The 55,342-nt window shown below is 65.8% G+C and carries 55 protein-coding genes and 1 riboswitch (1 of these 56 only partly in view); of the genes, 34 read left to right on the top strand and 21 right to left on the bottom strand.

Going from position 1 to position 55,342, the window contains the following annotated elements; genetic code table 11:
* The 8 genes from HXX15_RS20815 to HXX15_RS20780 all read left to right on the top strand — a co-directional run.
* Window positions 1-51, top strand: partial view of a sigma-70 family RNA polymerase sigma factor gene (locus HXX15_RS20815; RefSeq protein ID WP_296518510.1) — the 3' portion only. The gene continues 561 nt to the left of window position 1, outside the view; 51 of the gene's 612 nt are visible here — the last part of the coding sequence; its start codon lies off the left edge, out of view; its stop codon occupies window positions 49-51.
* A 358-nt stretch (window positions 52-409) separates the two neighbouring features.
* Window positions 410-1,105 carry a cytochrome c biogenesis CcdA family protein gene (locus HXX15_RS20810; RefSeq protein WP_296518508.1) on the top strand — a complete coding sequence of 232 codons (696 nt, stop codon included), beginning with the start codon at window positions 410-412 and terminating at the stop codon, window positions 1,103-1,105.
* A 34-nt stretch (window positions 1,106-1,139) separates the two neighbouring features.
* Window positions 1,140-1,706 (top strand): thioredoxin family protein, encoded by a 567-nt coding sequence (locus tag HXX15_RS20805; RefSeq protein ID WP_296518670.1) that lies wholly within the window; start codon window positions 1,140-1,142, stop codon window positions 1,704-1,706.
* 80 nt (window positions 1,707-1,786) lie between these two features.
* Entirely contained in the window at window positions 1,787-3,196 is a 1,410-nt protein-coding gene (locus HXX15_RS20800) for a cytochrome ubiquinol oxidase subunit I (protein WP_296518506.1), read from the top strand.
* 4 nt (window positions 3,197-3,200) lie between these two features.
* Window positions 3,201-4,211 carry a cytochrome d ubiquinol oxidase subunit II gene (gene cydB / locus HXX15_RS20795; RefSeq protein ID WP_296518504.1) on the top strand — a complete coding sequence of 337 codons (1,011 nt, stop codon included), beginning with the start codon at window positions 3,201-3,203 and terminating at the stop codon, window positions 4,209-4,211.
* On the top strand, window positions 4,208-4,339 hold the full coding sequence (locus HXX15_RS20790) for a DUF2474 domain-containing protein (RefSeq protein ID WP_296518502.1): 132 nt from the start codon (window positions 4,208-4,210) through the stop codon (window positions 4,337-4,339). Before cydB ends, HXX15_RS20790 begins: the two co-directional genes overlap by 4 nt.
* 39 nt (window positions 4,340-4,378) lie before the next feature.
* Window positions 4,379-4,975, top strand: coding sequence for a L,D-transpeptidase (locus HXX15_RS20785; protein WP_296518500.1), 597 nt, complete (start codon window positions 4,379-4,381; stop codon window positions 4,973-4,975).
* Between the two features lie 66 nt (window positions 4,976-5,041).
* On the top strand, window positions 5,042-6,079 hold the full coding sequence (locus tag HXX15_RS20780) for an amino acid ABC transporter substrate-binding protein (RefSeq protein WP_296518498.1): 1,038 nt from the start codon (window positions 5,042-5,044) through the stop codon (window positions 6,077-6,079).
* Window positions 6,080-6,233: 154 nt separating this feature from the next.
* Here HXX15_RS20780 and HXX15_RS20775 read toward each other — a convergent pair whose 3' ends face one another.
* Both HXX15_RS20775 and HXX15_RS20770 read right to left on the bottom strand, forming a co-directional pair.
* Window positions 6,234-7,373 (bottom strand): acyl-CoA dehydrogenase family protein, encoded by a 1,140-nt coding sequence (locus HXX15_RS20775; RefSeq protein ID WP_296518496.1) that lies wholly within the window; start codon window positions 7,371-7,373, stop codon window positions 6,234-6,236.
* Window positions 7,374-7,535: 162 nt separating this feature from the next.
* The gene (locus tag HXX15_RS20770) at window positions 7,536-8,720 is read right to left on the bottom strand and encodes an acyl-CoA dehydrogenase family protein (protein WP_296518494.1); all 1,185 of its coding nucleotides are present in this window, start codon (window positions 8,718-8,720) and stop codon (window positions 7,536-7,538) included.
* Window positions 8,721-8,869: 149 nt separating this feature from the next.
* On the opposite strand from HXX15_RS20770, the gene HXX15_RS20765 reads away from it, so the two are divergent.
* Window positions 8,870-9,415 carry a carboxymuconolactone decarboxylase family protein gene (locus HXX15_RS20765; protein ID WP_296518492.1) on the top strand — a complete coding sequence of 182 codons (546 nt, stop codon included), beginning with the start codon at window positions 8,870-8,872 and terminating at the stop codon, window positions 9,413-9,415.
* Window positions 9,416-9,523: 108 nt separating this feature from the next.
* A complete protein-coding gene (locus HXX15_RS20760; RefSeq protein WP_296518491.1) occupies window positions 9,524-10,027 on the top strand; it encodes a VOC family protein in 504 nt (167 codons plus the stop codon).
* A 115-nt stretch (window positions 10,028-10,142) separates the two neighbouring features.
* Here the strand turns inward: HXX15_RS20760 and HXX15_RS20755 are convergent, their stop codons facing one another.
* The 4 genes from HXX15_RS20755 to HXX15_RS20740 form a co-directional block, all read right to left on the bottom strand.
* Window positions 10,143-11,369 carry an MFS transporter gene (locus HXX15_RS20755; protein WP_296518489.1) on the bottom strand — a complete coding sequence of 409 codons (1,227 nt, stop codon included), beginning with the start codon at window positions 11,367-11,369 and terminating at the stop codon, window positions 10,143-10,145.
* 35 nt (window positions 11,370-11,404) lie between these two features.
* The gene (locus HXX15_RS20750; protein ID WP_296518486.1) at window positions 11,405-12,628 is read right to left on the bottom strand and encodes an MFS transporter; all 1,224 of its coding nucleotides are present in this window, start codon (window positions 12,626-12,628) and stop codon (window positions 11,405-11,407) included.
* Between the two features lie 112 nt (window positions 12,629-12,740).
* Window positions 12,741-13,424: a DUF938 domain-containing protein gene (locus tag HXX15_RS20745; protein WP_296518484.1), complete on the bottom strand. Its 684-nt coding sequence runs from the start codon at window positions 13,422-13,424 to the stop codon at window positions 12,741-12,743.
* A gap of 11 nt (window positions 13,425-13,435) precedes the next feature.
* Complete coding sequence (locus tag HXX15_RS20740) at window positions 13,436-14,233, bottom strand: ABC transporter substrate-binding protein (protein WP_296518668.1); 798 nt, start codon at window positions 14,231-14,233, stop codon at window positions 13,436-13,438.
* A 236-nt stretch (window positions 14,234-14,469) separates the two neighbouring features.
* A riboswitch (cobalamin riboswitch) is annotated at window positions 14,470-14,682 on the top strand.
* Between the two features lie 111 nt (window positions 14,683-14,793).
* Between HXX15_RS20740 and HXX15_RS20735 the strand changes: the two genes are divergently transcribed.
* The 3 genes from HXX15_RS20735 to HXX15_RS20725 all read left to right on the top strand — a co-directional run bounded on the left by HXX15_RS20735 (window position 14,794) and on the right by HXX15_RS20725 (window position 17,589).
* Window positions 14,794-16,905 carry a TonB-dependent receptor gene (locus HXX15_RS20735; RefSeq protein ID WP_296518483.1) on the top strand — a complete coding sequence of 704 codons (2,112 nt, stop codon included), beginning with the start codon at window positions 14,794-14,796 and terminating at the stop codon, window positions 16,903-16,905.
* 169 nt (window positions 16,906-17,074) lie between these two features.
* On the top strand, window positions 17,075-17,305 hold the full coding sequence (locus HXX15_RS20730) for a transcriptional regulator (protein ID WP_296518481.1): 231 nt from the start codon (window positions 17,075-17,077) through the stop codon (window positions 17,303-17,305).
* On the top strand, window positions 17,302-17,589 hold the full coding sequence (locus tag HXX15_RS20725) for a hypothetical protein (RefSeq protein WP_296518479.1): 288 nt from the start codon (window positions 17,302-17,304) through the stop codon (window positions 17,587-17,589). The genes HXX15_RS20730 and HXX15_RS20725 overlap by 4 nt, the downstream gene beginning before the upstream one ends.
* Before the next feature lie 125 nt (window positions 17,590-17,714).
* Here HXX15_RS20725 and HXX15_RS20720 read toward each other — a convergent pair whose 3' ends face one another.
* On the bottom strand, window positions 17,715-17,957 hold the full coding sequence (locus HXX15_RS20720; protein WP_296518477.1) for a hypothetical protein: 243 nt from the start codon (window positions 17,955-17,957) through the stop codon (window positions 17,715-17,717).
* Between the two features lie 212 nt (window positions 17,958-18,169).
* On the opposite strand from HXX15_RS20720, the gene HXX15_RS20715 reads away from it, so the two are divergent.
* The gene (locus HXX15_RS20715; protein ID WP_296518476.1) at window positions 18,170-18,337 is read left to right on the top strand and encodes a hypothetical protein; all 168 of its coding nucleotides are present in this window, start codon (window positions 18,170-18,172) and stop codon (window positions 18,335-18,337) included.
* Window positions 18,338-18,343: 6 nt separating this feature from the next.
* Here the strand turns inward: HXX15_RS20715 and HXX15_RS20710 are convergent, their stop codons facing one another.
* Window positions 18,344-19,600: an ATP-grasp domain-containing protein gene (locus tag HXX15_RS20710; protein ID WP_296518474.1), complete on the bottom strand. Its 1,257-nt coding sequence runs from the start codon at window positions 19,598-19,600 to the stop codon at window positions 18,344-18,346.
* Window positions 19,601-19,704: 104 nt separating this feature from the next.
* Entirely contained in the window at window positions 19,705-20,916 is a 1,212-nt protein-coding gene (locus HXX15_RS20705) for an MFS transporter (protein WP_296518665.1), read from the bottom strand.
* 280 nt (window positions 20,917-21,196) lie between these two features.
* Here HXX15_RS20705 and HXX15_RS20700 point away from each other — a divergent pair, with 280 nt between their 5' ends.
* The 5 genes from HXX15_RS20700 (at window position 21,197) to HXX15_RS20680 (ending at window position 26,640) form a co-directional block, all read left to right on the top strand.
* Window positions 21,197-21,955 carry a methyltransferase domain-containing protein gene (locus HXX15_RS20700; protein WP_296518473.1) on the top strand — a complete coding sequence of 253 codons (759 nt, stop codon included), beginning with the start codon at window positions 21,197-21,199 and terminating at the stop codon, window positions 21,953-21,955.
* Between the two features lie 34 nt (window positions 21,956-21,989).
* Window positions 21,990-22,643 (top strand): ABC transporter ATP-binding protein, encoded by a 654-nt coding sequence (locus HXX15_RS20695; RefSeq protein WP_296518471.1) that lies wholly within the window; start codon window positions 21,990-21,992, stop codon window positions 22,641-22,643.
* Window positions 22,640-25,105, top strand: a complete 2,466-nt coding sequence (locus HXX15_RS20690; protein WP_296518469.1) for an FtsX-like permease family protein — start codon at window positions 22,640-22,642, stop codon at window positions 25,103-25,105. Before HXX15_RS20695 ends, HXX15_RS20690 begins: the two co-directional genes overlap by 4 nt.
* Complete coding sequence (locus HXX15_RS20685) at window positions 25,095-26,180, top strand: lipocalin-like domain-containing protein (protein WP_296518468.1); 1,086 nt, start codon at window positions 25,095-25,097, stop codon at window positions 26,178-26,180. Before HXX15_RS20690 ends, HXX15_RS20685 begins: the two co-directional genes overlap by 11 nt.
* Window positions 26,181-26,247: 67 nt before the next feature.
* A complete protein-coding gene (locus HXX15_RS20680) occupies window positions 26,248-26,640 on the top strand; it encodes an MAPEG family protein (protein WP_296518466.1) in 393 nt (130 codons plus the stop codon).
* 49 nt (window positions 26,641-26,689) lie between these two features.
* Here HXX15_RS20680 and HXX15_RS20675 read toward each other — a convergent pair whose 3' ends face one another.
* From HXX15_RS20675 to htpG, 3 genes are all read right to left on the bottom strand, one after another.
* Window positions 26,690-27,883: an ABC transporter substrate-binding protein gene (locus HXX15_RS20675; RefSeq protein WP_296518464.1), complete on the bottom strand. Its 1,194-nt coding sequence runs from the start codon at window positions 27,881-27,883 to the stop codon at window positions 26,690-26,692.
* A 136-nt stretch (window positions 27,884-28,019) separates the two neighbouring features.
* Window positions 28,020-29,648 (bottom strand): outer membrane beta-barrel protein, encoded by a 1,629-nt coding sequence (locus tag HXX15_RS20670; protein WP_296518462.1) that lies wholly within the window; start codon window positions 29,646-29,648, stop codon window positions 28,020-28,022.
* 176 nt (window positions 29,649-29,824) lie between these two features.
* Entirely contained in the window at window positions 29,825-31,714 is a 1,890-nt protein-coding gene (gene htpG, locus HXX15_RS20665) for a molecular chaperone HtpG (protein ID WP_296518460.1), read from the bottom strand.
* A 367-nt stretch (window positions 31,715-32,081) separates the two neighbouring features.
* Here htpG and HXX15_RS20660 point away from each other — a divergent pair, with 367 nt between their 5' ends.
* Window positions 32,082-33,167, top strand: coding sequence for a methyl-accepting chemotaxis protein (locus HXX15_RS20660; protein WP_296518458.1), 1,086 nt, complete (start codon window positions 32,082-32,084; stop codon window positions 33,165-33,167).
* Window positions 33,168-33,188: 21 nt separating this feature from the next.
* Here HXX15_RS20660 and HXX15_RS20655 read toward each other — a convergent pair whose 3' ends face one another.
* The 3 genes from HXX15_RS20655 to HXX15_RS20645 are packed head-to-tail and all read right to left on the bottom strand — an operon-like array spanning window position 33,189 to window position 35,589.
* Complete coding sequence (locus tag HXX15_RS20655) at window positions 33,189-34,571, bottom strand: HAMP domain-containing sensor histidine kinase (protein ID WP_296518456.1); 1,383 nt, start codon at window positions 34,569-34,571, stop codon at window positions 33,189-33,191.
* Window positions 34,568-35,233 carry a response regulator transcription factor gene (locus HXX15_RS20650; protein ID WP_296518455.1) on the bottom strand — a complete coding sequence of 222 codons (666 nt, stop codon included), beginning with the start codon at window positions 35,231-35,233 and terminating at the stop codon, window positions 34,568-34,570. The genes HXX15_RS20655 and HXX15_RS20650 overlap by 4 nt, the downstream gene beginning before the upstream one ends.
* Complete coding sequence (locus tag HXX15_RS20645; protein ID WP_296518452.1) at window positions 35,233-35,589, bottom strand: PepSY domain-containing protein; 357 nt, start codon at window positions 35,587-35,589, stop codon at window positions 35,233-35,235. Before HXX15_RS20645 ends, HXX15_RS20650 begins: the two co-directional genes overlap by 1 nt.
* A 181-nt stretch (window positions 35,590-35,770) precedes the next feature.
* On the opposite strand from HXX15_RS20645, the gene HXX15_RS20640 reads away from it, so the two are divergent.
* The 6 genes from HXX15_RS20640 (at window position 35,771) to HXX15_RS20615 (ending at window position 38,646) form a co-directional block, all read left to right on the top strand.
* Window positions 35,771-36,352, top strand: coding sequence for a cytochrome b (locus HXX15_RS20640; RefSeq protein ID WP_296518450.1), 582 nt, complete (start codon window positions 35,771-35,773; stop codon window positions 36,350-36,352).
* A gap of 81 nt (window positions 36,353-36,433) precedes the next feature.
* Window positions 36,434-36,841, top strand: coding sequence for a DUF1924 domain-containing protein (locus HXX15_RS20635; protein ID WP_296518448.1), 408 nt, complete (start codon window positions 36,434-36,436; stop codon window positions 36,839-36,841).
* 7 nt (window positions 36,842-36,848) lie between these two features.
* The gene (locus HXX15_RS20630) at window positions 36,849-37,328 is read left to right on the top strand and encodes a hypothetical protein (RefSeq protein WP_296518446.1); all 480 of its coding nucleotides are present in this window, start codon (window positions 36,849-36,851) and stop codon (window positions 37,326-37,328) included.
* Between the two features lie 65 nt (window positions 37,329-37,393).
* Window positions 37,394-38,089 carry a VIT family protein gene (locus HXX15_RS20625; RefSeq protein ID WP_296518444.1) on the top strand — a complete coding sequence of 232 codons (696 nt, stop codon included), beginning with the start codon at window positions 37,394-37,396 and terminating at the stop codon, window positions 38,087-38,089.
* A gap of 114 nt (window positions 38,090-38,203) precedes the next feature.
* The gene (locus HXX15_RS20620; protein WP_296518443.1) at window positions 38,204-38,479 is read left to right on the top strand and encodes a PepSY domain-containing protein; all 276 of its coding nucleotides are present in this window, start codon (window positions 38,204-38,206) and stop codon (window positions 38,477-38,479) included.
* Window positions 38,480-38,490: 11 nt separating this feature from the next.
* A complete protein-coding gene (locus HXX15_RS20615) occupies window positions 38,491-38,646 on the top strand; it encodes a hypothetical protein (protein ID WP_296518442.1) in 156 nt (51 codons plus the stop codon).
* On the opposite strand, the gene HXX15_RS20610 is transcribed toward HXX15_RS20615, so the two are convergent.
* From HXX15_RS20610 to HXX15_RS20600, 3 genes are all read right to left on the bottom strand, one after another.
* Window positions 38,633-38,938: a hypothetical protein gene (locus HXX15_RS20610; protein ID WP_296518440.1), complete on the bottom strand. Its 306-nt coding sequence runs from the start codon at window positions 38,936-38,938 to the stop codon at window positions 38,633-38,635. The genes HXX15_RS20615 and HXX15_RS20610 overlap by 14 nt on opposite strands.
* 83 nt (window positions 38,939-39,021) lie before the next feature.
* The gene (gene mtnA / locus HXX15_RS20605; protein ID WP_296518438.1) at window positions 39,022-40,143 is read right to left on the bottom strand and encodes an S-methyl-5-thioribose-1-phosphate isomerase; all 1,122 of its coding nucleotides are present in this window, start codon (window positions 40,141-40,143) and stop codon (window positions 39,022-39,024) included.
* Between the two features lie 7 nt (window positions 40,144-40,150).
* A complete protein-coding gene (locus HXX15_RS20600) occupies window positions 40,151-41,026 on the bottom strand; it encodes an S-methyl-5'-thioadenosine phosphorylase (RefSeq protein ID WP_296518436.1) in 876 nt (291 codons plus the stop codon).
* A gap of 220 nt (window positions 41,027-41,246) precedes the next feature.
* On the opposite strand from HXX15_RS20600, the gene HXX15_RS20595 reads away from it, so the two are divergent.
* The 6 genes from HXX15_RS20595 to HXX15_RS20570 all read left to right on the top strand — a co-directional run bounded on the left by HXX15_RS20595 (window position 41,247) and on the right by HXX15_RS20570 (window position 48,515).
* Window positions 41,247-42,389 carry an iron-containing alcohol dehydrogenase gene (locus HXX15_RS20595; RefSeq protein ID WP_296518434.1) on the top strand — a complete coding sequence of 381 codons (1,143 nt, stop codon included), beginning with the start codon at window positions 41,247-41,249 and terminating at the stop codon, window positions 42,387-42,389.
* 15 nt (window positions 42,390-42,404) lie between these two features.
* Entirely contained in the window at window positions 42,405-43,955 is a 1,551-nt protein-coding gene (locus HXX15_RS20590) for an AMP-binding protein (RefSeq protein ID WP_296518432.1), read from the top strand.
* Between the two features lie 335 nt (window positions 43,956-44,290).
* The gene (recQ, locus tag HXX15_RS20585; protein WP_296518430.1) at window positions 44,291-46,150 is read left to right on the top strand and encodes a DNA helicase RecQ; all 1,860 of its coding nucleotides are present in this window, start codon (window positions 44,291-44,293) and stop codon (window positions 46,148-46,150) included.
* Window positions 46,151-46,207: 57 nt separating this feature from the next.
* Entirely contained in the window at window positions 46,208-46,945 is a 738-nt protein-coding gene (locus HXX15_RS20580) for a DUF2786 domain-containing protein (RefSeq protein ID WP_296518428.1), read from the top strand.
* A gap of 107 nt (window positions 46,946-47,052) precedes the next feature.
* Window positions 47,053-47,280: a zinc ribbon domain-containing protein gene (locus HXX15_RS20575; protein WP_296518426.1), complete on the top strand. Its 228-nt coding sequence runs from the start codon at window positions 47,053-47,055 to the stop codon at window positions 47,278-47,280.
* A gap of 212 nt (window positions 47,281-47,492) precedes the next feature.
* Complete coding sequence (locus tag HXX15_RS20570) at window positions 47,493-48,515, top strand: lipid A deacylase LpxR family protein (RefSeq protein WP_296518424.1); 1,023 nt, start codon at window positions 47,493-47,495, stop codon at window positions 48,513-48,515.
* Here HXX15_RS20570 and HXX15_RS20565 read toward each other — a convergent pair.
* Entirely contained in the window at window positions 48,482-49,459 is a 978-nt protein-coding gene (locus tag HXX15_RS20565) for a LysR substrate-binding domain-containing protein (protein WP_296518422.1), read from the bottom strand. The genes HXX15_RS20570 and HXX15_RS20565 overlap by 34 nt on opposite strands.
* 244 nt (window positions 49,460-49,703) lie before the next feature.
* On the opposite strand from HXX15_RS20565, the gene katG reads away from it, so the two are divergent.
* Window positions 49,704-51,887 (top strand): catalase/peroxidase HPI, encoded by a 2,184-nt coding sequence (gene katG, locus HXX15_RS20560; protein ID WP_296518420.1) that lies wholly within the window; start codon window positions 49,704-49,706, stop codon window positions 51,885-51,887.
* A 375-nt stretch (window positions 51,888-52,262) separates the two neighbouring features.
* Window positions 52,263-52,868 (top strand): glutathione S-transferase family protein, encoded by a 606-nt coding sequence (locus tag HXX15_RS20555; RefSeq protein ID WP_296518418.1) that lies wholly within the window; start codon window positions 52,263-52,265, stop codon window positions 52,866-52,868.
* Between the two features lie 201 nt (window positions 52,869-53,069).
* Here HXX15_RS20555 and fabI read toward each other — a convergent pair whose 3' ends face one another.
* Together fabI and fabB are read right to left on the bottom strand one after the other, a co-directional pair.
* Window positions 53,070-53,921, bottom strand: coding sequence for an enoyl-ACP reductase FabI (gene fabI, locus HXX15_RS20550; RefSeq protein WP_296518416.1), 852 nt, complete (start codon window positions 53,919-53,921; stop codon window positions 53,070-53,072).
* 195 nt (window positions 53,922-54,116) lie between these two features.
* Window positions 54,117-55,340, bottom strand: a complete 1,224-nt coding sequence (gene fabB / locus HXX15_RS20545; RefSeq protein ID WP_296518414.1) for a beta-ketoacyl-ACP synthase I — start codon at window positions 55,338-55,340, stop codon at window positions 54,117-54,119.
* Window positions 55,341-55,342: the final 2 nt, after the last annotated feature.

Here is a 55,342-nt window from a genome sequence, read left to right as displayed (position 1 = left end):
CAGCTTGCCGAATTGCTGAAGAGCCACGGCGTCGAGAACCTGGCGGCGTGAGCCCGACCGTCGCGGCGAATCTTGCCGCAAACCTTGCCGGCGACGACACAAATGAAACGATCGGCAACACAATGCGGAAAGACTTCGCTGCTAGACAATCCAGCAGAGGTCCGCGTGATTTTGTTCGACGGCGAAACCGCGCTGCGCTGATTTAACGCTTCGTTACCAAGCCAAACCTCCAGCGACCCGGACGGGATGCCCCCCTTCCGGGTCGTCTTGCGTCCGGGCCCGATGCGGCAACGCTCTCACGCAGACGTGACGGTGTCCGCGTAACGCAACGACCGTCGCAGCCGAACAACCTCATGGCACGCGACATTCGTCCCGGTCGTCACCGGGATCGCGCGCCGGGGGTTGTTCGATGTTCAATCTCGTTCTTGCCTTGCTCGCCGGCGTCGCCACCATCGCTGCGCCGTGCACGCTGCCGATGCTGCCGATCCTGCTCGGCGCCTCGCTCGGCCACTCCGGTACGGCGCGGCCGGCGCTGATCGCGCTCGGCTTCGTGCTGTCGTTCTCGACCGTGGCGCTGGCGCTGAGCTGGCTCACCCGGATCGTCGATTTCGATCCCAATTGGCTGCGCAGTGCCGCCGCGGTGCTGTTGCTCGGCTTCGGGCTGCTGATGATCTGGCCGTCGCCGTTCGAACATTGGTGGAGCCGGATCGGCGGATTTTCCGGCCTCGGCGGCGGGCTCGCCGCGCGCCAGGACAATATCGGCGGCCTCGTGCTCGGCACCACGCTGGGACTGGTGTGGACGCCCTGCGCCGGCCCGGTGCTCGGATCGATCCTGACCGTGGTCGCCACCTCGAAAGACACCGCCTGGGCCGGCACGCTGCTCGTCACCTATGCGATCGGCGCGGCGCTGCCGATGCTGGCGATCGCATATGGCGGCCAGACCGTGGTCGCCCGGGTCCGCGGCGTGGCGCGGATTTCGCCAAGGCTGCAGCAGGGCTTCGGCGTCGTCGTGATCGGCTTCGCGCTCGCCTCCTATTTTCAGTACGACGCCGAGATCGTGGCGTGGCTGACAGGATTTTACCCGACCGGCCAGATCGGCCTGTGACAACCTCACCCCGGAGACTGCCATGAACACTGCCATCTCGATACGATCGCTCGCGACGCTTGCTTCGGTAATATCTCTCGCTGTGTTCGGCGCGATGACGCCTGGCATCGCTGCCGAGCTCGCGGCAAAACAACCAGCGCCGTTTCAAGTCGCCGCGGCGCAGGGTACCGCGCCGAATTTCGTCGGCATTGACACCTGGTTCAACTCGGCGCCGCTTTCGATCGCGAGCCTGCGCGGCAAGGTGGTGCTGGTGAATTTCTGGACCTATGGCTGCGTCAATTGCGTTCGCTCGCTGCCGCACGTCGTTGAGCTCTACGCCAAATACAAAGACAAGGGGCTGGTCGTGGTCGGCATCCACACCCCGGAATTCCCGTTCGAGAAATCGGCGTCGAACGTCAAGGCCGCGCTGAAGCGTCACGGTATTACCTATCCGGTGGCGCAGGATAACGATTCGAAGACCTGGAACGCCTATCAGAATCAGTACTGGCCGGCGCAATACCTCGTCGACCAGAACGGAACCGTGATCTACCAGCACGACGGCGAAGGCCAGTATGACGAGATGGATCGTCTGGTCGGCCGCCTGCTCAACGCCAGCAGCTAGGCAGCATCCCATCCGCGCCGATACAATCGTCGTGGATGGTGTGTTACACCGCGTCGTCGTCGCGATGTCGGGTGGCCTGAATGTTCGAAGGTTTGGACGCCGTTGTACTGGCGCGGGCGCAGTTCGCGTTCACGATGTCGTTTCACATCGTGTTCCCGGCGTTCTCGATCGGGCTCGCCTCCTATCTCGCGGTGTTGGAAGCGCTCTGGCTCGCCACCGGGCGCGAGGTGTTCATCAACCTGTTCAATTACTGGCTGAAGATCTTCGCGATCGCCTTCGGCATGGGCGTGGTCTCCGGGATCGTGATGTCGTACCAGTTCGGCACCAACTGGGCGGCGTTCTCCGACAAGACCGGACCGGTGCTCGGCCCGCTGATGGCCTATGAGGTGCTGACGGCATTCTTCCTCGAGGCGGGGTTTCTCGGTGTGATGCTGTTCGGGCTGGAGCGGGTCGGCCACAAACTGCATTTCCTTGCGACGCTGATGGTCGCGATCGGCACGCTGATTTCGGCGTTCTGGATACTGTCGGCCAATTCCTGGATGCAGACCCCGGCGGGCTACGCCGTCAATGGCGAAGGCCAGTTCGTCGCGGTCGATTGGTTCGCGCTGATCTTCAACCCGTCATTCCCGTACCGGCTGCTGCATATGGTGCTGGCGGCGTATCTCACCACCGCGCTGGTTGTCGGCGCGGTCGGCGCGTTTCATCTGCTGCGCGATTCGCACCGTCCCGGCCCCCGGGTGATGTTTTCGATGGCGATGTGGATGGCGACGCTGGTGGCGCCGATCCAGATCTTCGCCGGCGACCAGCACGGGCTGAATACGCTGGAATATCAGCCGGCGAAAGTGATGGCGATGGAAGGCCACTACCAGAGCCATCCCGACGGTGCGCCGCTGATCCTGTTCGGGCTGCCGGACCAGGATGCCGCCAGCGTGCGCTACGCGCTGCAAATCCCGAAACTGTCGTCGCTGATCCTGAAACATTCGCTGGATGCGCCGCTGGCCGGGCTCGACAGCATCGCGCGACAGGACTGGCCGCCGGTGCCGATCACCTTCTGGTCGTTCCGGGTGATGGTCGGAATCGGGTTCCTGATGCTGGGGCTCGGGCTGTTCAGCCTGTGGAGCCGCTTCCGCGGCACGCTGTTTCGCTCCCGCCCGCTGCACCTGTTCGCGCTGATGATGGGACCGGCCGGCTTCATCGCGGTGCTGGCGGGCTGGATCACCACCGAGACCGGGCGGCAGCCGTTCACGGTGTTCGGCCTGCTGCGCACCGTGGAATCCGCCTCACCGCTGGCGGCGCCCGCAGTCGCTTCCTCGCTGATCGCCTTCGTCATCGTGTATTTCGCGGTGTTCACCGCCGGCGTGGTCTATATCCTGCGGCTGATGGCGCAACCGCCGCATCATGGCGAACAGGGGCCGCGCGGCGACACCCCTTCCCGCACCGCAGGCATCACGCCGGCGCCCGCGGCGATCGCCTCGCGCAGGTTCGGGTAGTCCGATGTCCGCCGCGCTCGACATTCCCACGCTCTGGGCCTTCATCATCGCCTTCGCTGTGTTCGTCTATGTGGTGATGGACGGCTTCGACCTCGGCCTCGGCATGCTGTTTCCGCTGTTTCCGAACAAGGCCGACCGCGACGTCATCATGAACAGCGTCGCCCCGGTGTGGGACGGCAACGAGACCTGGCTGGTGCTGGGCGGCGGCGGGCTGATGGCGGCGTTTCCGCTGGCCTATGCGGTGCTGATGCCGGCGCTTTACACGCCGATGATCGCGATGCTGCTCGGCCTGGTATTCCGCGGCGTCGCCTTCGAATTCCGCTGGCGTACCCAGCGCGAACGCAACCGCTGGGACGTCGCCTTCGCCGGCGGCTCGCTGCTAGCGACGTTGGCGCAGGGCGTGGCGCTCGGCGCCATCCTGCAGGGCGTACATGTCGAGGGTCGCCACTACGCCGGCGGCTGGTGGGACTGGCTGACGCCGTTCAGCATTCTCACCGGCCTGGCGCTGGTCACCGGCTATTGCCTGCTCGGCGCCACCTGGCTGGTGATGAAGACCACTGGAAGCTTGCGCGAGGCGGCCTATCGGCAAAGCTGGTGGCTGGTGATCGCGATGCTGATCGCGCTCGGCGCGGTCAGCGTCGCCACCCCGCTGCTCGATATCGAATACGCCAACCGCTGGTTCGCCTGGCCGAACATCCTCGCCACCGCGCCGGTGCCGGTCGCGGTCGCCGGCGTCACATTCCTGCTGCTGCGCAGTCTCGCCAGGCGGCAGGATTATCGGCCGTTCTTCCTGTCGCTGGCGCTGTTCGCGCTGGCCTATGCGGGGCTCGGCATTTCGATGTGGCCCTATATCGTGCCGCGCAGCATCACGATCTGGCAGGCGGCGGCGCCGGCCAACAGCCAGGCATTCATGCTGGTCGGAGTCGCCGTGCTGGTGCCGATCATCCTCGCCTATACCGCCTGGGCCTATTGGGTGTTTCGCGGCAAGGTGGACGCCGAAAGCGGCTATCATTGACGCCGCCGCCGGAGCCTCCGCGCCCGCTGGCGCAGCGGTTGCTGTGGTTCGTGGCGCTATGGGCCGGCGGCGTCGGCACGGTAGCAATCATTTCCTACGGCCTGCGGCTGTGGATCGCGCCGACCTGACGTGATAGACAGTCGGTGCAGCATTTTCGGGAGATTTGGATGATTCGATTTCGTCGCCTGATCTGGCTTCAATTGATTGCCGCCGCCGGCCTGATGCTTTCGATGCCGCAAGGTTTCGCGCAACAGCCCGACCCCGGCGACGAGCCCGGCCTGATCGCCGACGATGGCTATGAGTTGCCGCCGGAATACAAGCGTCAGATGGTGTATTATCGCAGCACCGAGGCGCCAGGCACTATCATCATTCAAACCTCGGAACGGTTTCTTTATATCGTGCAGGGCAATGGCCGGGCGCTGCGCTATGCGATCGGTGTCGGCCGCGAAGGTTTTCAGTGGCAGGGCCTCTTGAAGATCTCGCGCAAGGCGGAATGGCCGGACTGGACGCCGCCGCCGGAGATGATCCAGCGCCAGCCCTATCTGCCGCGCTTCATGGCCGGCGGCCCCGGCAATCCGCTCGGCGCCCGCGCGCTCTATCTCGGCGCCACCGTGTACCGGATTCACGGCACCAACCGTCCCGACACTATCGGCACCGCCGTCTCCTCCGGCTGCTTCCGGCTGGTCAACGCCGACGTCACCGACCTGTATGACCGCGTTCCGGTCGGCACCAAGGTCGTGGTGAGGCAAAGGCCGGAGCTGTAGGCGGCGCCGGACCTTCATTCCATCCGAACGAACTTCTCCCCGATTCTTGCTGAGAAAGAATGATCGATGCGTACATTCCGAGGCGGGCTGCTGATCGGCCTGGCGATCGCAGTCGCGATCGCCGCTGCCGCGATCACTTATGAGCGCTACGACACCAAGACGCTGAAACGCACGATCCGGCGCGACGCCGTGCTATGCGGCGTCAACACCGGGCTGCCCGGCTTCTCGACCCCGGACGACAAGGGCAATTGGAGCGGCTTCGACGTCGATTTCTGCCGCGCGGTGGCGGCGGCGATCTTCGACGATCCGAACAAGGTGAAGTTCGTCCCGCTCGACGCCAGCGAACGCTTCAAGGAATTGCAGAGCCGCAAGGTCGACATCCTGTCGCGCAACTCGACCTGGAGCATGTCGCGCGAGACCGGTTTCGACCTGTATTTCCCCGCGGTGGCCTATTACGACGGCGAAGGCTTCATGCTGCCGGCGGCGCGCAACATCGATTCTGCGCTGGCGCTCGACGGCAGCAAGGTCTGCGTCCAGGACGCGACCACCACACAGCTCAACCTCGCCGACTACTTCCGCGCCAACAACATCAAATACACCGAGGTCAAGTTCGATAAACTGGACGACGTGCTGAAGGCGTATCAATCCGGCCAGTGCGACACCTTCACCGCCGACGTCTCGCAGCTCTACGCGCTGCGGCTGCGGATGGCCAAGCCGGCCGACCATGTGATCCTGCCCGACGTGATCTCCAAGGAGCCGCTGGCGCCGGTGGTGCGGCAGCGCGACGACGACTGGATGATGATCGTGAAGTGGACGCTTTACGCGATGATCAACGCCGAGGAGCTCGGTATCACCTCGAAGAACATCGACGAGGCGATGAAATCGAAGAAGCCCGACGTGATGCGGCTGGTCGGCACCGAGGGCGCCTATGGCGAGGAACTCGGTCTCACCAAGGACTGGGCGGCCCGGATCATCCGCCGCGTCGGCAATTACGGCGAAGTCTATGATCGCAATGTCGGCACCGGCTCCAAGCTCGGCATCCCGCGCGGGTTGAACCAGCTGTGGAGCGCCGGCGGCATCCAATACGCGCCGCCGATCAGGTAGCGGCCCACACAATGAACCGTCATCGCCCGGCTTGACCTGGCGACCCAGTTTTGCAGAGCGCTTACGATCAATCGCCAGCGCTCCGGAATACTGGACCACCCGCTTTCGCGGGTGGTGACGAATCTTTATGTCGCGCCGCCGATATCTTCTCGCCTCAGTAATTCTTCAACTGCGCCAGCTGGTCGGCGTGGAAGTTGCTGTCGCCGAACAGTTCCTGGCAGACCCGGGCGCGCTTCATGAAGAAGCCGATGTCGAATTGGTCGGTCATGCCCATGCCGCCATGCATCTGCACGCCTTCCTGCACCGCCAGCGTCGCCGTGGTGCCGGCGCGGGCCTTGGCCACCGCGACCGCCGTGGCGGCATTGTCGAAATCGGCATCCAGCGTCTGCAACGCCTTCAGCACCGCGGCGCGGGTGATCTCAATCTCGGTGTAGAGATGCGCGGCGCGGTGCTGCAGCGCCTGGAATTCGCCTATCAACTTGCCGAACTGCTTGCGTTCCTTGAGATAGGTCACGGTGCGGGAGAACACTTCCTCGCTGACGCCGACCATTTCGGACGCGACCGCGCCGCGCCCGACATTGAGAATGCCCTCAAGCAGCGCGACGCCCTGATCGAGCTCGCCGAGCACGCCGTCGGCATTGACCTCGACATTGTCGAACACGATCCGCGCGGCGTTGTGCGAATCCACCATCGTGGTGCGCTCCAGCGCGATGCCCTTGGTCTTCGGATCGACCAGGAACAGCGTCAGCCCGGCGCGCTCGCCAGGCGAACCGGCGCTACGCGCCGCGATGATCAACAGATCGGCTACGTGGCCGTCGACCACGAAAGCCTTGGCGCCGTTCAGCCTAAAACCGTTGCCGGAGCGCACCGCCTGCATCTTGGTTTGCAGCGGCCGATGCTTGGCCCCCTCGTCGATCGCCAGCGCCGCCAGCAGCGAGCCGTCGGCGATCTTCGGCAGATGTTCGGATTTTTGCGCGGCGCTGCCGCCGCGCGACAGCGCCGAGGCCGCCAGCACCGCGGTGGCGAGAAACGGCGACGGCATCAAATTGCGGCCGATCTCCTCCATCACCACGCCGGCCTCGACGCAGCCGAGCCCGGAGCCGCCGAATTCGTCCGGCACCAAGAGGCCGGAGAAGCCCATCTCGGCAAAGCTCTTCCACAGCGCGCGCGAGAATCCGGTGGCGTCATTGTCGTCGCGCAGCTTGCGCAGATGCGCCACCGGCGCATTGTCGCCGATAAAGCCGCGGGCGCTATCGCGCAGCATGGTTTGTTCTTCATTGAGGACGAGGGCCATGATCTTCATTCCGTCAGGCTAGAGCTGTGTTGTTCGGCGTTAGTCCGGGCTGCTGCACCTCATGGTGAGGAGCGCGCTCTTCGCGCGCGTCTCACCATGAGGGATGAACATTCTTCATCCTTCGAGACGCGGCCCTGCGGGCCGCTCCTCAGGATGAGGGGTTTAGGCCCCCGGCAAGTCGAGAATCCGTTTGGCGACGATGCCGAGCATCACCTCGCTGGTGCCGCCTTCGATCGAATTGGCCTTGGTGCGCAGCCAGGCGCGCGGGCGGGCACCCTGTTTCGAGCGTTCACTGTCCCATTCCAGCGCGTCGATGCCGCCGGCCGACATCAGGATCTCGTAGCGACGCTTGTTCAGTTCGGTGCCGTAATATTTCATCGCCGAGGAAAACGCCGGATGGCCCTGGCCGGCCTTGGCCAAATCCACCGCGCGTTCGGCGGCGCAGGCCAGCGCCGCTTCGTCGATTTCGAAGCTCGCAATCTGACCGCGCAAAATCGGATCTTCCAGCCGGCCCTGCTCGTCGCTGCCGATGGAGTCCGCCGCGACTTGGCCGAGCGGCCGTGAGGCGCCGCGTTCGCCCATCCCCGAGATCATCGCGCGCTCGTGCTGCAACAGATATTTCGCGACATCCCAGCCGCGATTGACGGTGCCGACCACATGCGACTTCGGCACACGGACGTTATCGAAGAAAGTCTCGCAGAACGGCGACTTGCCGGAGATCAGCAGGATCGGTTTGGTCGACACCCCGGGCGAGGTCATGTCGAACAGGATGAAGCTGATGCCGTCGTGCTTCTTCGCCGTCGAGTCGGTGCGCACCAGGCAGAAGATCCAGTCGGCGTAGTTGGCATACGAGGTCCAGATCTTCGAGCCGGTGATCAGGAAGTCGTCGCCGTCGCTGACCGCACGGGTCTGCAGCGAGGCGAGGTCGGAGCCGGCGTTCGGTTCGGAATAACCCTGGCACCAACGGATTTCGCCGCGCGCGATCTTCGGCAGATATTCCTGCTTCTGCGCCTCGGTGCCGTATTTCAGCAGCGCCGGCCCGAGCATCCAGATCCCGAAGCTCGACAGCGGCGAGCGCGCGCCGATCGCGGCCATTTCCTCGCGCAGGATCTTGGCCCGCGCGCCGTCTAGCCCGCCGCCGCCATATTGGGTCGGCCAGTCCGGCACGGTCCAGCCCTTGTCGCGCATCCGCTCGAACCAGATCCGCTGCGGCTCGGAGGTGAAGACGGCATTGCGGCCGCCCCAATAGCTGTCCTCGTCGTTCTGCATCGGCCGCCGCATCTCGGGCGGGCAATTGGCTTGCAGCCAGGCGCGGGTCTCGCTGCGGAAGTGGTCGAGATCGGACATCGGTCGTTTCCCCGGTTGCATTTGTTGGCCGGACCTTAGCTGTGGCTTGGCGAAATTCAATAACTCTCTGGGCGTCGCACGATGTGATAGGGATCGGGCCACGGCCTGCGCGCGGGTCGCGAACGCCCAAGAAAATCAGAGGAAACAGCATGCGCCTGAAACTGCTTTCGCCTGGCGAAATGACCGCGGACCAGCGGAGCACCTATGACGAGTCGATCGCCAGCAAGCGCGGCAGCCCACCGCCGCCGATGATGGCCTGGCTCAACTCGCCGGAGATGGCGCGGCACGCCACCAGGCTCGGCGCGATCCTGCGCTACGACACCTCGTTTCCGGCGAAACTGTCCGAGATCGCCATCCTGGTGACGGCGCGGCACTGGACCGCGCATTACGAATGGTACGCGCACAAGCGGCTGGCGCTGGCCGGCGGCATGGAGCCGGCCATCATCGAAGCGATCCGGCAGCGCCGCTCGCCGACATTCGACGACCCCAAGGCGCGGATCATCTACGATCTTGCCAAGTCGTTGCACGAGGGCCACGGCGTCGCCCAGGGCTTGTACGACGAGGCGGTCAGCGTGATCGGCGAGCGCGGCATCGTCGAGATCATTGGGCTGTGCGGCTATTACACCATGGTGTCGATGACGCTGAACACCTTCGAATTCGACTTGCCGGACGGCGAAGTGTCGGAGCTGGCGTAACGCGCAATGCCGTCATGCGCGGGCTTGACCCGCGCATCCATCATCCTAGATCAAGACGATGGATCGCCGGATCAGGCCCGGCGATGACTCAATGCTTGGGGAGTTGCGATGTCCGACCAGCCGCCGCCGAACCCGATCGCCGCCGGCACAAGGATCGGCCATGTCCATCTCAAGGTCGCCGATCTCGACCGCGCGCTGGGCTTCTATTGCGGTGTGCTCGGCTTTCAACTGATGCAGCGACTCGGCGACCAGGCGGCGTTCATTTCCGCCGGCGGCTATCATCACCACATCGGGCTCAACACCTGGGAGAGCAAGGGCGGCCATCCGCCGCCGCCGGGCACGACCGGGCTGTTTCACACCGCGATCCTGTATCCGAGCCGCGCCGCGCTGGCGGATGCGCTGTATCGGCTGCTACAGGCCGGCATCCAGCTCGACGGCGCCAGCGACCACGGCGTCAGCGAGGCGCTATATCTGCACGATCCCGATCACAACGGCGTCGAACTGTATCGTGATCGCCCCGAAGCCGAGTGGCCGCGCAAGCCGGACGGCACGCTTTCGATGTTCACCCACCGGCTCGATCTCGACGATCTGCTGCGGCAGCGTGAGGGGTGAGGGCGACCGTCACCTCGATGGATGCGCCGAACCCCACCAAAGTCATGTCACTCCGGGGCGCGCGTCGCGAGGAATGCGGCCTCATGGTTCGAGACGCAACGCTGCGCGCTGCTCCTCACCATGAGGGTCGAATGTTTCGCTTCCGCCCTCGCGCCAGGATCAGCAGCGCGGCGATCAGTTGCAGCACGATGCAACCCGAGAACGGCAGCGCGTAGCTGCCCGAGGCGTCGCGGACCAGGCCGATGATGCCGGGGCCGAACGCGTAGGTGACCTGGTTGATCGCGGTGATCAGGCTGACCAGCACGCCGAACGATCCGGGCGGAAATTCGCGCTGCACGATCAGCGACGGCAGCGTGATCAGGTTGCCGACCGAGAAGCCGAACAGCGCGCAGGCGAACAATAACAACGCCTCGTTGCGCGCATTGATCACGATCGCCAGCGCCACCGCCTGGCTGGCGAACGAGATCGCGGCCGCCAGCCGCTGGTTCAGCCGGTCAATCACGGTCGAGAGCAGAACCCGGCCGGCCATCGCCATCGCGGTCAACAGCGATACCGCGACCGCGGCGCGCTCGCGCCCGATCAGCGGATCCAGATAGGCGATCAGATGCACGATGACGCCGACCTGGGCGAACAGCACCAGCGCGAATGCGATCGCCACCGTCAGGAACGCGGCGTCGCCAAAGGCGCGGCGGCGGATCGAAGCCGACGACGGTGCGGCTGCGACTGTACCGCTCGGCGTCGGGGCGGCGCCGGCGCGAACCGGCGGCAGCCCGACAAGCAGCGCGACCACCGGCACCAGCAGCACGATCGCGGCGGCCGCCGCCGCCAGCGTGGCGCCGGCGAATCCGAAGGCGCCGATCGCCGCGACCAGCAGCGGTACGCCGACGATGCCGCCGAAGCTGGCGCCGTTCAGCGCCAGGCTGATCGCCATGCCGCGGCGGTGATCGAACCACAGCCCGAGCGTGTTGGTGATGGCGCCGAGGCTGGTGCCGGCCCAGCCCAGCGCCAGCAGTGCGTTGACCGCGTAGAGCTGCCACGGCGAGGTGAGCTGGCCCAGCAGCGCGGTGGCGATCGCCATCGCGACGATGCCGGCCAGCAGGCAGACGCGAGGCCCGAACACGCGGATCGCGTCGCTGACGAAGGCGACCAGCAGCGCGCCGCACAGGTAGAAGAACGTGGTGGCGGTCGAGATCAGCGACGACGGCCAGCCGTGCACGCGCTGCAATTCGGCCAGATAGACGCTCTGGCCGTAGAAGCCGAGCGCCCAGCCGAAGGTCGCAACCACGAAGCAGACCGCGACGATCCGCCAGCCCGGGTAGCGGATCGAGGTCTCGTCGATCACCGGCGATCCCTTTCTGCGCGGCGAACGCTAGGCCATCACGAGCCCGACCGCAGCGTCGCCCGCCGTTTCGACAATCCGACGGAAGCGAGCACCGCGAGCCCGAGCAGCACTGGCGGAAACACCACCATGTTGACGGTGGTCCAGCCGTAATTCGCCAGCAATTGACCTGACGAGAACGACCCCACCGCCATCATGCCGAAGATCAAGAAGTCGTTGAAGGCCTGCACCTTGTTGCGCTCCTGCGGCCGGTGGGTCTCCAGCACCAGCGCCGAGGCGCCGACGAAGGAGAGATTCCAGCCGAGCCCGAGCACGATCAGCGTGCCCCAGAAATGCGTCGCGGTGATTCCGGTGATGCCGATGATGGCGCCGCCGGCTTCCAGCACGAGACCGAGCGCGACCACAATCGGCGCGCCGAATCGCGCGATCAGCGAGCCGGTGAAGAAACTCGGCGCGTACATCGCCACGATGTGCCATTGCAGGCCGAAATTGGAATCGCCGACACTCAGCCCGCACATCTGCATCGCCAGCGGCGCCGACGTCATCACCAGATTCATCATCGGATAGGAGACGATGCCGCAGACCGCCGCGGCGATGAAGCGCGGCTGCCGCACGATCTCGAGCAGCGGCCGCCCCGCGGAGAGATCGGCCGGCGCCGGCTTCGGTAGGTCGACGCCGGACAAGACCGCCATCGCCACCAGCGCCACCGCGGCCTGCACCAGGAAGCTGAAGGCGAACAGAAAAGGCGGCCAGATATCCATGGTCCATTGCACCAGCTGCGGACCGAGCACGCCGGCGAACACCCCGCCGGCCATCACCCACGACACCGCCTTCGGGCGGTACGCCGCGCTGGCGCCGTCGGCGGCGGCGAAGCGATAGGATTGCGACACCGCACCGTACAGCCCGCCGAGGAAGGTGGCGCAGCAAAACAGCACGAACGAGCCTTGCAGGATGGCATAGGCGCCGAGCAGGCCGGTAAGCATGCCGCAGCCGGTGCCGATGGTGAACGCGACGCGGCGGCCGTAGCGCCGCGAGATCGCGCCGGTCGGCAACGTCCCGGCGGCGAGCCCGAGCACATACATCGACAGCGGCACGGTCGCGAGCGCCAGATTCGGCGCCAGCGTCGCGCCGACGATCGACCCGGTGGCGAAGATCACCGCCGAATTCGCCCCGGTGAGCGCCTGCGCGGCGGCCAGCCGCAGCACATTTGATCGCGCCCGGACGTCGTCGGGAATTTCGTCAATCACCGCCACGTCAACCATCGGCAATTCCGCCCTGATGCCGGCCGGTTCCCGACCCGCTGGATTCGCGGCACTATAGGCAAGCTCACCCGGCAATCAATCGATGGAATCGGGCCGGCGCCATGCGCCGGGGTCAGTCCCGCGGCGATCGCGCAAAACCGAGCAGCAGGTTGTTGGCAGGCATCTCGATGGTCTCGACCAGGGTCAGGCCGACGCGCTCGGCCAGACCCTGCAGGTCCTCAAGATCGCGCACGCCCCATTCGGCATTGGCTTCGCGCAGGCTGGTGTCGAACACCGCGTTGCTGAGCGCGGTGTGGCGGCCGTCGCGCTTGAACGGCCCGTACAGGAACAATCGCCCGTCCGGCCGCAGATAGCGCGCGGCGCCGGCGAACAAGCCTTCGGCGACCCGCCACGGCGCGATGTGAACCACGTTGGCGCAGAACACCGCCAGCAGCGGCCCCGGACCGCTGCCGTCGCTCATCGCCGCGCACCATGCCGGATCCGACAGGTCGATCCGCAGCGGCGCGCGGACATTCGGCAGCTGCGCATGCGCCCGCCACGCCGCGATGCTGGTGAGATGCTGGTCGTTGAGATCGCTCGGCCACCACACCAGATCGGGATTGTCGCGGGCGAATTCGATCACGTGCTGGCCAGTGCCGCTGCCGGCCTCCAGCACATCGCCGGACTTGCCGCGCAGGAACGGCGCCAGCGCCTTGCGGATCGGTTCGTGGTTGCGATGGAACGCCGCCGCGTCGAGCCGGCCGTCGGGCTCGACGCGGCGACCATCCTTGCCGAACTCCACCACATATTCAGCCATCGTCGCGGTTCCTATCGTTCGATGCGTTCGAGTTCGGCGATCAGCAGGTCAAACGCTTCCGCCAGCGAGCCGCCGCCGCACACCGTCAGACGCTCCGGCAACACGATGCGCTTCGACGGCGGATAGAATCGTTGCAGCGCCGGGTGCAGCAGAAAGGCACGGCCGCCATCTTCGGCGAAGTCGCCGGCTTCAGAGACCAGCAGCAGATCGGGCTTGAGACTGACGATCGCCTCCAACGGCACAAAGCCGCCGAGCGTCACGCCGAATTCACTGGCGGCATTGGCGAGGCCGGCTTCGGCGAACAACAGCCCGATCAGGCTGCCGCTGCCGGACACCCAGCCGCGCCGCCACAGCGGCAACACCCGATAGGGTTTGTGCGCCATCGCCGCATGCGCCCGCGCGATCGCGGCATCGAGCCGGGCGATCTCGGCGCTGGCGCGATCAGGGTGCTGCGTGATCTCGCCCATCTGCCGGATCTGATCCCGGACTTCGGCGAGTGAAGTTGGCACGACATCGAATTCGGCGACGTGAACACCGTTCTGTTGCAGCAATTCGCGGGTGGCGCGGCGATCGTAGCGGCCGGCCACCACGACGTCCGGCTGCAGCACCAGCACGTCCTCGGCGCCGCCGGACAGCGCCCTGTAGCGGCTGACCTGCTCGGCGATCGACGATTGCGAGGCGTCGCTCGCATAGCGGCTGAGGCCGAGAATTTGCTCCGGATCGGCGAGCCTGATCAGCAGCTGATCGGTGCAGACATTGATCGAGGCGATCCGCGGCAGGCCGGACGCCCGCAGTGGGGACACCACCATGCCGGCCAGCAGCAGCGCCGCGATCAGCAGCGCGCGCAACGCCGTGCTCCCGGCGATCATCATGCCGTGCTCACTATCGGCCAATTGCCCGTCCCCATCGGAGCACTGTCCTGCTCCCACCGATGCTCTTATAGCCCGCGCTGTTACGCGCAAGCCACATCCTGGGAAATTCTCAACCCACGGCGCGGCGGCAAAGTCAGCCGTCACAACGATGAATTGACACGCCGGACGTCAGGCTCCTAGATCATCGCGACGGTTCCCCTCGGGGATGAAAAGGGAATGCGGTGCGGGAGTGCTCCAGTTGGGGCGGTTCCAATGCCGCGGCTGTTCCCGCAACTGTAAGCGGTGAGTCTTTCGTCTTATGCCACTGGGAAACTCGGTCCTGGGAAGGCGACGAAAGAAACAACGACCCGCGAGCCAGGAGACCTGCCGTCATTCGTGGTCACACGCGAAGATGTCGGTCGGGGATTGCAGACATTAGCTTCATCGGAGCGCGCGAGCGCAGAGGTGAAACTTCGTTCGCTGTGACGTGCCACTGACGTCAAGCCGAGGTTGAACCCATGCCGATCCGTCCCCGTGCCGCACAGCGGCAATCCGCGATGGCGCGCGCCCTGCTCGCCTCCACTGTTCTGATCTCGATCCTGCCACCCTGCGCTGCGCAGGCGCAGCAGGCCGGCACGCTGCCAACCATCAATGTCACCGCCAGCCGGCTGTTCGACGGCATCGTCGGCGCCTCGACCTCGGTGATCACCGCCGAGGACATCGCGCATTCGCCGGCGCAGTCGTTGCCAGACATCCTCGCACAGGTCCCCGGCGTGCAGCTGCAGTCGCTGTTCGGCGGCGTCGACGGCGCCAGAACCTCGGTCGATTTGCGCGGCTTCGGCGCCTTCGCCACCCCCAATACGCTGTTTCTGATCAACGGCCGAAGGCTCAACGATCTTGATCTGCAGGGCGTCGACCTCGCCGCCATTCCGCGCGACTCGATCGAGCGCATCGAAATCACCAAGGGCAACAGCGGCGCCGTCCTGTACGGCGACAACGCCGTCGGCGGCGTCGTCAACATCGTCACCAAGACCGGCGCTGGCGGGCCGCCGGCGACGTTCCGCGGCGAAGCCGGCATCGGCTCGTTCAACCAGCGCACCGCGGCGGTGTCGGCGGCGTTCAATTCCGGCCCGTGGTCGAGCTCTGTCTACGCCAACGGCATCCGCTCCGACGGCTACCGGGTCAACAACGCGCTCGACCAGAACAATGCGGTCGGCGAACTGCGCTACAGCACGCCGGATTTCTCCGCCTTCGTGAACCTGTCCGGCGACCGTCAGGAACTCGGATTGCCGGGCGTCCGGCGGGTGTTTCCGAACGGCCTCAACGAACTGGTCAGCGACCGCCGCGGCGCCGACACGCCGTTCGATTTCGCCAACAAGCAGGGCGCGGGCGTCACCGCCGGCTTCACCAAGTCGCTGTGGGACGGCGCCGAACTGATCGTCGACGGCGGCGTGCGCAACAAGGATCAGCAATCCGCCTTCTTCGGCAACCCGACCGATCCGTTCCCGTCGCGGACCTATGTCGACTCGACGCTACAGACCTGGTCGCTGACGCCGCGGCTCAACATCAAGAACGTGATGTTCGGGCTGCCGTCCCGGGTGATCACCGGTGTCGATTATTACGATTCGACCTATGCCTCGAGCCGCAGCCAGCTCGCCAATGATCCGCCCAATCACGTCTACAACCTGACCCAGCGGACACTGGCGGGTTACTGGCAGCAGACCGTGGCGCTGGCGCCCAGCACCGACTTCTCCTATGGCGGCCGGCTGCAGCAGATGAAACTCGGCGCGCGCGATCGCTATGACCCGCTGGCGCCGTTCGGCTCGCTCGGCGCCGAGGCGACGCCGCTCGACACCGAGCAGACCAACCACGCGCTGCATGTCGGGCTCGAACATCGCTTCAACGACAGCTTCACGGTGTTCACCCGCGCCGCGCAGGCGTTCCGCACCCCGAATGTCGACGAACGCGTCGTCACCGGCCCGGCCTACGCGCCGGCGCCGTTCTTCACAGCGATTCCGCAGACCTTCGCACTGAAGACCCAGACATCGACTGACGTCGAAGGCGGCTTTCGCTTCAAGGCCGGGGCGTTCGAGCTGCAGTCCAGCATCTACAACATGAACCTCACCAACGAGATCCATTTCGACCCGGTGAACTTCTTCAACTACAATCTGGATCCGACCCGCCGCTACGGCAGCGAAACCAGCGCCTCGTTCCGTGCCAGCGACAATGTGCTGCTGCGCGCCGGCGGCGCCTATACGCGCGCGGTGTTCCGCGACGGGCCGTTCGAGGGCAACGACGTCCCGCTGGTGTCGCGCTATACGGCGAACGCCGGCGTGAGCTGGAACGTCTGGGAGAAATACGTGGTGTTCGACGCCACCGCGCGGTTCTGGAGCCGCCGCCGGATGGACAACGACCAGCGCAACGTCCAGCCCGAGATTCCGGCCAACGCCACCGTCGACCTGAAGCTGAGCGGCGAGTATCAGCATTTCTTCTGGTCGCTCAGCGTGAACAATGCCTTCAACGCGCTGTATTACGATTACGCGATCGCCAGCGCCGCCACGCTCGGCCGCTTCAATGCCTATCCGCTGCCGGGCAGAACCTACATGGTGAAGGCCGGAATGACGTTCTGAACGACATTCCGTCGCGATCGCGGGGCGCTGTTTACCCCTTCGACGCCCGAATCGGCGTCCGCCGCGCCTTTCGCCCCGAAAGCGGGCAAAAAGCTGCGGCGGGCGCCGATTTGTGCTATGGGAGACATAACGACCTCGTCGTCATCCGCCCATCATCATTCGAGGATCCATGGACACCGAACCGAAATCGGCTGCCGAACTGAAAGAGATTCGGCTGAATCGCAAGGCTGCCCAGGAAGCCGAGGGCATCAAGGCGATGGCCGACATCGCCGCGGCGGATGTCGCGATTCGCAAGCGCACGGAGAATCTGCGCGCGATCCGGCTGGCGAAAGAGGCCGCCGAGCTCGATCAGCCGGTTGCACCCCCTCCCAAGACCAAGAAGAAGAAAACGACGACATGACAAAAGAAGACCGCGACCGCGCCGAGGCGCGTTTCAGCAAGGCGGCCCGGGCCTCACAGGAAGCCAAGGCCGGCAAGAACGACCGCGACGCATCGACCAAGGCCGTGCTCGACAACATGGCCAAGCTGAAGGCGCTGCGGCTCGCCCGCGAAGCTGCGGAACCGCCGCGCACCGCCCCGGTCAAGAAGGCGCGGGCCAAGCCCGGCACGAAACCCGAGAAGAAAGCGACCCCGGTGCTGTCGGATTGGCTGGCCGGTCAACAAAGCGGCGGCCGCAGGACCTGACGCCAGCCGTCGGCGTGGCAAGGCGTGCTGCAAAACCGCAGCATCGCGTTGTGGGCATGATGACACGAAAGGTCAGCTGAACGGATCGCGCCTGCAGATAGGCGCCAGGGCAGGCCGGTGCGAGGTCAGACCGGCGCCGGCCACTCGATCATCGAGCGGGTCTTGGTCACCGCGTCGTACACCTGCACCTGCAGCATCGGATACTTGTTCTTCAGTGCCATGCCGGCCTCTTCGGCGGCCTCGACCGTGTCGTGGTGCGACTTGAAATGACCATCGACGACCAGCGAGTAGCCCTCGGTCGGCGCCTTGTCGGCACGAACGATTTTCTTCGGCTGCGGTTCGTCGAGTTCAAGCTTCGGCTTTTTCATTGTCTCTCCGTGGCGCCACGAGAACCAACTCGTGAGCGTGGTTTCCCTTTACACCGATCAAATCGAAAATGCAGGGAAGATTGCGGGGCAAGGGGTTAATATGCACGCCAATGAAGGTTAGATTGAGGTTAGATTGAGGTCAAATCGACGTCGGATTCACGCGGCGCGCAGGCGTCTTGCGCATTGATCCGGCCAGAATAGGACGAAGCCTCATGACTGGAATCAAGAAGAAGAGCAAGACGAAGAAAGCCGCCCGGGTCAAGGACGATGCCAGCAAGACCAAGACAACGCCGCCGAAACCACTCGACGACGACCTCTACGAAACCGGCGACATCGCTGCGCCTGAGCGCGACCGCGACGACGAACAGCGCGATCTGTAAATCGCATCAGCCAAAGTCGTCCTGCTCGATCGTCCGGATGCTGCGCGGTGACAGCAGATGATCGCCCCAGCCCTTGCGCGCCAGCCTTGGTGCCACCCTTGGCGCCGCCAGTAGCATCGCTGCGGTGACTATGAGCGGTACCGCACTGATCCAGTCCAGCCGCGCCGGAGTCAATTCCTCGACGCTTCCGGCGTAAGGACCGCGGCGCGATGTCAGGCTGAAACACTCCTGCAGCAATGCGCGCCTGCTACCGCCGCGTAGCGCGCAGCCGAGCAGCGCCTGCATCGCGAGATGGCTGCGCACCCCGGCGCGGCCGTCCGCCGCCACCAATTCGGTTTCACGGAGCGATACCCGCAACAGTAGATCCATCAGATCGATGCCGGCGAGAGTCGCGCTCATCGGCTCGACCAGCCGCGGATTGCAATCGATATAGAGCGGCGGCGCGCCGTCGTCGGGTTGGATGTAGTCGAACGACAGCCCGCCGTGCCAGCACAGCCGCGCGCCGATCGCCGCAATGTGCGCGCGCACGTCCGCCCGCTGCACGCTCTGCTTGATGGCGTCGCCGCCGCCGGCGCCAGCTGCGATCTGCCGATAGCCATGCAGGCCGAGTAGTTGGCCGTGAGCGAGCACCGCCTGCGCATGTTCAACCGCGCCTTCGACGAACTCCTGCACCAACACCTCCTCGGCGAAGGCATCTGCGTCGGTCAGTTCCCGCACCGCTTCATTCAATCCGGTGGCATCGCGCAGCAACCAAACGCCACGGCTGGCGGTGCCAATCGCGCTCTTGACCACGCAGGGAAATTCGACCGCGTCGCGCAATGCCTGCGCCGAGTCGACGATCCGGGTGCGCGGTTGCGGCAGTCCCAGTTCGTCGAGCAACCGGCTGAACCTGACCTTGTCGAGCGCGATCCGGTAGTTCGCGAATTCCGGCAGCGCTATGCCGGCGCGGCGCGCCATCCGGCCTTGCACCTTGGCAAACAGCAAGCCCTGCTCGTGGATCGGCAGCACGACGTCGAAGCGGTGTTCGCGCAGCAATCGTTCGATGAAGGCCAGATAGCCGGCCGGATCGGCGCCGATCCCGGGACAGCGATGGAACTTGGTGACGAAGCGCGAGAACCGTCCGAGACAAAATGGCGACGGATCGCAGATCTCGACGTGATGCCCGGCCAGCCCGAGGACGGTGATCGCCTCGCGCGCCGATGTACTTCCGCCTTCCGACAGCAACACCCGCAACGGCCTTCGGATCGGCGGTGGATCGCGCATCGTCGACTATTCCGCGGTCGGCAATCGCCGCAACCTCTGCGGCGTCGCGGACCAGACTATCGCGCGACGGCGCGATCGCCCTGGATCGATCCCGACAAACGGCTTCAGGCGAATTTCGGCTCCGGCGCCTGACTGAGCAACCGTGCCCGCTCGCTGTTCGGCCACAGCAGCACCAGGCCGAGCAATCCCGAGACCATCATGATCGTGGCGTTGATGGTGAAGCCGGTCAGGTAGCCGTCGAGCGGAAGCGCGGCGTGCTGGATCACGCTGCCCATCACCAGCGGCGCGGCAATGCCGGCCAGCGTGTAGAGCGCGCCGTAGATCGAGATCACCGCGCCGCGCTGCGACACCGGGGTGAATTCGGCCAGCATCGGCGGGCACACCACATAGATCGATCCGCACAGCCCGGAGCCGACCACCAGCAGCGCGATCCGCAACCCGGCGCCGTCGACATAGGGCATCGCCAGCAGGAACAGCCCGCCGAAGATCAGCGGCGTGGCGCCGAGCACGCCGCGGGCGTGCCGGGTCGAGACGCCGCGCCCCATCAGCACCTGCGAGATCCAGCCGGTCAGCAGCACCACGGTCGCGCCGAACACCCAGGGCAGGATCGAAATCCAGCCGGCTTCCTTCTGGGTGAAGCCAAGCCCCTTGATGATGAACGGCGTGAACCAGGTCAGGCCGAGCGACAGCGCCCAATAGGCGCCGAAGGTCGCGGTGACGCAGCCGACGAAGGTGCGCGAAGTCAGCAGCTGGAGATACGGAACGCGGGGATCGGCCGCGGCCATCGCCACGGTCTGTACCAGCGGGCCTTCCTTGCCCATCGCCAGCCAGGCCGCCGCCCACAGCAGCCCGACGACGCCGAGCGCGCCGAACGCGTAGTGCCAGGAATGATTGACGATGATCCAGTTCAGCGCCGGCACCGCGAGGATCACACCGAACGCCGAGCCCTGCGACAGGATCGCGGTCGGCAAGGTCCGCTTGTGGTCGGGAAACCATTTGTAGATCGCATGTGCCGCCACCGAAAACGCCGGGCCCTCGCCGGCGCCGAGGATGATGCGGCAGATCAGCAGCGTGGTGAAGCTGACGGTGCCGACCATCGGAAACTGCGCCACCGCCCAGACCACCGCCAGCGCCAGCAGCACCCAGCGGGTCTCGATCCGGTTGACGATGAAGCCGACGATCACTGCGGTGATCGAGAACAGGAAGAAGAACGACGAACCCAGCAGGCCGAATTGCTCGGGCTCCAATTTGAGTTCGGTCATGATCGGCACGCCGGCGAGACCGACCACGATCTTGTCGGCGAAATTCACCAGCATGAACAGAAACAGGAGAAATGTAATTCTCCACGCGCCCTTTGGCGTCGGCTGTGCGACCACGTTCGCTCTCCCCGGCTCGTTTCTTCCCATTGGCTCTTTTGCCGAGCCTGTTGAGAATGCTAACCGTTCTGACGAACCAAATGCAATCCGGGATTTTCACAAGCCAGTTCAATGCCCATTCGGCCTCAACAGGGTGCAGTGCACCCAAGCGGTCGGGGTCATTGAGACGTGAGCTTGCGGCACCATATTGCCAATGGGCCCGCAATGAGAGGATCGAACAATGACCAGATCGAGTAATTCCGGTTTCGCCATCTTGACCGGAATGGTCGCGGTGCTGGCGATACTCGCCGGATCGGCGATGGCGCAAGGTGCAGTGGACTATCAAGCCATCGTTGCCGAGCCAGATCGCAGCGACGCGGACCGGCAAATCGATCTGCGCCGTCAGCCGGTCAACATGCTGACGTTCACCGGCGTCAAGCCCGGCATGAAGGTGCTCGATATGGGCGCCGGCGCTGGGTACAGCACCGAACTGCTGGCGCGCGCCGTCGGCCCGAGCGGCGCCGTTTATGCGCAGGATTCCGCCGCGGTAATCGAGCGCATCGTCAAGGACAGGTTTGACATCCGTGCGCAGAAGCCCGCGATGAAGAGCGTGGTGCGCCTCGTCCGCGACTACGACGATCCGCTTCCGCCCGGCACCGAGGCGCTTGACCTGATCACCTTCTTCTTCGCCTATCACGACACGACCTACATGCCGATCGATCGCGCCGCGATGAACCGCAAGATGTTCGCCGCGCTCAAGCCGGGAGGCTTTCTCGTCATTGCCGATCATTCCGCACGGCCCGGCGACGGCATCACGGTCGGCAAGGCGCTGCACCGGATCGAGGAAACGTCACTGCGTCAGGAGATCGAAGCGGCCGGGTTCAAGCTGGCTGGCGAAGCCGGTTTCCTGCGTCATCCCGACGACCCGAGGGACGCCGTGGTGTTTCGGTCGCCGGTCCCGATCGACGAATTCGTGCTGAAGTATCAGAAGCCGCTATGATGCAGCGTCAGCGCGCGGCATTGGCCCGTCCTTCATGCTGAGCGTCAGCAGTCTGAGCAAATCCTATCGCTCCGGGCAGGAGCGCGTCGGCGTACTACGCGGCGTCGACCTCCGTATCGCAGCCGGCGAGAGCGTGGCGCTGACCGGCGAATCCGGCAGCGGCAAGAGTACGCTGCTGCACCTGATCGCGGGACTCGATCAGCCCGACTCCGGTACGGTGCAGTTCGGCGACGCCGTGGTCTCGGCGCTGCCGGACGCCGACCGCGCCGCGTTCCGCCGCGATCGGCTCGGGCTGGTGTTCCAGCAGTTCAATCTGATTCCGAGTCTGTCGGTGGCCGACAATCTGGCGTTCCAGTCCAGAATCGCAGGTCGGCACGACGCGCCATGGCATGCCGAGCTGATCGAACGGCTCGGGCTCGGCCAGTTGCTGAAGCGCTATCCGGAGCAGCTCTCAGGCGGCCAGCAGCAACGCGTCGCGATCGGCCGGGCGCTGGCGGTGAAGCCGCTGCTGCTGCTCGCCGACGAGCCGACCGGCAATCTCGACGAGGCCACCGCCGACGACGTGCTGGCGCTGGCACGCGATCTGGTCAGCCGCACCGGCTGCGGCTTCCTGATGGTGACGCACAGCGCCCGACTCGCCGCGATGCTGGACCGCCGGGTCCATCTGCATGCCGGACAGATCCATTGAGCCGGGCGCTGTGGACCCTCGCGGTGCTGCTGAGCCATTGGCGCCGGCACCCGATGCAGCTCGCCACCTTGCTGGTCGGCCTGATCTCCGCGACCGCGCTGTGGAGCGGCGTGCAGGCGCTGAACCAGCAGGCCCGCGCCAGCTACGACCGCGCCGCCGCGACCCTGGGCGGCGCCCGCACCGCGATGCTGGTCGGCCGCGACGGCGAGAGTTTTTCGCAGCACTTCTTCGTCGATCTGCGCCGCGCCGGCTGGCCGGTGTCGCCGGTGGTCGAGGGCCGGATTCGGATCGACGGGCGATCAGTGCGCCTGCTCGGCATTGAGCCGCTGTCGCTGCCGGTCGAGGCCAGTTCGGCGCCGGCGATCGGCACCAAGGGGCTGCAAGGCTTCCTGCTGCCGCCCGGGCAAACTTTGCTGGCGCCGGAGACGCTTGCCGAACTGAAGCTGAGTGAGGGTGCCACACCTACCACCGCGAACGGCATCAACCTGCCGCCGCTGACGTTGCAAAGCCAGTTGGCGCCCGGCGTGTTGGTGGTTGATATCGGCGCGGCGCAGCGGCTGCTTGAGATGCCGGATCGAATCTCACGGCTCTTGGTCGGCCGCGCCGGCAAGGGGACGCGCGCGCCGCTGCAGACGGTCACCGGCGATCAGTTGCGGCTGGTCGAGCCCGATGCCGAGACCGATCTCGAACGCCTCACCGACAGCTTTCATCTCAACCTCACCGCGTTCGGACTGCTGTCGTTCCTAGTCGGGTTGTTCATCGTCAATTCGGCGATCGGGCTGGCGTTCGAACAGCGCCGGCCGATGCTGCGCACGCTGCGCGCCTGCGGCGCCTCGGCAAGGATGCTGAATACCGTGATGGTGCTCGAACTCACCGCGCTGGCGCTGCTGGCGGGACTGATCGGCCTGGTGTGCGGCTATGTGATCGCCGCGACGCTGTTGCCGGACGTCGCCGCCAGCCTGCGCGGCCTGTATGGCGCGCAGATTCCCGGCGAGTTGAGTTTGCGGCCGCAATGGTGGTTCGCCGGCATCGCCATCAGCGTGATCGGCGCGCTGGCGGCGGCGTCGACCAGCCTGCTGAAGGCGATCCGGCTGCCGATCCTGATCGCCGCGCAACCCTATGCCTGGCAACAGGCGCAGCACCGCTGGCTGCTGGCGCAGGGCGCTGCGGCGCTGGCGGTGTTCGCCGCCGGTCTCGGCTTCCTGCTGTTCGGCGATTCGCTGCTGTCCGGATTCGCGGTGCTGGCCGCGATCCTGCTCGGCGCCGCACTGGGCTTGCCGGCGATCCTCGGCCTGGTGCTGTTTCTCGGCGAACGAACGACACGGCAGCCGCTGGCGCGCTGGTTCTGGGCCGACAGCCGGCTGCAACTGTCCGGCCTCTCATTGGCCTTGATGGCGCTGCTGCTGGCGCTGGGCGTCAATGTCGGGGTCGGCACCATGGTGGAGAGTTTCAGCCGGACCTTCAACGGTTGGCTCGACGGAAGGCTGGCGGCGGAGATCTATCTCAATGCGGCGAGCGACACGCAGGCCGCCGAGATCAAGGCCTGGCTACGGCCGCGCCCCGAAGTGCAGGCGATCCTGCCGCGCGGCCGCGCCGAGGTGCAGATCGGCGGCCTGCCGGTCGAGGTGATCGGCTTTGCCGATCACCTCACCTATCGGGACAACTGGCCGTTGCTGCAATCGGCCGCCGAGGTCTGGGACCGCGTCGCGCGCGGCGATGGCGCGCTGGTCAGCGAGCAACTGGCGCGGCGGCTCAACCTCAGGCTCGGCGATCGCATCGAGGTGCCGACCGGTGCGGGACGCTGGCCGCTCGACGTGGTGGCGATCTATGCCGATTACGGCAATCCGAAGGGCCAGATCAGCGTGGGCTTCGACGCCCTGGTGGCGCATTTCCCGGGCAGCGCCCAGACCGCGTTCGGGCTGCGCGTCGCGCCCGCGCAGGTGCCGGCGCTGGTCACCGCGCTACGCGACCGTTTCAAACTCGACAATCGCAGCCTCGCCGACCGGAGCGCGCTGAAAGCCGAATCGAAACGGATCTTCAACCGCACCTTCGCGGTGACGGCGGCACTGAACGCCTTCACCCTCGGCATCGCCGGGGTGGCGTTGCTGACCAGCCTGCTGACGCTGAGCAATTCGCGGCTGCCGCAACTGGCACCCTTGTGGGCGATCGGAATCACGCGGCGACGGCTGGCGCTGATCGAACTGATGAAGACGCTGTCGGTGGCGCTGATCACCGCGCTGCTGGCGCTGCCGCTCGGGCTGCTGGTGGCGTGGTGCCTGATCGCGGTGGTCAATGTGAAGGCGTTCGGCTGGCGGTTGCCGTTCGAGATATTTCCGCTGCAACTGCTGCAGCTGCTCGGCGTCGCGATGCTGGCCTCATTGCTGGCGGCATTGCCGCCGATCCTGAAGCTGATGCGGATGCAGCCGGCGAAGCTGGTGAAGGTATTTGCCGATGAGCGCTAGCTTCAAGCTCACGCGCCGTGGCTTCGCCGGCGGGCTAATGCTGCTCGGCCTCGGCCGCGCCGTGAGGGCGCAGGGCTTTGCCGGGCTCGGCGGCGAAGCCGGCGGCTTCGCGCCAGTGCTGCCGGGCCGGCCGCTGACGTTTCCCACTGACCACGGGCCGCATCCGGAATTCCGGATCGAATGGTGGTACCTTACCGCCAATCTCACCGATGCCAACGGCGCCGCCTATGGGGCGCAATGGACGCTGTTCCGTCAGGCGATGGCGCCGGGGCCGCAACGCGACGGCTGGGCCAACCAGCAGATCTGGATGGGCCACGCCGCGGTCACCAGCGCGGCCACCCACCGCTATGCCGAAGCCTTCGCGCGCGGCGGCGTCGGCCAGGCCGGCGTCACCGCGACGCCGTTTCGCGCCTGGATCGACGCCTGGGAAATGCGCGGCGGCGAGGCGATGGCGGACACCACCTTGTCGCCGCTCGATGTCGCGGCCTCCGCCGCGGATTTCAGCTACACGCTTCGACTGACTGCCGAGCGCCCGCTGGTGCTGCAGGGCGACAGCGGGTACAGCCGCAAATCCGAACGTGGCCAAGCCTCGTATTACTACAGTCAGCCATTTTTCGCCGCGCGTGGTAGCATCAGCATCGACGGCAAGCCGATCGAGGTCACGGGGCGGGCCTGGATGGACCGCGAATGGAGCAGCCAGCCGTTATCGTCCGACCAGACCGGCTGGGACTGGTTCTCGCTGCATCTGCAATCCGGCGAGAAACTGATGCTGTTCCGGCTGCGCCAAGCCGACGGGCGCAATTACTTCGCCGGCAACTGGATCGGGCTCGACGGCAAATCGGTTCAACTTTCCGCGACCGCAATCGAGATCAGGCCGACGGCATCGACCGCGATCGGCGAACGCCAACTGCCGACCTCATGGCGCATCGCGATTCCGGAGCGGGGCCTTTCGATCGACACCATCCCGCTGAACCCCAGCAGCTGGATGGGCACCAGCTTTCCCTATTGGGAGGGCCCGATTGCTTTCAGCGGCAGCCAGAGCGGCATAGGATATCTTGAGATGACCGGGTATTGAGCTAGTGTAGCGACACACCCGGCTTCGCCGGCAAAAGAACCGTGCAACGGTCCCAAAGGGAGAAACAATGTTTCATTTCACCGCGATCGTCACGCTGCTGGCCGTGATGTTCTATTTCTACACCTCGATGCAGGTCGCACGCGCCCGGGTCGCCTATGGCGTCAAGGCGCCGGCCATCTCCGGCAACCCGGATTTCGAACGAATCTTTCGCGTCCAGGCCAATACACTGGAGTGGATGCCGATCTTCCTGCCGTCGCTATGGCTGTTCGCGATCTATCTCAGCGACGTGTTCGCTGCCGGAATCGGCCTGGTCTGGATCCTCGGACGCGTTCTCTACATGACCGGCTATGCGGAAGCCGCCAACAAGCGCGGCACCGGCTTCGCCATCCAGATGGTCGCCGTCGCGCTGCTGTGGGGCGGCGCGATCTATGGCGTGGTGTCGAAGATGCTGCACGTCTGAATCAAGCGGCGCCCCGTAAAGGGGCGCCGGCCGAACGTTCAATCGATCATCACTTGGTCAGCGGGCAGCCGCTTTCGGCGGCGGTGGGGAATGCCTTGTTGCCGGGGACGGTGGCGAGCAACTTGTAGTAATCCCACGGCTTGGTTGATTCCGACGGCTTCTTGACCTCGAATAGATAGAGGTCATGCACGAAGCGGCCATTGGCCAGTACCTTGCCCGTGGCGAAAGCGTCGTCGACCGGCAGCTCCTTCAGCTTCTGCGCCACCGCGTCGGTGTCCTTGCTCCCCGCGGCCTTCACCGCCTTGAGATAGGACAGCGTCGCCGAATAGGTGCCGGCATGGATCATGTTCGGCATCCGTTGTGTGCGCTTGAAGAAACGCTCGGCGAACTGCCGAGATTTGTCGTCGCGATCCCAGTAATAGGCTTCGGTCAGCACCAGGCCCTGCGCCGCCTTCAGCCCGAGTCCGTGGACTTCCGCCAGCGTCAGCAGCAGCCCGGCGAGCTTCTGGCCACCGGCGACAATGCCGAATTCCGCAGCCTGCTTGATCGAATTGGCGGTGTCGAGTCCGGCATTGGCAAGCCCGATGATCTTCGCCTTCGAGCTCTGCGCCTGCAGCAGGAACGAGGAGAAGTCCGAGGAGTTCAACGGATGCCGCACCGCGCCGAGCACCTTGCCGCCCTTGGCAATCACGATCTCGCTGGTGTCCTTTTCCAGCGCATAGCCGAACGCATAGTCGGCGGTGAGGAAGAACCAGGTGTCGCCGCCCGCCTCCACCAGCGCGCCGCCGGTGCCGACCGCGAGCGCGTGAGTGTCGTAGGCCCAATGGAAGCCGTAGGGCTGGCAGGCGTCGCCGGTGATCCGCGAGGTCGCGGCGCCGACCACGATGTCGATCTTCTTCTTTTCCTTCGACAGCTCCTGCACCGCCAGTGCCACCGACGAGGTGGTCAGCTCGGTGATCATATCGACGCCGTCGACGTCGTACCATTTGCGCGCGATGCTGGCGCCGAGATCAGGCTTGTTCTGATGGTCGGCTGAAACGATTTCGATCTTCTGGCCGAGCACCTCGCCGCCGAAATCCTCCACCGCCATCTTGGCGGCTTCAAACGACCACTTGCCGCCGTAATCGGCATAAACTCCGGACTGGTCGTTCAAGATGCCGATCTTGACGCCCTGCGCTGATGCCGGCGCGGCGACCAACAGGCAGCCGACAGCAACCGCGCTCGAAATGAGTCTCAATTTCATAAATGCCTCCCAGCGTTCCAGCGTTTTGGTTCGGGGCAGGCTATTTGAGAAGTCGCAAGCTGCCCAGATGTTTCTGCTTGGGGCAACGTTGCGGCAAGGTCGACTCACGATCAAACAGCTCGCGCCCGCAGCCGACTTATTTCAGGCCGTTGAATTTGTACGACGCCTCGAGGAACCCGCCGTAGCGCTCGGTGCGGGCCGGCAGGGTCTGGCACGGACAACTGCTGCCGAAGATGTTGGTGTTGGCGGCGGCGGTGGCCCACATCGCCCAGTAGCGGCCGCCGGCGCCGACGCTGAAGGCGGGCGTCACGGCATAGGCCAGGATCGCCTCAAGCTGGACGCCCTGTCCGGTGCCGCTTTCCGTCGACTTCGTATTAGCGACGTCGGTCCGCAGCAGGTGATTGTCGACGCCGCTGAAGCTGACATAGGGCAGGTAGGCGGCATCCGCGGTCAGTTTCAGCCCCGGCGCCAGAGTGACGACGCCGTTGATGCCGAGCCGGACCGAATGCCACTTGTCATCTTCGGTGATCCCCAGCGTCGCATTCGGAATCGACGGCACGCACACCAGCGCGGCGGCGCCGGCCTGCTGGATGCAACCATAGGCCGACTTGTTCTCCTGATAGTAGTTGTAACCGACGAAGCCGCCGACCTTGAAGCCGTCGCCGCGCCACAACGCATAGCCGACATCGACCGTGGCGTAGCCAATGCTGCTCTTAATCGGATTGGACAGCGTATTGGAGTAGGGAATGCCGTCATCGGCGATCCAGTCCTCGTCGTTCATCTTGCCGCTGAACAAGCTTCCGCCGCCGGCGAAACCTTTCAGGAAAAGATTGGAGGTGCCGTCGACGCGACCGAACACTTCACCGGACGCAGCGGTGCTTTGATAGGTCAGCCGGGAGATCAAGACATTCTGGCTGCCCTGGTTCGCGGTGTTGCCGAGGTCCTTCTGGAACCGGCCGGAGCTGTACCAGACCCGGCCGCCGATTTCGATTTCGCCGCGCAGGGTGCTGTCGCCGGCCTGCTGGCTGCCGCGCAGGTGATAATCGTCGAGCCCGTCCCAGCGCGCATAGGCATCGCCGCCGAACTTCATGTTGAGGCCAACCCTGACCAGATGCGCGTTCTGGCTGACGTGGGTGCTGCCTGGCGCGGTGGGAACATAGCCGACCACCGGATCGACGAAGCGGAAGCTCGCCGGCGTCGCCATCGTGCTGCTGCCGAGCCCGGCATAGCCGTATTCCATCTTCACCGACCAGGCCGGCGCCAGCGCTTGCTCGATGCCGGCGCCGACGGTCCAGCCGACTTTGTCGTTGTTCAGGACGGCCGAGGAGATCAACGGGTTGTTGGCGGCGATGTCGAGCCGCTCGGCAAGGAACGCCGCGCCACCCTTGGCGTAGAACAGAGTATGACCGACGGGACCGGCGGCAAAGCCGACTCGCCCGGTCAGGCTGGCGAGCGCATCCTGACGCACCCGGCAATTCGCCGAAATGAACGCTCCCGACGAGGCGAGGCAGGTATTGGTGCCGTTGCCGTTGGTTGCGGCGACGTCGGCCTCGACGCTGACCACCCAACGGGTGTTCGGCATCTGCCAATTATAGCCGAGCTGCAGACCGGCCAGTCCGGCCGGGGTGCGAACCTCGCCGCCGTAGATCGCCGCGCCCGCGGCATCGGAAAAGCTGGTGGCGCCGAGGCCGCCGCCGATATGGGCGCCGAAATACAGCCCGCTCCAGCTCCACGGCGCGGGCGGTAGCGACCGAAGGTCGGGCATGTCCGCGGCAACGGCGGTGCCGGCGCTGAGAAGCAATCCGACGGCGGCAGACAATCTGCTTGGCATGGGACTCGCACACAGAACTATTGGCAATCCAAGATTGCCTGAGCCTGGCGCGAAACCCTTAAAATTCCCTGAGCATTCAGCCTTTGCTAACCGTGATTGTTATCACGCTGCTAACCATGCGGTTGCGCAATACCGAGCAGTACCAGCCGATTCAGCCGCGCCGCGAACGCCGCGGGATCATCTGGCAATTCGCCGTCGAGGATCTGCGCCTGCTCGAACAGCAGCATCGACAGGTCAGAGGCGTCCGCCGCGTTGGCCTTGGCGTTGCCGACCGCCGCGACCAGCGGATGGCGCAGATTGATCTCGAGGATCGGCTTGCTGCCGGCACCCTTGTTGGCGCGGGCCAGCATCCGCTCCAGTTCGCGGTCGGGACCGAAGCCACCGGCGATCAGGCACGACGCGCTCGAGGTCAGCCGCTGCGACGCCTTGACGTCGGAGACGCGGTCGCCCAGCGCATCCTTGATCACCGCGATGATACTGGCCTCGTCGGTCGCGCTCTCCGGCGGCTTCTCGGCGCTGTCGTCGAGCTTCGGGATCAGGTCGAAATTGACATCGCCCTGGCTCAGCGACTTCAACGGCTTGCCGCCGAAATCCAGCGGTGCCGAGGTCCAGAACGCGTCGACCGGATCGGTCAGCAACAGCACTTCGATGCCGCGCGCGGTCGCGGATTCGAGTTTCGGATTCGACTTCAGCCGTTCGATCGAATCGCCGACCAGGTAGTAGATCTCGGTCTGGTTCGGCTTCAGCGCCTCGACATATTGCTTCAGCGTGCGCTTGTCGCCGGCGGTGGTGGTGAATTGCGCCAGCGCCAGCAATTTCTCGCGGCGCTCGAAATCCTCGTAGATACCTTCCTTGATCACCGGGCCGAACGCCTCCCAGATCTTGGCGAAGGTCTCCGGCTCCTTCTCGCTCAGGCTTTCGAATTCGCCGATCACCTTGCCGGTCACCGCTTTGCGGATCTGCGCCAGCTGCGGATTGTTCTGCAGCATCTCGCGCGACAGGTTGAGCGGCAGATCCTCCGAGTCGATCACGCCGCGGACGAAGCGCAGATAGGGCGGCAGCAGGTCGGCGTCGTCGGTGATGAAGACGCGGCGGACGTAGAGCTTGATATGTCCCTTGCGCTGCGGCTCGAACAGGTCGAACGGCTTGGTCGAGGGCGCGAACAGCAGCACCGCATAGGATTGCCGGCCCTCGGCGCGGTAATGCAGCGTCATCGCCGGCTCGTCATAGGCGCTGGCGATCTGCTTATATGCCTGCTTGTAGTCCTCCGCCGTGAGTTCGGATTTCGAACGCTGCCACAGCGCGCTGGCGGAATTGATCTGGCGCGGCTCGCCCTCCTCCGGCACCAGCTCGATCGGGAACTGGATGTTGTCCGAATAGGCGCCGACGATCCGCTCGATCTCGAACGCTTCGAGATATTTGGCGCAGTCCGGCTTCAGATGCAGCACGATCTCGGTGCCGCGGCTGACGCGGGCGGCGGCCTCCTCGGAGGCGGGGGCGATCTCGAAGCCGGCGCCGCCCGACGACGACCAGGTCCAGGCCTCGCCGGAGCCGGCGCGGCGGCTGGTGACGACGATATTATCGGCGACCATGAAGGCTGCATAGAAGCCGACGCCGAACTGGCCGATCAGGCCGGCGCCGTCCTTGGCCTCGGTCAGCTTGGAGAGGAACGATTTGGTGCCGGACTTGGCGATGGTGCCGAGATTGTCGATCAGCTCCTGGCGGTCCATGCCGATGCCGTTGTCGACCACGGTCAGCGTGTCCGGCGCCTTGCGCGGCACGATGCGGATTTTCGGCGCCTCGCCATCGGCCATCAGCGCCGGGTTGGCGATCGCCTCATAGCGCAGCTTGTCGAGCGCGTCCGAGGCGTTCGAAATCAGTTCGCGCAGGAAAATCTCGGTCTCGGAATAGACCGAGTGCACCATCAGGTTCAGGAGTTCGGCGACCTCGGCCTGGAACGGCTGCGTCTGCGGGGCGGCGGCGGTGTCAGTATCGGTCATGGAATGGCACTCAATGGCTGGGACAGAATCAAAATTGATGGATTGCGGCGGTCGATATGGCAACGCCGCGCGGAAGCGCAAGATTCCACGCGGCATTGGCGAAGCCGGTTTTCCTATACCCGCTGGCCAATTGGCGAGAGCGATGCAGGCCGCATCGCGTTTTCGTAAGCGTTACCTAAGCACCATGCACGCCGATTGCACAATAAAGCAGCAGGTATTCTTACATGTTTCTTTCCGTGGCAGCCGGCAAAATTAAATCGGCGTTAGCCATGAGCCCCGATAAACGGAAACATCCTCATGCTGTCCGGCACACGCGCTCAGCTGTGCCCGGCCAGACCGAAAACAGCCCTTTAGAGGGACAAGGCCGATGGTCGCAGCCATTGAACGCATCAGCAACCAAGCATTCGCGCCGGCGCCGGCCGACAGCAACGACAACGATTCCGACATTTCCGGCCTGATCGCGCGACTGACCGCCGAGGTCAACCAGGTCGCCTGCGAAAAGACCCGATCGATTCAGAACATCACCAACCAGATGAAGATGCTGGCGCTGAACGCGCTGATCGAAAGTTCGCGGGCCGGACCGCAGGGCGCCGGCTTCGCCGTGGTGGCGCAGGAGGTCCGCAATGTCGGCCAGCAGGTCGAGACCATTGCGCGCGACCTGGAATCGCAACTGACGCGACGGACCGGCAGCCTGATGGACTCGATCGAGAAGATGACTGAGCGCGCGCGTGGCGAGCGGATGGTCGATCTCGCGCTCAACGCCATCGAACTGATCGACCGCAATCTGTATGAGCGGACTTGCGATGTGCGCTGGTGGGCCACCGATTCCGCCGTGGTCGATTGTGCCGACATCCCGAACGCCGCGAACGTGGCCCATGTCTCCGAACGCCTCGCCGTAATCCTGGGTGCCTACACGGTCTATCTCGATCTGTGGCTGTGCGATCTCAAGGGCAATGTACTGGCCAGCGGTCGGCCGGACCGCTTCGACGTCAAGGGAGCGAACGTCGCCGGCGCGACATGGTTTCGTGACGCGCGCGGACTGCGGTCCGGCGACGACTACGTTGCCGGCAACGTCGAACAGCAGCCGATGCTCGGCGGCGCCCAGGTCGCGACCTATTGCGCCAGCGTTCGCGAAGGCGGCAAAGCCAATGGCAAGCCGCTCGGCGTGCTGGCGATCCATTTCGACTGGCAAGCCCAGGCCCGCGCCATCGTCGAGGGTGTTCGCGTCGACGACGACAAGGCCCGCGTGCTGCTGGTGGATTCCGATTTCCGCGTGATCGCTGCGTCGGACGGCCAGGGCCTGCTCACCGAGCGGGTGCCGCTGACGCTGAACGGCCGACGCAACGGCTTCTACAACGACCGCACCGGCGCCCAGGTGGCGTTCCACGCCACCCCCGGCTACGAGACCTACAAGGGGCTGGGATGGTACGGCGTCATCGTCCACGCCGAATAGCGGGATCGCGTCGCGTCTGACCTAGCCACCAGCGATCGGCGCCGGCATGGCATTCTCCGGCGCCGCGCGGCAGACTGCCTTCAACCCGCCGAGCCCGGAGCTTTCCAGGCTCAGGCTCCACCCATAGGCCTCCAGCACGTCCTGCACGATCGCAAGCCCGAGCCCGGCGCCCTCGCCGCGCTGGTCGAGCCGGATGCCGCGCGCCAGCACCGCGACGCGTGCCTCGGGGGCGACGCCATCGCCGTCATCCTCGATGCAAACGGAGCGACCGTCGGGCCCACTGCTGATGCGGACAAGCGACTTGGCGTGGCGGGTGGCGTTGTCGAGCAGATTGCCCAGCACCTCGGCGAGATCGGTGCGGTCCAGCGGCAGCGCGATCTCCTCGGCGATGCGGGTCTCAAAGCCGATCCGCTGGCCGGCGGGGGTGCGCGACAGGATCGTCACCAGCGATCGCACCAATGGTGCGAGTTCGACGGCGGCCGCGTCGCTGCGCCGTGACTCGCCACGCAGCCGGGCGCGTGCCAATTCGCGATCGACGTGGCGGCTCATGGCGTCGCCGACCGCCTCGATATCGCGCGCGAGTTTGATCTCGCCGCGCTCGCGCAGCCGCCCGGCGTCGGCGGCCAGCGCCGCCAGCGGCGTCTTCAGCCCGTGGGCGAGATCGGCGGCGCGTCCGCGCGAGCGTTCGATCTCGCGCTCCTGCGCTTCGAGCAGCGCGTTGACCTCCTCGACCAACGGCAGCACCTCGGCAGGAACCCCTGACGGAAGCCGGCGATTTCGCCCCGACCGGATGTCGGCGATGCCGTGGCGCAGCGCGTCGAGCGGCCGCAGCCCAAGGGTCACCTGAACCGAGGTGGCGAGCGCCAGCACCAGGCCCAGCAAACCCAACGCGACCACCAAATCCCTGGCAAAGGCCATGCCCGCGGCGGACACCCGCGCCAGATCGACCGCCACCGCGGCGCGGATCGGGACCGAGCGGTCGCCGATCGCCAGCGTGACCTGGCGTTCCGCGATCATCAGCCGTGCGCCGGCAGGCCCGAGGGCTTCGTGGTGATGCACGTCCCCCGGCGCGACCTTGTCGATCGGCAACGACAGCGTGGTGTCCCACAACGAGCGCGACCGCAGCAATTGATCGCGATCGTCGCCGACCTGCCAGTACAGCCCGGACAACGGATCGACGAACCTTGGGTCGGCCGGCGGTCGCGCCACGACAAGGCGACCATCCGGCCCGACATCGATGCCACCGAGTAACTGTTTGAGGTGAACCTCGAGGTCGTCGACGACGGTTCGGGTGACATGACGCTCGAACAGGATGGTGAGAGCCACGCCCGCCACGCTCAGCGCGATCAAGATCGCCGCCGCGCCGCCGGCAATCAGCCGCAGCCGCAGCGAATTTCGCGTCATGCGTCCGCGCCCGGCACGATGTAGCCGAAGCCGCGACGAGTCTCGATCAACTCGCCGCCGAGCTTCTTGCGGACCCGGCCGACCAGCACCTCCACGGCGTTGGAATCGTGGGCGTCCTCCTGGCCGTAGATGTTCTCGCTCAATTCGTGCTGCGAGACGACGCGGCCGCGGTGCAGCACCAGGTAGGAGGCGAGGCGGTACTCCAGCGGCGACAACGCCACCGGCGAACCGCGCACCGTCACCCGCATCTGGCGCTCGTCGAAGGTGATGTCGCCGATGCTGATCACCGACGAGGCGTGTCCGGCGGAACGCCGCACGATCGAACGCAGCCGCGCCAGCAGTTCCTCCATCCGGAACGGCTTCGGCAAGTAATCGTCGGCACCGGCGTCGATGCCGTCGACCCGCTCGGCCCAGCTCGCGCGCGCGGTCAGGATCAGCACCGGGATGCGGCGATCATTGGCGCGCCAGCGCTTCAGCACCGCGAGACCGTCCATGCCGGGCAGCCCGAGGTCGAGAATAATCGCCGCGTAGTCCTCGGTGTCGCCGCGAAACCAGGCCTCTTCGCCGTCGCCGACAGTCTCCACCACATAGCCGGCCGCGCGCAGCCCGCGCTCAAGATCCGCCGCGATCCGACGATCGTCCTCGACCACCAGCACCCGCATCACTTTTCCTTGGTGCGTTGGATGTCGCCGCTGTTGGCGTCGACATAGACTTCGAGCAGCCGGCCGGCCTTGTCGATGACACGGAATTCGTACAGCCAGCGATCGTGCTGGCGCTCGATCTCGACGCCGGTGATCTCGCCGGGCAGCTTGTCCTTGACCATCGCCAGCAGTTCGGCGAGCGGCTTGATCTGGCCCCGTTCGACCGCGGCGCGCACCGCATCGTGATCCGAGCGTTCGACATGACGGTCGTGACGGTCGGAATAGTCGTGTTCCTCGCGCGAATCGGCCCAGGCGCCGCCGGCATGGAGCGGCGCGGCGACCAGCCACAATCCGAAGGCAAGGTGAAGCGAGCGCATCAGGGATCCGATCTCGGTTGGACGATCACTATGGCCACCCCGGCCTGACAGCTCGCTGACATGGATCAACCGGATCGGACGCGCGGTCGCCGCGAAACTGACAGAACGCTGACGGGGCCGGTCAGACCGCCGTCAGCTCGGTTATGGAATCCTGCGGCAACCCTCCAACAGGTGACCTGCCATGACCGACACACCAACCGACACCAGCTTCTTCACCTCCCCCGCACAGCGCCATGACGCGGTGACCCAGGCGATCCACTGGGCCACCTTGTTCGCCGTCGTCATTGCGGTGGTCGCCGGTTGGGCGATGGAAGAGATGCCGAAGGGTGACGCCAAAACGCAGGTGGTCAATCTGCATGCGTCTTTCGGCGTGCTGGTCTTGGCGTTGACCGCGTTCCGGCTGCTGTGGCGAACCGCAGCGCCGGCGGTTGAGCCGCTGCAGCGGCCGTTCTGGCTATATCTGGCCGCCAAGACCATGCAGGTCGCGCTGTATGGGTTGCTGGCCGCGATCCCGATCAGCGGCGTGCTGATGATGGCCGCCAAGGGCCGCAGCTTCGAGGTGTTCGGCCTGTTCAGCATGGCGCCGCTGATCGCGCCGGATCGCGCGCTCGGGCATTCGCTCGCCGACGTCCACGAGGTGCTGGCCAATGTGATGATTGGACTGGTCGGCCTGCACACGATGGCGGCGCTGCTGCACCAGTGGGCGCTGCGTGACGGTGCGCTGGCCCGCATGCTGCCGTTCGGCCGCACCGGCCGAGCCTAGCAGCTGGCCGGCGGTCGGCGGATACCCCCTCCGCCGACCGCTTATACCACCACATGCGTTGCCCACGAGACAATCTCCATGATGCGTAACTTGTTGGCCGTCGCCTTGCTGCTGCTGGCGACCGCAGCCGAAGCCGCCTCCCCGCAGCAGCAGGCCGTGCTCGAGTCCTATCTGTCCGCCGCGGTCACCGAGCCTGGCTTCACGGCGCCGTCGGCGGAGCGCGGACGCAGCCTGTTCGTTTCGCCGCAGAGCGGCGGCAAGCCCGACACCCCATCCTGCGTCACCTGCCATTCCGCCGATCTGACGCGCCCGGGACAGACCCGCGCCGGCAAGCCGATCGACCCGATGGCGCCGTCGGTGACGCCGACGCGCTTCCGCGACGCCGCCAATGTCGAGAAGTGGTTCAAGCGCAATTGCCGCGACGTTCTCGGTCGCGACTGCACAGCGGCGGAAAAGTCCGACCTGCTGGTGTTTCTTCTGGCGCAATGAGGACGACATGACCTTCCGACATCTTTCTCTTCTGATAATCCCGGTGGCCGCGCTGATCGCCATGCCCGCCATGGCCGATGGCTTGGTGATCCCGCCGGTGAAGGATCCGGTCGTCGCCAAGGAATGCGGCGCCTGCCACATGGTCTATCCGGCCGGCCTGCTGCCGGCGCGATCATGGTCGGCAATGACCGCCACGCTCGGCAATCATTTCGGCGACAACGCCGAACTCGACGCCGCAACGCTCAAGCGCATTACCGACTACCTCACCGCCAACGCGGCCGAAACCGCCGACCGTCACATCCTGCGCGGCCTTGCGTCCGACACTGTGCCGGCCCGCATCACCGACCTGCCGTCATGGAAGCGCCAGCACGAGAAGCGCGATCGGGTCGCCCCGGCGGCGCTGGCGCGCAACGGCGCCAAGTTCAAGGGCGACTGCAAGGCCTGCCACAAGCAGGCCGAGCGCGGCATTTTCGAAGACGACGATTAAACGTGCTAGACTCGTCAATGAGTTGATGAATGTCACCATCGTCATGAACTGAGAAGAGGCCAGCCATGCATCCGATTCACCGCGAGACCCACCTGATCGAGCGGATCGGCTGGCTACGCGCCGCCGTGCTGGGGGCGAATGACGGCATCATCTCGACCGCCAGTCTGGTGGTCGGCGTCGCAGCCGCCGCGACGTCGTCGAGCGAGGTGCTGGTCGCAGGTGTTGCCGGGCTGGTCGCCGGCGCAATGTCGATGGCCGCCGGCGAATATGTCTCGGTCAGCTCACAAGCCGATACCGAAGCGGCCGACCTCGCGCGCGAGCGCCGTGAACTCGCCGAAGCGCCCGAGAGCGAACTCGACGAGCTCACAACAATCTATATCAAACGCGGCATCGACCCCGCCTTGGCGCGTCAGGTCGCCGAGCAGCTCACGGCCAAGGACGCCTTTGCGGCGCATGCCCGCGACGAGCTGGGGCTGTCGGCGCATGTGGTGGCGCGGCCGGTGCAGGCGGCGCTGACTTCCGCCGCGACCTTTTCGGTCGGGGCGTCGCTGCCGCTGGCGATCGTGTTTCTCGCGCCCGCCGGATGGACCTCCGCGGTGGTGTCGGGCGGGTCGCTGGTCTGCCTCGCCGTGCTCGGCGCCGTCAGCGCCCGGGTCGGCGGCGCCGGCATTTGGAAGCCGACGCTGCGGGTGACTTTCTGGGGCGCGCTGGCGATGGCCGCAAGCGCCGCCATCGGCGCACTGGTTGGTCACGCCGTGTAGCAGCCGCCTGACGGCTCGCTGACGGCAGCCAACAGGCGGCTGTCAGCACACAGGGCGCATGGTCCGTACATCGCCCGCCGCATGGTGCGCCGGGCATCAACGGAGATACCCATCATGCGCAAGATCGCACTCATCACCGCCGCAGCCGCGCTGCTCGTCGCCACCTCCGCCGCCCGCGCCGACAGCTGGGGCAAGCCCTGCACCTCGGCGCCGCAAAGCCAGTGGCTGTCGGTGCAGGCGCTGCAGGCCAAGGTCGAAGCCCAGGGCTTCAAGGTGCAGAAGGGCAAGGTGAAGAAAGCCTGCGGCGAATTCTACACCCTCGACAAGAGCGGCGCCGAGGTCGAGGTGTTCGTCGATCCGACCAATGGCGACATCGTCGGCAAGCTGTAAGGGACCGACCGATGACCATCAGCAATGTCATGGGCGAAGCCGGCGGCACCGCGCCGCCGGCTTCGGTGCGGGTCCGGGACGGTTTCGCGCGGCTGTTCCACGGGTCGCGGAAAAATTCCGACCTTACCGGCGGCGTAGCAAGCGCAGCCGAGATTACCCGCCCTTGAGATTGCGCAGAACGCCGGCGACCAGGCCGACGCCGACCAACACGGCGACGATCGGGATCCAGAGCAGGAACGCACCCAGCAGCAGCACCAGCACCACCGCGATCACCACGGCGAGCGTCAGCCCTATGCCCATGACGCCCAGCGGGCCGATTTTTCCGACATAGATTCGCTGGCTGGTATTCTCGTCGATGAAGATCCGCGTGCCCATCGGATCGTGGGTCGCGCCCGGCGGAATGATCTCCGGCTCGGAGCGCGGCTGTTGCGGCGGCGACTTTGAGTTCTGGTCGGTCATGATGCCACGACGTCCTCGCTGGTCCGATCGGTCAAGACTAGCATGCGCCGTGCGATCGACGCAGTACTATCGAATCGCGCAGGCTACGCCCGCAGCGCGTCCTGACGACGCACGACGCGCTCGGGGAACGCGGCGGCGAGCGCGCCGCGCTCAGCCTTCAGCACGCCGCGTTCGGTGATCAGCCCGGTCACCAGCCGCGACGGGGTGACGTCGAAGCCGTAATTCGCTACCGGCGACCCCGCCGGGACCACGCGGACGGTTTCGATCCGGCCATCGTCGGTGCGCCCGGTCATGTGGGTCACCTCGGAAGCCTCGCGCTGTTCGATCGGGATTTCCAGAATGCCGTCGCGAATGGTGAAATCGATGGTCGGCGACGGCAGCGCGACATAGAACGGCACGCCATTGTCGCGGGCGGCCAGCGCCTTCAGGTAAGTGCCGATCTTGTTGCAGACGTCGCCGTCGGCGGTGACCCGGTCGGTGCCGACGATGCAGAGATCGACCATGCCGTGCTGCATCAGATGGCCGCCGGTATTGTCGGGGATCACGGTATGGGGCACGCCGTGATGGCCGAGCTCCCAGGCCGTCAGCGAGGCGCCCTGGTTGCGCGGCCTTGTCTCGTCGACCCAGACGTGGAGATCGATGCCGTTGTCATGCGCCAGATAGATCGGCGCGGTGGCGGTGCCCCAGTCGACGGTGGCGAGCCAGCCGGCATTGCAATGGGTCAGCACGTTGACGCGCTCGCCCGGCTTCTTGCAGGCCTTGATCATCTCGATCAGCGCCAGGCCGTTATGGGCGATGCCCTGGTTGATCGCGATATCGTCCTCGGCGATGGCACCGGCGCGCGCATAGGCCGCAGCTACGCGCTCCGCCGGCGCAAGCGGCCGCAGCACGGCGTGCATGGCGTCGAGCGCCCATTTCAGATTGATCGCGGTCGGCCGGGTCGCGATCAGCGTCGCATAGGCGCGGTCGAGCGCGGCGTCGGAGCCGTCCTCGCGCATCGCCAGCGCCATGCCATAGGCCGCGGTGGCGCCGATCAGCGGCGCGCCGCGCACCAGCATCGAGCGAATCGCCTCAGCCGCGTCGGCGCAAGTAGCGAGCCGCGCCACCACGAATTCATGCGGCAGCCGGCGCTGGTCGATCGCCCCGACGGTGACGCCATCGGGCTCCAGCCAGATGCTACGGATATGCTTGCCGTCGACCTTCATGACGCCCTCACGCTTTCAGGATTCGACCCGCGACCGCGTCGAGCTTCTTCAGCAGTTCCGGATCGCGATATTCCGGCTGGGTGATGATCGCGGTGTCGAGCGCACGGTCGGAGCCGATCGGGCATTCCTCATGCTGGCGCGGGAATTCCTGGGCGAACCGCGCCACCAGGCTCTTGGCCTTTTCGGCGTTCGAGCTCAGCACCCGGATGATGTCCTGCACCGTGACGGCGTCATGGTCGGGATGCCAACAATCGAAATCGGTCACCATCGCCACGCTGGCGTAGCAGATCTCGGCCTCGCGGGCGAGCTTGGCCTCCGGCATGTTGGTCATGCCGATCACCGAATAGCCGGCCTGCTTGTAGGTGATGCTCTCGGCGTAGCTGGAGAATTGCGGGCCTTCCATGCACAGGTAGGTGCCGCCGCGCACCATCGCGATGCCCTCGGCCTCGGCGGCGGCGGCGAGATGAATCCGCAGCCGCGGGCTGACCGGATGCGCCATCGAGACATGGGCGACGCAGCCCTTGCCGAAGAACGAGCTCTCGCGCTTGTGGGTGCGGTCGACGAACTGGTCGACCAGCACGAAGGTGCCGGGCGGCAATTCTTCCTTGAACGAGCCGCAGGCCGACAGCGAGATCAGGTCGGTGACCCCGGCGCGCTTCAGTACATCGATATTGGCGCGGTAATTGATGTCGGAGGGCGACAGCCGGTGGCCCTTGTCGTGGCGCGGCAGGAACACGATCGGCAGCCCGGCGATGCTGCCGTGCCGCACCGGCGCCGACGGCTCGCCCCACGGGCTCTTGATTGCCTCGTCGCGGACGTCTTCCAGTCCCGGCAAGTCGTAAATGCCGGATCCGCCGATAATGCCCAGCACCGCCCTGGTCATGCCATGTCCCCTGTTGTTGCCAAGCGCATTCAACATGCGGGACGCGCATCCACAACCCCGAATTCCGGCGGATCCGCCAAACGTCGCATGCGGCAGATGCAATGACGTGGCGCGGCGCATCCAATCCACCGCGACGATTTTTCTGTTCCCGCGGCCGCCGCGGTCATACTAGATTGCTGCGAAGGCCTCGCAAATTTGGCCGCGCAGGGAGTGAACCAACGTGCAAACGGGACGCGTCGTGTTTGGCGCCATGGAGGAAGTGGTATTCGGGCAGCCGGCCGCGGCTGCGATCGTCGGGCAGATGGACCGGATCGGCGCCAACCGCGCCATTCTGATGGTCAGCGGGACGCTAAACCGGCAGACCGACGAAATCGCCAAAATCCGCGACGCGCTCGGCGCCCGCTGCGTGGCGGTGTTCGATGCGATGCCGGCGCATACGCCACGCACCGCGGTGATCGCCGCCGCCGAGCAGGCTCGCGCCACCGACGCCGACTTGATCGTCACGGTCGGCGGCGGGTCGATCACCGACGGCGCCAAGGCGGTGCAGATCTGCCTCGCCAACGACATCCGCAGCGTTGCCGACATCGACCGCGTCCGCAATGTCACCGCGCCTGTCGCGCCCAAGGTCCGGCAGATCAGCGTGCCGACGACGATTTCGGGCGGCGAGTTCAGCGCCATCGCGGGCGTCACCAACGAGGCGACCCACGTCAAGGAACGGCTGGCGCATCCGCTGGTGATGCCGCGCGCCGCGATTCTCGATCCCGCCATCACCGTGCACACCCCGGAATGGCTGTTCCTGTCGACCGGGATCCGCGCGGTCGATCATTGCGTCGAGGGCATCTGCTCGCGCGAGGCGCATCCCTACGGCGACGCCCAGGCGCTGAAGGGGCTGGCGCTTCTGGCGCGGGGCCTGCCGCGGGTGAAGGCCGATCCGACCGATCTCGACGCGCGGCTCGGCTGCCAGTTCGGCACCTGGCTGTCGATGGGGCCGCTATCGACCGGCGTGCCGATGGGCGCCAGCCACGGCATCGGCTATGTGCTCGGCGCGGTATTCGAAGTGCCGCACGGCCACACTTCCTGCGTGATGCTGCCGGCAGTGATGCGCTGGAACAAGTCAGCCAATGCCGAGCGTCAGGCGCTGGTCGCGAGCGCGATGGGGTATCCCGGCAAGGACGCCGGCGAATTGCTCGACGCGCTGATCCGCGGCCTCGGCATGCCGCGCTCGTTGCGCGAAGTGAATGTCGGACCCGAGCATTTCGAGCGCATCGCCGAGCAGGCGATGGGCACGCCATGGATCCCGCGCAATCCGCGCCCGATCGACGGACCCGCGCAGGTGCGCGAAATCCTCGCTCTCGCCGCGTAACCGAAGGAGGCCAGCATGTATACCGGCATTCACGCCAAGGACCGCCCCGATCACCCCGCCTTCATCATGGCCTCGACCGGCGAAACCGTGAGCTACGCCGAGCTCGAGGCCCGCAGCAACAAATTGGCGCATCTGCTGCGCAAGGCCGGGTTGAAGCGGCTCGACCACTACTCGATCTTCATGGAGAACAACAACCGCTACCTCGAGGCCTGCGGTGCAGGCGAACGCGCCGGCCTGTACTACACCTGCGTCAATTCCTATCTGACGCCGGGCGAACTCGCCTATATCGTCAACAACAGCGAATCCCGCGTGCTGATCACCTCGACCGCCAAACTCGATGTCGCCCGCGAGGCGCTGAAGCAGTGCCCGAATGTCAGCCTCTGCATCGTGGTTGACGGCCCGGGCGAAAGCGACCGCATCGTCGACCTGGCCGAGGCCACGAAAGACCTGCCCGACACCCCGATCGCCGATGAAAGCCTCGGCACCCCGATGCTGTATTCCTCCGGCACCACCGGGCGGCCGAAAGGCATCGTGCGGCCGCTGCCGGAGCAGCCGCCGACGCAGCCCTTGCCGCTGTTCCACTTTCTGCAGCAGCTGTGGCGCTATCGCGACGGCATGATCTATCTGTCGCCGGCGCCGCTGTATCACTCGGCGCCGCAGGCCGCCGTCAGCCTGGTGATCCGCACCGGCGGCACCGCGATCATCATGGAGCATTTCGATCCGGAGCAGTATCTGGCGCTGATCGAGAAATACAAAATCACCCACAGCCAGCTGGTGCCGACGATGTTCTCGCGGATGCTGAAGCTGCCGGAGGCGGTACGGACACGCTATGACCTCTCAACGCTGGAGACCGCGGTCCATGCCGCCGCGCCCTGCCCGCCGCAGGTCAAGGAAGAGATGATCAAATGGTGGGGCCCGATCATCCACGAATATTACGGCGCCACCGAGGGGCTCGGCTTCACCGCCTGCGACAGCGCCGAATGGCTGGCGCACCGGGGCACGGTCGGCAAGGTGATGCTCGGCGATCTGCACATTCTCGACGACCGGATGCAGCCGTCGCCGCCGCTGACGCCGGGCCAGATCTGGTTCAAGACCGCGACGCCGTTCGAATATTTCAACGATCCCGCCCGCACCGCTGAGACCCGTTCACCCGACGGCAGCATGAGCACCGTCGGCGACGTCGGCTATGTGGATGCCGACGGCTTCCTGCATCTCACCGACCGCACCACCTTCATGATCATCTCCGGCGGGGTGAACATCTATCCGCAGGAATGCGAGAATTTGCTGATCACCCATCCCAAGGTCGCCGACGCCGCGGTATTCGGCGTGCCCAATGAGGACCTCGGCGAGGAGGTGAAAGCCGTGGTGCAGCCAATGCCGGGTGTCGATGTCGGCCCCGACTTCGCCCAGGAACTGATCGCGTTCTGCGGCCTGTCGCTGTCGCGCCAGAAGGTGCCGCGCTCGATCGATTTCGAGGAAGAGCTGCCGCGACTGCCGACCGGCAAGCTCTACAAGCGCCTGCTGCGCGACAAATATTGGGGCAGCAAGGAGACACGGATCGTGTGAAGCTTGAGGGCGGCAGGCTAGGCGCGAAAGTCGCCGAGAGTCGTCGCAGAACAGGTCATGGTTCGAGACGCGCGCCAAAAGGCGCGCTCCTCACCATGAGGGCACAGACGTCCCGCGTGGCTGGACCTCACCATGAGGGCACGGGCGTACCGCCGAGGCTGGACCTCATCCTGAGGAGCCCGGCATAGCCGCAGGCGGAGCCGGGTGTCTCGAAGGATGAGGATGTTCGTCCTCAGCGCCTGATCGAAGATGCCGCGCATTTTTGGCCGAGACTGTGAGCGAATCTCTGCCGTTAGGGTATGGTTCGGCATGACCTCGTTCGAACGCCCGTCCGCATGACCCTCTCCGCCGCTCGCCGTCCTGACGACGATCTTGCCACCACTGCCCTCTCGGCGCTGAACCACGTGTTCGGCCTGCCCGGGTTCCGCGGCAGCCAGGAACAGATCGTCCGCCACGTCGCCTCCGGCGGCGATTGTTTGGTGCTGATGCCGACCGGCGGCGGCAAGTCGCTGTGCTATCAATTACCGTCGCTGCTGCGCCCGGGCTGCGGCATCGTGGTTTCGCCGCTGATCGCGCTGATGCGCGACCAGGTCGCCGGCCTGCTCGAGGCCGGGGTCCGGGCGGCGGTGCTGAATTCGTCGCTGTCGTGGGACGAGGCCAACGCGGTCGAGCAGCAATTGCTGGCCGGCGAGTTGGACCTGCTCTATGTCGCGCCGGAGCGACTCTTGACGCCGCGCTGCCTAGCGATGCTCGGTCGCGCCGAGATCGCGCTGTTTGCGATCGACGAGGCGCATTGCGTATCGCAATGGGGCCACGATTTCCGCCCGGAATATATCGGCCTGTCGGCGATTGCGGAGAAATTCCCCAACGTGCCGCGGATCGCGCTGACTGCCACCGCCGACGAGCTCACCCGGCGCGAGATCGCCGAACGGCTCGGGCTCACCGACGCGCCGCATTTCGTCGCCAGCTTCGACCGCCCCAACATCCGCTACGAGATCGTCGACAAGCAGAGCGCACCGGCGCAGCTGAAAGCCTTCATCGAGGACCGCCACGCCGGCGACGCCGGCATCGTCTATTGCCTGTCGCGCGCCAAGGTCGAGGATACCGCGGCGACGCTGACCAAATTCGGGATTCACGCGCTGCCCTATCACGCCGGGCTCGACGCCGCCACACGCGCCCGCAACCAGGACCGTTTCATCAACGAAGACGGCATCGTCATGGTCGCCACCGTGGCGTTCGGCATGGGCATCGACAAGCCCGACGTCCGCTTCGTCGCGCATCTCGATCTGCCGAAGAGCATCGAGGCTTACTATCAGGAGACCGGCCGCGCCGGCCGCGACGGCAAGCCGTCCGACGCCTGGATGGCCTATGGCCTGTCCGACATCGTGCAGCAGCGCCGGATGATCGACGAATCCAGCGGCGCCGAAGCCTTCAAGCGGGTGTCTATCGGCAAGCTCGATGCGCTGGTCGGGCTGTGCGAAACCACGCATTGCCGGCGCGACCGGCTGCTCGGCTATTTCGGCGAGGAAACCACCGGCACCAATTGCGGCAATTGCGACAATTGCCTCAACCCGCCGAAGGTCTGGAACGGCAGCGTCGCGGCGCAGAAGCTGCTGTCCTGCGCCTATCGCACCGGGCAGCGTTTCGGCGCGATACATCTGATCGACGTGCTGATCGGCCGCGTCACCGAAAAGGTCACGCAATTCGGCCACGACAGATTGTCGGTGTTCGGGATCGGCGCCGAGCTGAACGAGAAGCAATGGCGCGCGGTGATGCGGCAATTGGTGGCGCTCGGTCACCTCAAGCCGGACAGCGAAGCGTTCGGCGCGCTGAAGCTGACCGACAGTTCGCGCGGCGTGCTGAAGGGCGAGACCGAGGTGATGCTGCGCGAGCAGGTCGCCAGCGCCCGCCCGCCGCGCGGCAAGTCGCGACGCGGCGATCTGGCGCCGGCCGCGGCTACGCGCGGCACCGGCGATGCGGGCCTGTTCGCAAGGCTGAAGGCCTGGCGCTCCGACGTGGCGCGCACCCGCGGCGTGCCTGCCTATGTGGTGCTGCACGACGCCACCATCGACGGCATCGCGGCGACGCGGCCGACTACGCTAGCGCAATTGCGCGGCATTCCGGGCATCGGCGACAAGAAGCTGGAACATTATGGCCAGGAGTTGCTGGCTTTGGTAAGTGCTTCAGACACCTGAACCGGCTACCGGTCGCGGACCTCACCGGAATCGCGGATTCTTCAGAAAAAGGTATCGGTGTCCAACCCATCCCATCTCGCCGCGCTCGACAAGCTCAAGACCCGAATCCAGGCGTTGCGTGGCAAGACCATCGCCAACGGCTGTACCGAGGAGGAGGCGTTGTCGGCGGCCGCCAAGGTCGCCGAACTGCTGGATCGGCACGATCTGTCGCTGAGCGACGTCGAGATTCGCGAGACCCCGTGCGAGCAGATCAGCTTCGAGACCTTTCGCAAGAAGCGGATTCCGCTCGACGATTGCGTCGGCGCGATCGCGCATTTTTGCGATTGCCGGGTCTGGCGCGAAAAGAACCCCGCCGGCGAGAATCGCTACGTGTATTTCGGGCTGCGCTCCGACATCGAGGTCGCGCATTATCTGACCGAACTAATCGACGCCGCGGTGCGCTCCGAACTCGGCCGCTACAAGACCAGTGCGGACTATCGCCGGTTCCGGCACCAGGACCGCCATCTCGCCAACGCGTCCTTCACGTTCGGCATGGTGGTTTCGATCGGCGACAGACTGGTGGCGATGAAGGCCGCGCGCGACAAGGTCAATGACGGCGCCGGCCGCGGCCTCGTGGTGCTGAAGTCCGCGGTGGTCGATGACGAGTTCGACAAGCTCGACCTCAAGCTGCGCGCGACGCGCGGCACCGGCCGGACGGTATCGATGACGGCCTATGAGGCCGGCGGCAGCGCGGGGGCGCAGCTGTCGATCAATCCGGGAATCGGCGCCGATCCGACCGCCGCCCTGAAGCGCTAGCTGTGCCCGGCCGGCCTCAACTTCGGCCCGGCTCTGCCTGGGAGATGTGGGCGGCTGGTCCAATTCCTGCTTCGCTGCTCGCATCGGGTTCAGCAGGAGGCGCGGCGATGCCGCTTTACGGGTTTCATTGTGCGGATTGCGACAGCGAGGTCGAATTGCTGGTCGGCCTGTCGGAACGACCGCGCTGTCCCGCCTGCGACAGCCGGAAACTGACCCGCCTGGTGTCGCGCCCGGCCCCGCCCGGCAAAAGCGGCGCGCTGGCGAAATCCGCCCGCGCCCGCGCCGCGCGCGAGGGCCATCTCAGCAATTTCAGCCGCGCGGAGCGCCGGCGCTGACCGCGCCCCGCACCGCGATGGCGCGGCAGCTGGGTGGCTGCGAGCAAGTTGCAACCAGGGTCCCGTCGGCGGCGCTGACGGCCGGCAATTTGTTGCCGCGCGGCCACGCCGCGCGAGCAACCCCCGGATTGCGGCGGCGCCGCCGCTTTTGCGCTTGCCCGAACCGGATGGTTGGCTCAAAAGTGCGGATACTGGAAGCTTTGAGAATTTGCATGCGTCTCGGCTGGACTCGTATCGCTGTTGTTGCCGCCGCCTTGCTGGCTTCGAGCCAGGCGCTGGCGCAGCGCGCCGTATTCAATTGGGAAAATGACGCCATCGGCGACACCGATCGCGATTACAGCGACGGTTTCCGGCTGTCCTTCGTGTTCGATGATTTCTCGCGCGACATTCTCGCCGGCAAGGCGTTCGACTTCGTCAGTCCGGGGCTGATCACGTTCGGCGCGCCGGGCGGGCCGGTCAAGCAGCAGTTCGAATGGATCGCGCTGGCCCAGAGCATCTACACCCCGGATCATACCACCGTGCGCACCCCCCGCATCCCGGGAGTCGACCGGCCGTTTGGCGGCTGGCTCTACACCGGATTCAACGTTGCGCAGGAAACTGGCCGACGGCAGCTCGATTCGTTCGAGTTCCAGGTCGGCGCGGTCGGCGGCTCGGCCTCGCTCGCCAATGCAGTTCAGAGTTCGTTCCACCGGCTGCTGAGCCAGACCGCGCCGTTCATCAACGGCTACGAGCTGCACAATGAGCCCGGCTTCCTGCTGGCGTGGGATCGCCGCTGGAAATTCGGCACCGAATTCGGCGGCGGCTATGGCGTCGATTTCATTCCGTCGATCGGCTTCACCGGCGGCAACGTCTTCACCTATGGCGAAGTCGGCGCGATCGCGCGAATCGGCCGCTCGCTCTCCACCACCTGGGGCCCGACCGTGATGCGGCCGGGCATCACCGGCGCGAACTTCATCAGCCCCAATCCCGATGCGCCGTTCTGGGGCTTCGACCTGTTCGCCGGCGCCCAGGCCCGCGGGGTGGCCCGCAACATCTTCCTCGACGGCAACACCTTCCAGGACAGCTTGAGCGTAACCCGCGAGGTCTTCGTCTACGACCTGATCGCGGGCGCCGAATTGTTCAGCCAGTCCGGCTTCGGCGCGACTGCCACGGTGATCCGCCGCTCGCGCGAATACACCACCCAGCCGAAATCGTCGTCGCTCTACGGCTCGCTGGCACTGTCCGCTCGGTTCTGAGCGGGCGGCGGCTTTCGCCCCGGCGGCACCGGCCGGCAACCCGATTCCTCCACGCACCCTTTCACAACGTCGCCCAGCGCCCCGAAGTCGGCCTTGCGCGGCGAGGTCTTGCGAAACACCAGGCCGATGCTGCGGCCGGGCTGCGGCGGCCGCAGGCGCAGGAATTTCACCCGCTGGTCGCGGCGCTCGACCTCGGCCGCGATCTGCGGGATCAGCGTCATGCCATAGCCGCCGGCGACCATCTGGATCACCGTGGTCAGGCTCGAGGCCCCGAACGTCATGGCGCCGGCAGAGCCGTCGCGGCGACGCGCGGTGGCGCAGAAGGCGAGCGCCTGGTCGCGCAGGCAATGGCCGTCTTCAAGCAGGATCAGCCGGGACTGATCGATCCCGTCCACCGCGACCGGCACCGCTTCCGGCCGCGGGTCGTCGGCCGGCACCGCCAGCAGAAACAGATCTTCGAACAGCGCGATCGCGTCGAGGTCGGAATCGCCGGCCGGCAGCGCCAGCAGCGCGGCGTCGAGCACGCCACTTTTGATGTCGCCGACCAGCTGCCGGGTCTGGCTTTCGCGCAGCTCCAGCCGCAATTCCGGAAACCCCCGCTGCAGCGCCGGCAAAATCTTCGGCAGCAGATACGGCGCCAGCGACGGGATCACCCCGAGCGTCAGCCGCCCGGTCAGAGGCTTGCCGCGATGCCGGGCGAAATCCACCAGGTCACGCGACGCCGTCAGCACGTCGTCGCCGCGCCGCGCGATCTCCCGGCCGGCATCGGTCAGGATCACCTCGCCGGGCCGGCGTTCCACCACCTTGACCCCGAGCGTGCGCTCCAGATCGCCGATCTGCATCGACAGCGCCGGCTGGGTCACCGCGCAGGCTTCCGCAGCGCGGCCAAAATGGCCGTGCTTGGCGAGCGCGGAGAGGTAGCGGAGCTGTCGGAGTGTCACCATGGCCGATAAATTAATCTGATCGCTGAAACAATGCAAATCGACTGGACCTGATGATCGATTTGTTCCAGATTGCGGCTCGCCGGGTTCCCGACGATCGCCGCGTCGGCGGGGGCCACCGGTCAACACATCATCATCATCAGACGATATGCCGAGGCCGCATGCCGCCGGCCCGCTCCGCCTGAATCGATAACGGCCAGCCACGGACCAACACAAACACCATCACAAACCACGATCGGAGAGACCCATGGACGGAAAGACTGACGACAGCGCCGGCAAATGCCCGGTCGCGCACGCGACGGCCGCAAGGGCCAACCGCGACTGGTGGCCGAACCAGCTCGATCTCTCGGTTCTGCACCAGCACTCGCCGTTGTCCAATCCGTTGGGCGAAGCGTTCAACTACGCCGAGGAATTCAAGAAGCTCGACCTCGCGGCGCTGAAGAAGGATCTCACCGCGCTGATGACCGACTCGCAGGAGTGGTGGCCGGCCGACTTCGGCCATTACGGGCCGCTGTTCGTCCGGATGGCGTGGCACAGCGCCGGCACCTACCGGATCGGCGACGGCCGCGGCGGTGGCGGCGGCGGGCAGCAGCGTTTCGCGCCGCTCAACAGCTGGCCGGACAACGTCAACCTCGACAAGGCGCGCCGGCTGTTGTGGCCGATCAAGCAGAAATACGGCCAGAAAATCTCCTGGGCCGATCTGATGATTCTCACCGGCAACGTTGCGCTGGAATCGATGGGCTTCAAGACCTTCGGCTTCGGCGGCGGCCGCGCCGACGTTTGGGAACCCGAACAGGACATCTACTGGGGCCCCGAAGGCAAATGGCTGGCCGACGAGCGCTACTCCGGCGACCGCGATCTCGATAATCCGCTCGCCGCGGTGCAGATGGGCCTGATCTACGTCAATCCGGAAGGTCCGAACGGCAAGCCGGATCCGCTCGCCGCCGCCAAGGATATTCGCGACACCTTCGGCCGGATGGCGATGAACGACGAAGAAACCGTGGCGCTGATCGCCGGCGGTCACACCTTCGGCAAGACCCACGGCGCCGGCGACGCGTCACTGGTCGGACCGGAGCCGGAAGCTGCCGGCATCGAACTGCAGGGCCTTGGCTGGCAGAACGCCTTCGGCACCGGCAAGGGCGACGACGCCATCGGCTCGGGCCTCGAAGTGATCTGGACCACGACGCCGACGAAGTGGAGCAACAACTTCTTCTGGAACCTGTTCGGCTACGAATGGGAACTGACCAAGAGCCCGGCCGGCGCGCATCAGTGGACGCCGAAGCACGGCGGCGGCGCCAATAGCGTGCCGGATGCGCACGATCCGACCAAGCGCCACGCGCCGTCGATGCTGACAACCGACCTCGCCTTGAAGGTCGACCCGATCTACGAGAAGATCTCGCGGCGCTTCCACGAAAACCCGGATCAGTTCGCCGACGCTTTTGCGCGGGCCTGGTACAAGCTCACGCATCGCGACATGGGTCCGATCGTGCGCTACCTCGGCCCGGAAGTTCCGAAGGAAGAGCTGATCTGGCAGGATCCGATTCCGGCGGTCGATCATGAACTGATCGGCGATCAGGACATCGCCGCGCTGAAGGCGAAGATCCTCGCCTCCGGTCTGTCGGTGTCGCAATTGGTCACCACCGCCTGGGCGTCGGCCTCGACGTTCCGCGGCTCCGACAAGCGCGGCGGCGCCAATGGCGCGCGGATTCGCCTCGCCCCGCAGAAGGATTGGGAGGTCAACCAGCCGGCCCAGCTGGCCACGGTGCTCTCCAAGCTCGAAGCGATCCAGAAGGAATTCAACGCTTCGCAGACCAGCAAGAAAGTCTCGCTCGCCGACCTGATCATTCTCGGCGGCGCCGCCGCGATCGAGAAGGCCGCGAAGGACGCCGGGACCGATGTGACGGTGCCGTTCACGCCGGGCTGCATGGACGCCTCGCAGGAGCAGACCGACGTCGAATCCTTCGCGCCATTGGAGCTCACCGTCGACGGTTTCCGCAACTACGTCCGTGGCAAGCAGCGCCAGTCCCCCGAGGAGCAGTTGGTGGATCGGGCGGAACTACTGACGCTGACGGCGCCCGAGATGACGGTGCTGGTCGGCGGCCTGCGGGTGCTGAAGAACGGACAGCCGGCGCATGGCGTCTTCACCAAGAAGCCGGAGACGCTGAGCAACGACTTCTTCGTCAACCTGCTCGACATGAACACGCAATGGCAGCCGTCCGCCGGCACCGAAGGCGTGTACGAAGGCCGCGACCGCAAGACCAACGAGGTGAAGTGGACCGGCACTCGCGTCGATCTGATCTTCGGCTCGCACTCGCAGCTGCGCGCGCTGGCGGAAGTCTATGCCCAGGCGGATTCCAAGACGAAGTTCGTCAAGGACTTCGTCGCCGCCTGGACCAAGGTGATGAACGCGGATCGGTTCGACCTGCACTGATCGACGACCATGCGGCCGGCGGAGCGATCCGCCGGTCGCCATGACATCGGAAATCCGAGACGGCCCGCATGGCGCAAGCCCGCGGGCTTTTTGTCGGCGCGCTGCCCCCACCAAATCGCAACGTCCCTGCTCCCCTCCCCCTTGCGGGGGAGGGTCGGGGGTGGGGGGCCGCGAATCCTGCGCTTGTGGTTACCCCCCTCCCCGACCCTCCCCCGCAAGGGGGGAGGGAGCGCGCTGCCGACGCGGCGACGCTGTCACCATCCCGAAGGCAAACGTGACCATGACTGCGATCGCCGCTTGAGCGCTTGCACGCGTGGCCGAATCTTCGCACAACTCGTCTCGATTCAAATGCCACATAGCGTCGGGGACAGCGCCATGATGAAACTGTACTGGTCGCCGCGGTCGCGGTCGTTCTCGGCGCTGTGGCTGCTGGAGGAGACCGGCGAGCCCTATGAGCGGGTGCTGATCGACATTTCCAAGGGCGCGCAGCGCACGCTGGAATTCCTCGCGGTCAATCCGATGGGCAAGGTGCCGGCGCTCGAGGACGGCGAGGCGACGCTGGCCGAGTCGGCGGCGATCTGCGCCTATGTGGCCGAGCGCTATCCAAAGGCCAAGCTGGCGCCGCCGCTCGGCGACGTGCGCCGCGCCAAATACCTGTACTGGCTGTTCTTCGCGCCGAGCTGCATCGAGCCCGCGATGGTGCAGATCGCCACCAAGATCGAGCTGAATTCGGTCGCCGCGGGCTGGGGCGACGCGCAGCGGGTGTTCGACGTGCTCGACCACGCGCTGCAGCAGGGGCCGTGGATTCTCGGCGAGGAATTTTCCGCCGCCGACATCGTGATCTGCTCGGGGCTGAATTTCGCGGTGCGGCAGTTCAAGATGGTGCCGTCACGGCCGTCATTCGAGCGCTATCTCGATCTGTGCGCGGCGCGCCCCGCCTTCCAGCGAGCCACCGTGCTGACCGAGGGCGAGAAGAACTGAAATCTGCCTTCTGAAGCGCCGCCCGCACTGCGCCCTCATGGTGAGGAGGCGCATCTTCGCGCCGTCTCGAACCGTGAGGCGACACAATCCCATCCTTCGAGACGCCGCGCGAAGTCGCGCGGCTCCTCAGGATGAGGGCCGTGCCCTGTAGGTTACGGCAGGCTCCTCAGAACGAGAGCCGTGCTCGGGGATGCAAGAAAATTACTTCGCCGCCTGCTGCGCGGCGCGTTGCTCGGCGGCGGTCTCGGCTTCGTCGACCATCTTCAACGCCTCGGGGTGCGGCATCGAGATGATGTTGTAGCCGGAATCGACGAAGTGGACGTCGCCGGTGACGCCGGTCGACAGGTCCGACAACAGATACAGCGCCGAACCGCCGACTTCCTCGATGCTCACCGTGCGGCGCAGCGGCGCGTGGCGCATCTGGTAGTTGAACATCTGCCGCGCGTCGGCGATGCCGGCGCCCGCCAGGGTCCGGATCGGTCCCGCCGAGATCGCGTTGACGCGGATCGCGCGCGGGCCGAAATCAGCCGCCAGATAGCGCACGCTGGCTTCCAGCGCGGCCTTCGCCACGCCCATCACATTGTAGTTCGGCATCACCCGGGTGGAGCCGCCATAAGTGAGAGTGATGATCGAGCCGCCGGTGTCCGGCATCAGCTCGGCGGCGCGCTTCGCCAATTCGGTGAAGGAGAAGCAGGAGATCACCATGGTGCGGGAGAAGTTCGCCCGCGTGGTGTCGGCGTAACGGCCCTTCAGCTCGTTCTTGTCGGAAAATCCGATGGCGTGAACCAGGAAGTCGAGTCGGCCCCATTTGTCGCGCAGCGTGTCGAACACCGCGTCGACGCTGGCGAGGTCCTCGACGTCACAGGGCAGCACCAGTTCGGCGTCGAGCGATTGCGCCAGCGGTTTGACCCGCTTGCCGAGCGCTTCGCCCTGATAGGTGAAGGCGAGTTCGGCACCGTGCGCGGCCAGCGTCTTGGCGATCCCCCAGGCGATCGAATGATTGTTGGCGACGCCCATGATCAGGCCGCGCTTGCCCTGCATCAGTCCCTGCATCGTCTACCGCTCTCTGTTTCGTCATGCCCGGGCTTGTCCCGGGCACCCACGTCTATCGGACCATGTGTGGATCAAGACGTGGATGGCCGGGTCGAGCCCGGCCATGACGGTGAATTCAGACCTGTCGCTCTCGCTTGGCACCCGGCCGACGCCCGATGCCAAACTCTCCCCAAAGCGGGGAGAGGTTAGAAAAAATCACGCATCCATCCGCTTGAACACCAGCGTGGCGTTGGTGCCGCCGAACCCGAACGAGTTCGACAGCACGGTGCCCACCTTCACATTGTCGATGCGCTTGCGCACGATCGGCATGTCGGCGAACACCGGATCGAGTTCGGTGATGTTGGCGCTTTCGCAGATGAAGCCGTTCTGCATCATCAGCAGCGAATAGATCGCCTCCTGCACCCCGGTCGCGCCGAGCGAATGCCCGGTCAGCGCCTTGGTCGCCGAAATCGGCGGACATTTGTCGCCGGTGCCGAACACGTTGCGGATCGCCTGCATTTCCGGCGGATCGCCGGCCGGCGTCGAAGTCGCGTGCGGATTGATGTAGTCGACCTTGGTATCGACGGTGGCGAGCGCCATCTTCATGCAGCGCTCGGCGCCCTCGCCGGACGGCGCCACCATGTCGTAGCCATCCGAGGTCGCGCCATAGCCGACGATCTCGCCGTAAATCTTGGCGCCGCGCGCCTTCGCATGCTCCAGCTCTTCGAGCACCACGACACCGGCGCCACCGGCGATGACGAAGCCGTCGCGGCTGACGTCATAGGGCCGCGACGCGGTCGACGGCGTGTCGTTGTACTTCGACGACATCGCGCCCATCGCGTCGAACAGCACCGACAGCGACCAGTCGAGTTCTTCGCAGCCGCCGGCGAACACGATGTCCTGCTTGTTCCACTGGATCATCTCGTAGGCATTGCCGATGCAGTGATTCGAGGTCGCGCAGGCCGAGGAGATCGAATAGTTGACGCCCTTGATCTTGAACCAGGTGGCGAGCGTCGCCGACGCCGTCGACGACATCGCCTTCGGCACCGCGAACGGGCCGACCCGCTTCGGGCCCTTGGTGCGGGTGATGTCGGCGGCCTCGACGATGGTGCGCGCCGACGGTCCGCCGGAGCCCATGATGATGCCGGTGCGGATGTTGGAGACCTCGGACTGTTCCAGTCCGGAATCCAGCAGCGCCTGTTCCATCGCGACGTGATTCCACGCCGCGCCCTCGCCGAGGAAGCGCATCGCGCGGCGGTCGACCACGTCGGCCGGATTCAGCGTCGGCGCGCCCTGCACCTGGGAGCGGAAGCCCAATTCCGCGTATTTGTCGGCGCGGGTGATGCCGGATCTGGCGTCGTGCAGGCTGGCAAGAACTTCCTGCGTATTGTTTCCGATCGAGGAGACAATGCCCATCCCCGTGACGACAACCCGTCTCATGA

This window comes from Rhodopseudomonas sp. (assembly GCF_013377015.1).
Lineage (GTDB): Bacteria > Pseudomonadota > Alphaproteobacteria > Rhizobiales > Xanthobacteraceae > JARJEH01.
This window is presented reverse-complemented; position numbering and strand designations above follow the sequence as displayed.

Excerpts from the sequence above, each read along its gene's own strand:
- HXX15_RS20645 (WP_296518452.1), bottom strand. The coding sequence starts at position 35,589 with ATGCGCTCGCTTCACCTTGCCTTCGGATTGTGGCTGGTCGCCGCGCCG.
- recQ (WP_296518430.1), top strand. The coding sequence starts at position 44,291 with ATGACCCTCTCCGCCGCTCGCCGTCCTGACGACGATCTTGCCACCACT.
- HXX15_RS20650 (WP_296518455.1), bottom strand. The coding sequence starts at position 35,233 with ATGCGGGTGCTGGTGGTCGAGGACGATCGTCGGATCGCGGCGGATCTT.
- HXX15_RS20730 (WP_296518481.1), top strand. The coding sequence starts at position 17,075 with ATGGACACCGAACCGAAATCGGCTGCCGAACTGAAAGAGATTCGGCTG.
- HXX15_RS20700 (WP_296518473.1), top strand. The coding sequence starts at position 21,197 with ATGACCAGATCGAGTAATTCCGGTTTCGCCATCTTGACCGGAATGGTC.
- HXX15_RS20615 (WP_296518442.1), top strand. The coding sequence starts at position 38,491 with ATGACCATCAGCAATGTCATGGGCGAAGCCGGCGGCACCGCGCCGCCG.
- HXX15_RS20705 (WP_296518665.1), bottom strand. The coding sequence starts at position 20,916 with ATGCTGGTGAATTTCGCCGACAAGATCGTGGTCGGTCTCGCCGGCGTG.
- HXX15_RS20695 (WP_296518471.1), top strand. The coding sequence starts at position 21,990 with ATGCTGAGCGTCAGCAGTCTGAGCAAATCCTATCGCTCCGGGCAGGAG.
- HXX15_RS20555 (WP_296518418.1), top strand. The coding sequence starts at position 52,263 with ATGATGAAACTGTACTGGTCGCCGCGGTCGCGGTCGTTCTCGGCGCTG.
- HXX15_RS20575 (WP_296518426.1), top strand. The coding sequence starts at position 47,053 with ATGCCGCTTTACGGGTTTCATTGTGCGGATTGCGACAGCGAGGTCGAA.
- cydB (WP_296518504.1), top strand. The coding sequence starts at position 3,201 with ATGTCCGCCGCGCTCGACATTCCCACGCTCTGGGCCTTCATCATCGCC.
- HXX15_RS20725 (WP_296518479.1), top strand. The coding sequence starts at position 17,302 with ATGACAAAAGAAGACCGCGACCGCGCCGAGGCGCGTTTCAGCAAGGCG.
- HXX15_RS20635 (WP_296518448.1), top strand. The coding sequence starts at position 36,434 with ATGCGTAACTTGTTGGCCGTCGCCTTGCTGCTGCTGGCGACCGCAGCC.
- fabB (WP_296518414.1), bottom strand. The coding sequence starts at position 55,340 with ATGAGACGGGTTGTCGTCACGGGGATGGGCATTGTCTCCTCGATCGGA.
- HXX15_RS20710 (WP_296518474.1), bottom strand. The coding sequence starts at position 19,600 with ATGCGCGATCCACCGCCGATCCGAAGGCCGTTGCGGGTGTTGCTGTCG.
- HXX15_RS20655 (WP_296518456.1), bottom strand. The coding sequence starts at position 34,571 with ATGACGCGAAATTCGCTGCGGCTGCGGCTGATTGCCGGCGGCGCGGCG.
- HXX15_RS20765 (WP_296518492.1), top strand. The coding sequence starts at position 8,870 with ATGCGCCTGAAACTGCTTTCGCCTGGCGAAATGACCGCGGACCAGCGG.
- HXX15_RS20740 (WP_296518668.1), bottom strand. The coding sequence starts at position 14,233 with ATGGTGGTGTCCCCACTGCGGGCGTCCGGCCTGCCGCGGATCGCCTCG.
- HXX15_RS20630 (WP_296518446.1), top strand. The coding sequence starts at position 36,849 with ATGACCTTCCGACATCTTTCTCTTCTGATAATCCCGGTGGCCGCGCTG.
- HXX15_RS20760 (WP_296518491.1), top strand. The coding sequence starts at position 9,524 with ATGTCCGACCAGCCGCCGCCGAACCCGATCGCCGCCGGCACAAGGATC.
- HXX15_RS20745 (WP_296518484.1), bottom strand. The coding sequence starts at position 13,424 with ATGGCTGAATATGTGGTGGAGTTCGGCAAGGATGGTCGCCGCGTCGAG.
- HXX15_RS20775 (WP_296518496.1), bottom strand. The coding sequence starts at position 7,373 with ATGGCCCTCGTCCTCAATGAAGAACAAACCATGCTGCGCGATAGCGCC.
- HXX15_RS20675 (WP_296518464.1), bottom strand. The coding sequence starts at position 27,883 with ATGAAATTGAGACTCATTTCGAGCGCGGTTGCTGTCGGCTGCCTGTTG.
- HXX15_RS20800 (WP_296518506.1), top strand. The coding sequence starts at position 1,787 with ATGTTCGAAGGTTTGGACGCCGTTGTACTGGCGCGGGCGCAGTTCGCG.
- HXX15_RS20680 (WP_296518466.1), top strand. The coding sequence starts at position 26,248 with ATGTTTCATTTCACCGCGATCGTCACGCTGCTGGCCGTGATGTTCTAT.
- HXX15_RS20770 (WP_296518494.1), bottom strand. The coding sequence starts at position 8,720 with ATGTCCGATCTCGACCACTTCCGCAGCGAGACCCGCGCCTGGCTGCAA.
- HXX15_RS20735 (WP_296518483.1), top strand. The coding sequence starts at position 14,794 with ATGCCGATCCGTCCCCGTGCCGCACAGCGGCAATCCGCGATGGCGCGC.
- HXX15_RS20620 (WP_296518443.1), top strand. The coding sequence starts at position 38,204 with ATGCGCAAGATCGCACTCATCACCGCCGCAGCCGCGCTGCTCGTCGCC.
- HXX15_RS20625 (WP_296518444.1), top strand. The coding sequence starts at position 37,394 with ATGCATCCGATTCACCGCGAGACCCACCTGATCGAGCGGATCGGCTGG.
- katG (WP_296518420.1), top strand. The coding sequence starts at position 49,704 with ATGGACGGAAAGACTGACGACAGCGCCGGCAAATGCCCGGTCGCGCAC.
- HXX15_RS20660 (WP_296518458.1), top strand. The coding sequence starts at position 32,082 with ATGGTCGCAGCCATTGAACGCATCAGCAACCAAGCATTCGCGCCGGCG.
- HXX15_RS20810 (WP_296518508.1), top strand. The coding sequence starts at position 410 with ATGTTCAATCTCGTTCTTGCCTTGCTCGCCGGCGTCGCCACCATCGCT.
- HXX15_RS20715 (WP_296518476.1), top strand. The coding sequence starts at position 18,170 with ATGACTGGAATCAAGAAGAAGAGCAAGACGAAGAAAGCCGCCCGGGTC.
- HXX15_RS20600 (WP_296518436.1), bottom strand. The coding sequence starts at position 41,026 with ATGACCAGGGCGGTGCTGGGCATTATCGGCGGATCCGGCATTTACGAC.
- htpG (WP_296518460.1), bottom strand. The coding sequence starts at position 31,714 with ATGACCGATACTGACACCGCCGCCGCCCCGCAGACGCAGCCGTTCCAG.
- HXX15_RS20590 (WP_296518432.1), top strand. The coding sequence starts at position 42,405 with ATGTATACCGGCATTCACGCCAAGGACCGCCCCGATCACCCCGCCTTC.
- HXX15_RS20780 (WP_296518498.1), top strand. The coding sequence starts at position 5,042 with ATGCGTACATTCCGAGGCGGGCTGCTGATCGGCCTGGCGATCGCAGTC.
- HXX15_RS20685 (WP_296518468.1), top strand. The coding sequence starts at position 25,095 with ATGAGCGCTAGCTTCAAGCTCACGCGCCGTGGCTTCGCCGGCGGGCTA.
- HXX15_RS20750 (WP_296518486.1), bottom strand. The coding sequence starts at position 12,628 with ATGGTTGACGTGGCGGTGATTGACGAAATTCCCGACGACGTCCGGGCG.
- mtnA (WP_296518438.1), bottom strand. The coding sequence starts at position 40,143 with ATGAAGGTCGACGGCAAGCATATCCGTAGCATCTGGCTGGAGCCCGAT.
- HXX15_RS20720 (WP_296518477.1), bottom strand. The coding sequence starts at position 17,957 with ATGAAAAAGCCGAAGCTTGAACTCGACGAACCGCAGCCGAAGAAAATC.
- HXX15_RS20785 (WP_296518500.1), top strand. The coding sequence starts at position 4,379 with ATGATTCGATTTCGTCGCCTGATCTGGCTTCAATTGATTGCCGCCGCC.
- fabI (WP_296518416.1), bottom strand. The coding sequence starts at position 53,921 with ATGCAGGGACTGATGCAGGGCAAGCGCGGCCTGATCATGGGCGTCGCC.
- HXX15_RS20670 (WP_296518462.1), bottom strand. The coding sequence starts at position 29,648 with ATGCCCGACCTTCGGTCGCTACCGCCCGCGCCGTGGAGCTGGAGCGGG.
- HXX15_RS20570 (WP_296518424.1), top strand. The coding sequence starts at position 47,493 with ATGCGTCTCGGCTGGACTCGTATCGCTGTTGTTGCCGCCGCCTTGCTG.
- HXX15_RS20640 (WP_296518450.1), top strand. The coding sequence starts at position 35,771 with ATGACCGACACACCAACCGACACCAGCTTCTTCACCTCCCCCGCACAG.
- HXX15_RS20565 (WP_296518422.1), bottom strand. The coding sequence starts at position 49,459 with ATGGTGACACTCCGACAGCTCCGCTACCTCTCCGCGCTCGCCAAGCAC.
- HXX15_RS20610 (WP_296518440.1), bottom strand. The coding sequence starts at position 38,938 with ATGACCGACCAGAACTCAAAGTCGCCGCCGCAACAGCCGCGCTCCGAG.